Origin of the sequence: Pseudoalteromonas sp. NSLLW24 (assembly GCF_015864725.1) — a bacterium.
Classification (GTDB): domain Bacteria; phylum Pseudomonadota; class Gammaproteobacteria; order Enterobacterales; family Alteromonadaceae; genus Pseudoalteromonas; species Pseudoalteromonas arctica.
The window spans coordinates 230,685-286,081 of the sequence record NZ_JADYWQ010000006.1; the positions used below are offsets into that span (position 1 = coordinate 230,685).

Annotated in this window: 51 protein-coding genes (1 of these 51 only partly in view); 22 read left to right on the forward strand and 29 right to left on the reverse strand. The window is 38.9% G+C overall.

Annotated elements, in window-relative coordinates:
- The 14 genes from I6E72_RS08660 to I6E72_RS08725 form a co-directional block, all read right to left on the reverse strand.
- Nucleotides 1-1,091, reverse strand: the 5' portion of a protein-coding gene (locus I6E72_RS08660) for a tetratricopeptide repeat protein (RefSeq protein WP_197111947.1). 244 nt of this gene lie to the left of the window's left edge; only the first 1,091 of its 1,335 coding nucleotides appear in the window; it begins with the start codon at nucleotides 1,089-1,091; its stop codon lies beyond the left edge, outside the window.
- A 69-nt stretch (nucleotides 1,092-1,160) separates the two neighbouring features.
- Nucleotides 1,161-1,766, reverse strand: a complete 606-nt coding sequence (locus tag I6E72_RS08665; RefSeq protein ID WP_024591041.1) for an energy transducer TonB — start codon at nucleotides 1,764-1,766, stop codon at nucleotides 1,161-1,163.
- A gap of 9 nt (nucleotides 1,767-1,775) precedes the next feature.
- The gene (locus I6E72_RS08670; RefSeq protein ID WP_024591042.1) at nucleotides 1,776-2,186 is read right to left on the reverse strand and encodes an ExbD/TolR family protein; all 411 of its coding nucleotides are present in this window, start codon (nucleotides 2,184-2,186) and stop codon (nucleotides 1,776-1,778) included.
- 52 nt (nucleotides 2,187-2,238) lie between these two features.
- A complete protein-coding gene (locus I6E72_RS08675; RefSeq protein ID WP_197111901.1) occupies nucleotides 2,239-2,766 on the reverse strand; it encodes a MotA/TolQ/ExbB proton channel family protein in 528 nt (175 codons plus the stop codon).
- Nucleotides 2,767-2,769: 3 nt separating this feature from the next.
- The gene (locus I6E72_RS08680) at nucleotides 2,770-4,149 is read right to left on the reverse strand and encodes a MotA/TolQ/ExbB proton channel family protein (RefSeq protein ID WP_197111903.1); all 1,380 of its coding nucleotides are present in this window, start codon (nucleotides 4,147-4,149) and stop codon (nucleotides 2,770-2,772) included.
- A gap of 10 nt (nucleotides 4,150-4,159) precedes the next feature.
- The gene (locus I6E72_RS08685) at nucleotides 4,160-4,912 is read right to left on the reverse strand and encodes a DUF3450 domain-containing protein (RefSeq protein ID WP_197111905.1); all 753 of its coding nucleotides are present in this window, start codon (nucleotides 4,910-4,912) and stop codon (nucleotides 4,160-4,162) included.
- Between the two features lie 240 nt (nucleotides 4,913-5,152).
- A complete protein-coding gene (locus tag I6E72_RS08690; protein ID WP_165736058.1) occupies nucleotides 5,153-5,767 on the reverse strand; it encodes a DsbA family protein in 615 nt (204 codons plus the stop codon).
- A gap of 13 nt (nucleotides 5,768-5,780) precedes the next feature.
- Nucleotides 5,781-6,863 carry a GGDEF domain-containing protein gene (locus I6E72_RS08695; protein WP_197111906.1) on the reverse strand — a complete coding sequence of 361 codons (1,083 nt, stop codon included), beginning with the start codon at nucleotides 6,861-6,863 and terminating at the stop codon, nucleotides 5,781-5,783.
- A gap of 5 nt (nucleotides 6,864-6,868) precedes the next feature.
- A complete protein-coding gene (locus I6E72_RS08700; protein WP_024591048.1) occupies nucleotides 6,869-8,758 on the reverse strand; it encodes a methyl-accepting chemotaxis protein in 1,890 nt (629 codons plus the stop codon).
- A 257-nt stretch (nucleotides 8,759-9,015) separates the two neighbouring features.
- A complete protein-coding gene (locus tag I6E72_RS08705) occupies nucleotides 9,016-10,272 on the reverse strand; it encodes a sugar MFS transporter (RefSeq protein ID WP_007583255.1) in 1,257 nt (418 codons plus the stop codon).
- 85 nt (nucleotides 10,273-10,357) lie between these two features.
- Nucleotides 10,358-11,251: a substrate-binding periplasmic protein gene (locus I6E72_RS08710; RefSeq protein WP_197111908.1), complete on the reverse strand. Its 894-nt coding sequence runs from the start codon at nucleotides 11,249-11,251 to the stop codon at nucleotides 10,358-10,360.
- A gap of 78 nt (nucleotides 11,252-11,329) precedes the next feature.
- The gene (locus tag I6E72_RS08715) at nucleotides 11,330-11,842 is read right to left on the reverse strand and encodes an RNA methyltransferase (protein ID WP_197111910.1); all 513 of its coding nucleotides are present in this window, start codon (nucleotides 11,840-11,842) and stop codon (nucleotides 11,330-11,332) included.
- The gene (locus tag I6E72_RS08720) at nucleotides 11,842-12,354 is read right to left on the reverse strand and encodes a YcgN family cysteine cluster protein (protein WP_024598160.1); all 513 of its coding nucleotides are present in this window, start codon (nucleotides 12,352-12,354) and stop codon (nucleotides 11,842-11,844) included. The genes I6E72_RS08715 and I6E72_RS08720 overlap by 1 nt, the downstream gene beginning before the upstream one ends.
- Nucleotides 12,355-12,451: 97 nt before the next feature.
- Nucleotides 12,452-14,293, reverse strand: coding sequence for a DUF885 domain-containing protein (locus I6E72_RS08725; RefSeq protein WP_197111912.1), 1,842 nt, complete (start codon nucleotides 14,291-14,293; stop codon nucleotides 12,452-12,454).
- A gap of 154 nt (nucleotides 14,294-14,447) precedes the next feature.
- Here I6E72_RS08725 and I6E72_RS08730 point away from each other — a divergent pair, with 154 nt between their 5' ends.
- A complete protein-coding gene (locus tag I6E72_RS08730) occupies nucleotides 14,448-15,725 on the forward strand; it encodes a Xaa-Pro dipeptidase (RefSeq protein ID WP_197111913.1) in 1,278 nt (425 codons plus the stop codon).
- A gap of 218 nt (nucleotides 15,726-15,943) precedes the next feature.
- Nucleotides 15,944-18,364, forward strand: coding sequence for a TonB-dependent receptor (locus tag I6E72_RS08735; protein WP_197111915.1), 2,421 nt, complete (start codon nucleotides 15,944-15,946; stop codon nucleotides 18,362-18,364).
- Between the two features lie 68 nt (nucleotides 18,365-18,432).
- On the opposite strand, the gene adhP is transcribed toward I6E72_RS08735, so the two are convergent.
- Nucleotides 18,433-19,443, reverse strand: coding sequence for an alcohol dehydrogenase AdhP (gene adhP / locus I6E72_RS08740; protein WP_007583268.1), 1,011 nt, complete (start codon nucleotides 19,441-19,443; stop codon nucleotides 18,433-18,435).
- Nucleotides 19,444-19,647: 204 nt separating this feature from the next.
- Here adhP and I6E72_RS08745 point away from each other — a divergent pair, with 204 nt between their 5' ends.
- Nucleotides 19,648-20,193 (forward strand): GbsR/MarR family transcriptional regulator, encoded by a 546-nt coding sequence (locus tag I6E72_RS08745; RefSeq protein ID WP_010552940.1) that lies wholly within the window; start codon nucleotides 19,648-19,650, stop codon nucleotides 20,191-20,193.
- A gap of 40 nt (nucleotides 20,194-20,233) precedes the next feature.
- On the opposite strand, the gene I6E72_RS08750 is transcribed toward I6E72_RS08745, so the two are convergent.
- Both I6E72_RS08750 and I6E72_RS08755 read right to left on the reverse strand, forming a co-directional pair.
- The gene (locus I6E72_RS08750; protein WP_165722028.1) at nucleotides 20,234-21,250 is read right to left on the reverse strand and encodes a lytic murein transglycosylase; all 1,017 of its coding nucleotides are present in this window, start codon (nucleotides 21,248-21,250) and stop codon (nucleotides 20,234-20,236) included.
- Nucleotides 21,243-21,524, reverse strand: a complete 282-nt coding sequence (locus tag I6E72_RS08755) for a YcgL domain-containing protein (RefSeq protein ID WP_007583270.1) — start codon at nucleotides 21,522-21,524, stop codon at nucleotides 21,243-21,245. Before I6E72_RS08755 ends, I6E72_RS08750 begins: the two co-directional genes overlap by 8 nt.
- A 155-nt stretch (nucleotides 21,525-21,679) precedes the next feature.
- Here I6E72_RS08755 and minC point away from each other — a divergent pair, with 155 nt between their 5' ends.
- From minC to minE, 3 genes are read left to right on the forward strand one after another with little or no spacing between them, the layout of a single operon-like run.
- Complete coding sequence (gene minC / locus I6E72_RS08760) at nucleotides 21,680-22,384, forward strand: septum site-determining protein MinC (RefSeq protein WP_197111917.1); 705 nt, start codon at nucleotides 21,680-21,682, stop codon at nucleotides 22,382-22,384.
- Between the two features lie 5 nt (nucleotides 22,385-22,389).
- Nucleotides 22,390-23,199 (forward strand): septum site-determining protein MinD, encoded by an 810-nt coding sequence (minD, locus tag I6E72_RS08765; RefSeq protein WP_007583272.1) that lies wholly within the window; start codon nucleotides 22,390-22,392, stop codon nucleotides 23,197-23,199.
- Between the two features lies 1 nt (nucleotide 23,200).
- A complete protein-coding gene (gene minE / locus I6E72_RS08770; RefSeq protein WP_004334706.1) occupies nucleotides 23,201-23,464 on the forward strand; it encodes a cell division topological specificity factor MinE in 264 nt (87 codons plus the stop codon).
- A 313-nt stretch (nucleotides 23,465-23,777) separates the two neighbouring features.
- Here the strand turns inward: minE and rnd are convergent, their stop codons facing one another.
- The 3 genes from rnd to I6E72_RS08785 all read right to left on the reverse strand — a co-directional run bounded on the left by rnd (nucleotide 23,778) and on the right by I6E72_RS08785 (nucleotide 27,579).
- Nucleotides 23,778-24,908, reverse strand: a complete 1,131-nt coding sequence (gene rnd, locus I6E72_RS08775; RefSeq protein ID WP_007583273.1) for a ribonuclease D — start codon at nucleotides 24,906-24,908, stop codon at nucleotides 23,778-23,780.
- 51 nt (nucleotides 24,909-24,959) lie between these two features.
- Nucleotides 24,960-26,612: a long-chain-fatty-acid--CoA ligase FadD gene (gene fadD / locus I6E72_RS08780; protein ID WP_197111919.1), complete on the reverse strand. Its 1,653-nt coding sequence runs from the start codon at nucleotides 26,610-26,612 to the stop codon at nucleotides 24,960-24,962.
- Between the two features lie 115 nt (nucleotides 26,613-26,727).
- Complete coding sequence (locus I6E72_RS08785) at nucleotides 26,728-27,579, reverse strand: alpha/beta hydrolase (RefSeq protein WP_197111921.1); 852 nt, start codon at nucleotides 27,577-27,579, stop codon at nucleotides 26,728-26,730.
- A 415-nt stretch (nucleotides 27,580-27,994) separates the two neighbouring features.
- Here I6E72_RS08785 and I6E72_RS08790 point away from each other — a divergent pair, with 415 nt between their 5' ends.
- Nucleotides 27,995-29,284 (forward strand): alkaline phosphatase, encoded by a 1,290-nt coding sequence (locus I6E72_RS08790; protein ID WP_197111923.1) that lies wholly within the window; start codon nucleotides 27,995-27,997, stop codon nucleotides 29,282-29,284.
- A 257-nt stretch (nucleotides 29,285-29,541) separates the two neighbouring features.
- Here I6E72_RS08790 and I6E72_RS08795 read toward each other — a convergent pair whose 3' ends face one another.
- The 3 genes from I6E72_RS08795 to I6E72_RS08805 form a co-directional block, all read right to left on the reverse strand.
- Complete coding sequence (locus tag I6E72_RS08795; protein ID WP_007580633.1) at nucleotides 29,542-29,871, reverse strand: hypothetical protein; 330 nt, start codon at nucleotides 29,869-29,871, stop codon at nucleotides 29,542-29,544.
- A 68-nt stretch (nucleotides 29,872-29,939) separates the two neighbouring features.
- Nucleotides 29,940-30,641: a tRNA (adenosine(37)-N6)-threonylcarbamoyltransferase complex dimerization subunit type 1 TsaB gene (gene tsaB, locus I6E72_RS08800; protein ID WP_165722031.1), complete on the reverse strand. Its 702-nt coding sequence runs from the start codon at nucleotides 30,639-30,641 to the stop codon at nucleotides 29,940-29,942.
- A gap of 9 nt (nucleotides 30,642-30,650) precedes the next feature.
- Entirely contained in the window at nucleotides 30,651-32,567 is a 1,917-nt protein-coding gene (locus I6E72_RS08805; RefSeq protein ID WP_101163490.1) for an ATP-dependent DNA helicase, read from the reverse strand.
- 332 nt (nucleotides 32,568-32,899) lie between these two features.
- Here I6E72_RS08805 and I6E72_RS08810 point away from each other — a divergent pair, with 332 nt between their 5' ends.
- Both I6E72_RS08810 and I6E72_RS08815 read left to right on the forward strand, forming a co-directional pair.
- A complete protein-coding gene (locus I6E72_RS08810) occupies nucleotides 32,900-34,183 on the forward strand; it encodes a cation:proton antiporter (RefSeq protein WP_007580638.1) in 1,284 nt (427 codons plus the stop codon).
- 283 nt (nucleotides 34,184-34,466) lie between these two features.
- The gene (locus tag I6E72_RS08815; RefSeq protein ID WP_024607773.1) at nucleotides 34,467-36,323 is read left to right on the forward strand and encodes a cytochrome c/FTR1 family iron permease; all 1,857 of its coding nucleotides are present in this window, start codon (nucleotides 34,467-34,469) and stop codon (nucleotides 36,321-36,323) included.
- 112 nt (nucleotides 36,324-36,435) lie between these two features.
- Here I6E72_RS08815 and I6E72_RS08820 read toward each other — a convergent pair whose 3' ends face one another.
- Nucleotides 36,436-36,672, reverse strand: a complete 237-nt coding sequence (locus I6E72_RS08820; RefSeq protein WP_197111925.1) for a hypothetical protein — start codon at nucleotides 36,670-36,672, stop codon at nucleotides 36,436-36,438.
- Nucleotides 36,673-37,092: 420 nt separating this feature from the next.
- On the opposite strand from I6E72_RS08820, the gene hisG reads away from it, so the two are divergent.
- The 10 genes from hisG (at nucleotide 37,093) to I6E72_RS08870 (ending at nucleotide 45,031) form a co-directional block, all read left to right on the forward strand.
- Nucleotides 37,093-37,992, forward strand: a complete 900-nt coding sequence (gene hisG / locus I6E72_RS08825; protein WP_007580644.1) for an ATP phosphoribosyltransferase — start codon at nucleotides 37,093-37,095, stop codon at nucleotides 37,990-37,992.
- 5 nt (nucleotides 37,993-37,997) lie between these two features.
- On the forward strand, nucleotides 37,998-39,299 hold the full coding sequence (gene hisD / locus I6E72_RS08830) for a histidinol dehydrogenase (RefSeq protein WP_007580646.1): 1,302 nt from the start codon (nucleotides 37,998-38,000) through the stop codon (nucleotides 39,297-39,299).
- A complete protein-coding gene (gene hisC, locus I6E72_RS08835; protein WP_197111927.1) occupies nucleotides 39,289-40,398 on the forward strand; it encodes a histidinol-phosphate transaminase in 1,110 nt (369 codons plus the stop codon). Before hisD ends, hisC begins: the two co-directional genes overlap by 11 nt.
- Complete coding sequence (hisB, locus tag I6E72_RS08840) at nucleotides 40,395-41,456, forward strand: bifunctional histidinol-phosphatase/imidazoleglycerol-phosphate dehydratase HisB (RefSeq protein WP_007580650.1); 1,062 nt, start codon at nucleotides 40,395-40,397, stop codon at nucleotides 41,454-41,456. Before hisC ends, hisB begins: the two co-directional genes overlap by 4 nt.
- Nucleotides 41,453-42,043, forward strand: a complete 591-nt coding sequence (gene hisH, locus I6E72_RS08845; protein ID WP_002960265.1) for an imidazole glycerol phosphate synthase subunit HisH — start codon at nucleotides 41,453-41,455, stop codon at nucleotides 42,041-42,043. The genes hisB and hisH overlap by 4 nt, the downstream gene beginning before the upstream one ends.
- A 33-nt stretch (nucleotides 42,044-42,076) precedes the next feature.
- On the forward strand, nucleotides 42,077-42,811 hold the full coding sequence (locus I6E72_RS08850) for a 1-(5-phosphoribosyl)-5-[(5-phosphoribosylamino)methylideneamino] imidazole-4-carboxamide isomerase (protein ID WP_197111929.1): 735 nt from the start codon (nucleotides 42,077-42,079) through the stop codon (nucleotides 42,809-42,811).
- Nucleotides 42,793-43,572 (forward strand): imidazole glycerol phosphate synthase subunit HisF, encoded by a 780-nt coding sequence (hisF, locus tag I6E72_RS08855; RefSeq protein WP_024611092.1) that lies wholly within the window; start codon nucleotides 42,793-42,795, stop codon nucleotides 43,570-43,572. Before I6E72_RS08850 ends, hisF begins: the two co-directional genes overlap by 19 nt.
- Nucleotides 43,563-44,177, forward strand: coding sequence for a bifunctional phosphoribosyl-AMP cyclohydrolase/phosphoribosyl-ATP diphosphatase HisIE (hisIE, locus tag I6E72_RS08860; RefSeq protein ID WP_197111931.1), 615 nt, complete (start codon nucleotides 43,563-43,565; stop codon nucleotides 44,175-44,177). The genes hisF and hisIE overlap by 10 nt, the downstream gene beginning before the upstream one ends.
- A gap of 108 nt (nucleotides 44,178-44,285) precedes the next feature.
- Nucleotides 44,286-44,840 (forward strand): hypothetical protein, encoded by a 555-nt coding sequence (locus I6E72_RS08865; RefSeq protein WP_197111933.1) that lies wholly within the window; start codon nucleotides 44,286-44,288, stop codon nucleotides 44,838-44,840.
- Between the two features lie 2 nt (nucleotides 44,841-44,842).
- A complete protein-coding gene (locus tag I6E72_RS08870; protein ID WP_002960277.1) occupies nucleotides 44,843-45,031 on the forward strand; it encodes a DUF1289 domain-containing protein in 189 nt (62 codons plus the stop codon).
- A 32-nt stretch (nucleotides 45,032-45,063) separates the two neighbouring features.
- Here the strand turns inward: I6E72_RS08870 and I6E72_RS08875 are convergent, their stop codons facing one another.
- Complete coding sequence (locus I6E72_RS08875) at nucleotides 45,064-45,612, reverse strand: gluconokinase (protein ID WP_197111936.1); 549 nt, start codon at nucleotides 45,610-45,612, stop codon at nucleotides 45,064-45,066.
- Nucleotides 45,613-45,762: 150 nt separating this feature from the next.
- Between I6E72_RS08875 and gntU the strand changes: the two genes are divergently transcribed.
- On the forward strand, nucleotides 45,763-47,106 hold the full coding sequence (gene gntU, locus I6E72_RS08880) for a gluconate transporter (RefSeq protein WP_010552956.1): 1,344 nt from the start codon (nucleotides 45,763-45,765) through the stop codon (nucleotides 47,104-47,106).
- Nucleotides 47,107-47,187: 81 nt separating this feature from the next.
- Here gntU and gntR read toward each other — a convergent pair whose 3' ends face one another.
- The 4 genes from gntR to I6E72_RS08900 all read right to left on the reverse strand — a co-directional run bounded on the left by gntR (nucleotide 47,188) and on the right by I6E72_RS08900 (nucleotide 51,941).
- Nucleotides 47,188-48,198, reverse strand: coding sequence for a gluconate operon transcriptional repressor GntR (gntR, locus tag I6E72_RS08885; protein WP_197111938.1), 1,011 nt, complete (start codon nucleotides 48,196-48,198; stop codon nucleotides 47,188-47,190).
- 204 nt (nucleotides 48,199-48,402) lie between these two features.
- The gene (locus I6E72_RS08890; RefSeq protein WP_197111940.1) at nucleotides 48,403-50,019 is read right to left on the reverse strand and encodes a M56 family metallopeptidase; all 1,617 of its coding nucleotides are present in this window, start codon (nucleotides 50,017-50,019) and stop codon (nucleotides 48,403-48,405) included.
- Between the two features lie 11 nt (nucleotides 50,020-50,030).
- Nucleotides 50,031-50,411, reverse strand: coding sequence for a BlaI/MecI/CopY family transcriptional regulator (locus tag I6E72_RS08895; protein WP_002960288.1), 381 nt, complete (start codon nucleotides 50,409-50,411; stop codon nucleotides 50,031-50,033).
- Nucleotides 50,412-50,669: 258 nt separating this feature from the next.
- Nucleotides 50,670-51,941: an O-acetylhomoserine aminocarboxypropyltransferase/cysteine synthase family protein gene (locus I6E72_RS08900; RefSeq protein ID WP_197111942.1), complete on the reverse strand. Its 1,272-nt coding sequence runs from the start codon at nucleotides 51,939-51,941 to the stop codon at nucleotides 50,670-50,672.
- A gap of 912 nt (nucleotides 51,942-52,853) precedes the next feature.
- Between I6E72_RS08900 and I6E72_RS08905 the strand changes: the two genes are divergently transcribed.
- Both I6E72_RS08905 and I6E72_RS08910 read left to right on the forward strand, forming a co-directional pair.
- Nucleotides 52,854-53,687, forward strand: coding sequence for a tyrosine-type recombinase/integrase (locus I6E72_RS08905; RefSeq protein WP_197111943.1), 834 nt, complete (start codon nucleotides 52,854-52,856; stop codon nucleotides 53,685-53,687).
- Nucleotides 53,684-54,772, forward strand: coding sequence for an IS91 family transposase (locus tag I6E72_RS08910; RefSeq protein WP_197111945.1), 1,089 nt, complete (start codon nucleotides 53,684-53,686; stop codon nucleotides 54,770-54,772). The genes I6E72_RS08905 and I6E72_RS08910 overlap by 4 nt, the downstream gene beginning before the upstream one ends.
- Nucleotides 54,773-55,397: the final 625 nt, after the last annotated feature.

A 55,397-nucleotide genomic window follows, 5' to 3' on the forward strand; every position in this document is an offset into this window, starting at 1 on the left:
TCAGTGTTAACATACACTTCAGCTAAGCGTTGGTCATACTTACCACTGGATGATAAATCAGCTGCTTTTACAAAGTATTCTATTGATTTTTCGTCTTCTTTTGCTTGGATCATCGCCTCAGCTATAAAGGCATAGTTTTTAGCGTTTTGCTCTGCGACACCTTCTTTAATCGCTTTACTCATTACAACGCCTGCTTTGTAAGCCAAACCGTTATATAAATACACTTGCGCTAATTGGCGTAGATCAGATTTAGATGTTAAAAAACCTTGCTGGTAAGCCGCCTCAATAATTGCTAGCTGCTTTTTTTCTTGCCCAGTTTCGCCATACATACCCGATAATTGTACCCAGTACTCAGGTTTTTTATAGAGCTTTACCATGCGCTCAAGTACTTCAACAACTTTGTCAGTTTGATTAAGTGAGTAGTACATGGCACGCTGTAGTACTAACCAGTTTTCCTTAGGGGTTTTACCTTCGCTATCACTTAAGGAGATAACTTGGGAGATATACTCAAGCCCTTTTTTATAATCCTTTAACTGATAGTATGTTTGAGCCCTTAGCAAGTAATAGCCTTCTGTTTTAGGCTTAGTGTTAATACTGTCCCAGTCATCTAAAAATGCGATAACTTTAGTGTAATCACTATTAGCCATAGCTAGTTGCGCTAAACTAAAGGTAGTACTTAAACGAAGCGACTCGGGAATGGCCTCCTCTGCTACGACCTTTTCAAACGAAGCTATCGCTTTTGGTAAATCGTTTTCGTTGTAATAAATAAACCCATAAAAATTATGCATCATCGCAATTTCGTACGAGTTCATGCTTGAAGCTCGCTCTTGAATGCTATCAAGCGCTTCAAGGCCTGCTTTAACATCGCCATCATCAGCGAGTTTTTGTGCGCGTGCGAGTTGGCTGTAGACCTTTTCGCGAAGCGCTGGTACACGTTTTGTTTTTTGCTCTTGCTCTTGCTCTGCATATGCCGTAGCTACATTTAGCCCTGGTATCAGGCTTAGAGCACTTGGTGCAACAATACTTGTACTGATCGCAGCGGTACAAAATAGTGTTAATTTTAAAAATTTAGCTGTAGGGCTTAATTTCATAACAGATTTAATAAATAGTTTCATAATCGCCTCGCATTTCTGTCCGTTTACTCGTGGTTAATTACTAAATTAACCGCTAATTTGGAAAGATATTTTGTTCTGAACACCCGCAACTTCAACGGCTTCACCATTTACTACGCGCGGTTTATATTTAAATTTAAGGGCTGCATCCATCGCCGCTCTATCAAAGAGAGACTCAGGCTCTGCTTTAATCACTTGTGGGTCTCGCACCGTACCTTGCTTAGTTACTGTAAATTCAACAATAACGTAGCCTTCAATGCCACGTGATAATGCGCGACGAGGATAAACAGGCGCCACTTTAACAATAGGTAAATACTCACCATCACTTGTTTCAAGCGCTAAACCACCGGCTAAATTTACATCTGCATCCACATTGGCGCCAAAGTCGAAGTTATTAGCGTTCGCAGTCGCGTCGCTATTTTGCATTTGCGGCGATTCCATTGGCGGAGGTGGCTCTTTAGGCGTTGGTGGTTTTTGTGGTTTGCGTTCTTTTTTTTGCACGCTTTCTTCTTTTTTAAGCCTGACAAAATCAAGTACGTTACCCTTGGCGGGTTCACTCATTACACCTTCGCCACCAGTAATAAGTGCCTGCATGCCTAAAAACAACATAAAGGTCACTACACCGGCTATAACTAATGCTACTAAATAACGCATTGCCTGCCCTTATGCTTCTTGAGCCGCAATCGACACATCAAACACACCTGCTGCGCGTGCTGCATCCATTACTTTTATTAAAGTATCGGTTGTTGATTTTTTATCAGCTTGAATAACAACACTACCTTGCGGGTTTTCAGCTTTTAAACGCTCAATATTGGCTTGCACTGCGCGTATGTCAATTTGACGTTTGTTAATCCAAATTTCACCCGTGTCAGAAATCGCCACTAATATGTTTGCACGTTCTTTTTTAACAGCTGTTGCTGCTTCAGGGCGGTTTACGTCAATACCCGATTCTTTTACAAACGACGCTGTAACAATAAAGAAAATAAGCATGATAAATACAACATCTAACATAGGTGTCATGTTTATTTCTTCAGCTTCGTCTTCTTGCATTAAATTACCTAAAGGGGCTCTCATTTTTATTCTCCTAAAATAAGCGGCTTTATAGTCACTGCTTATTAAAAATTATTTAATGGTCTAACACCATATTGTCTTGTAGAAGCTCTACTTCGCGCTTTGCTTTGCGTTGTAAGTACGTTGAGGCAAATACACCCGATAACGCACCTACCATACCCGCCATTGTTGGAATAGTTGCTTTGGATACACCCGATGCCATTGAGCGCGCACTCCCTGTGCCTGTAATTGCCATCACATCAAATACTTCAATCATTCCTGTTACTGTGCCTAATAAACCAAGCAACGGACATAACGCCACCATCACATTAATAAGCGGTAAGTTAGCATTAAGACGCATACTTGCTCGCGAAATCATTGCTTGGCGTATTTGCTCAGCATTCCAGCTATTACGTTCACTTCGCGCAGTCCATGTGCCCTTAACATTTTTTTTATAACCACGAAAACCATTAAAAAAATAAATAAATCGCTCGAGTATCAATAACCACATCGCGAAGATTAACACCCCAATGACCAAGAGAACTTGGCCACCAGTGTCGAGAAAATCACGGATAGCATTGATTGAGTCAATCAATAGCACCATGGCTTATTCTCCTTTCTCACTTCGCTCTGCAATAATACCGGCGCTTTGCTCTTGTAATATAAGCAGTAAACCTTTTGAGCGAGTATTAAGTAGCGTGTAAATAAATACGGTTGGTATTGCAACAACTAAGCCTAATACGGTTGTTACTAGTGCTTGAGAAATACCACCAGCCATTAGTTTAGGGTCGCCAGTACCAAATAGTGTAATTGCTTGGAAGGTATTGATCATACCGGTTACCGTACCAAGTAAACCTAATAGCGGTGCAACTACCGATATAATTTTGATAAGTGTTAAGTTACGCGTTATTTTTGGCATTTCGCGTAAAATAGCTTCGCTTAATTTAAGCTCTAACGTGTCGTAGGCAACATTTGGGTAGTCATCTTTAACTTTCATAACACGACCTAGTGGATTGTCATCTCTCGCTACGCTGTCTTTTAGCTGGCGGCGAATTTTCCCACCAACAAGTAATAGCGATACAAAACGCTCAATTGCAATTAATAATGCAAGTAAACCTACACCTAAGATTACGTAACCAACAGCGCCACCTTGATGTACTTGCTCTGCAGTATCTGGGGCTTGAACGAGTAAACCTAAAATTGAACCACCTGTTGGGTCAAGTGCAAACTGCACAACACCTGTCTTAGCTTCTTGTAAATCGCCCGCTGTTGATGTGTAGCGCGATACTGGTTGGCGAGTTAGTTCGCTTAGTGTATTCGTACCTGGGTTGTATTCTAAATATTTACCGCCCGATATAAGGTTAAAAGCACCTACGCGAACAACTTCTTGCTGTGCTTTATTACCACCTTCGACTATAACCGTAGTATTAAAGCGACTTACTTTGCCTTGCTCGGTCATTTCGCGTTGCAGCTCATACCACACTTTTTCAATATCGTCGATTGAGGCAAGCTTTGATGTTGAGCCCATTTTTTGAGCGAGATCGTCCATAAAAGCACTTCGCCCCGGAATTTCTGCCGATACAACCGATGTTGCAAATTTATTGCTTGAATCACCAGCAACTTGCTGAAGAACGCCATATAGTTCTTTAAGTGATCCCATACGCTTTGATAAAGTATCGGTTAAATTAGCAAGCTTAATTTCGTTTTCTTCAAACTGTGTTTCTAATCGCTCTGATTCACCAAGCATTTGACTGCGTTTTGCTTGTGTATCTTTTAGCATTTGCACTTGTTCGTTTTGACGCGAGGTAAATTCTTGCTCTCGTTGCTTGTTTTGTGCGCTTTGAACCGATTTCCCGTCTTCAATTGATTTAAGTAACGAGTCAAGATCCATTGACTCTGCCGCGATACTATTACCTGTAAAACCTAGGCTTAGTGTAAGGCTTGCAGCAAAAAGAGCCGTTTTTGTCATTTGAGTAAACAATTTCATTTTTAACCTCTTATTCTGCTGCGTGTACTGGCAGAGTTAACATATCTGGGGCAAGTTGCTTACGCGCTATGCGAAGACCTTTATTAATTTGGCTTATAGTAGAGTCAGGAAGTGCCGCAAACGTTTTAGTGTTTGTATCCCAGCTGCCTGCTTGCTTACCATCTCGCGTTAAATAAATAAGCTCTAAACGACCAATGCGTAAAAAGTCTACTTCACGCTCTTTACCACTTACTTCTAATAGAGCGGTATATGCTTCAATGGTACGCCCGTAATCAACTTCCACTTGATAAGCTTCTAACACACGACGAAATTTTTCACTTGAAGTGATATCAGCGCGATCCATCATGGTTTTTAATGAGGCTAAACGTTTTGCTCGCTCGTCTTGTAAAAATGGCACATCGAGTGATACAAACTGCTCAAGGCCTGTAATCATACGCATCATTAAAGGTGTAATTTGACGTTCAATAATAGAAACCTGATCCATCGATAGGTTTAAAGATTCCATCTCTTCTATTTGATTATTTAACTGTTTAGTTAGCTGAGCGTTGTAAACAGCTAAACCGTCAATTTCTTTATTGAGGGTTTTAAATTGCTGTAAACGTCCTTGCATTGAATCTGCAATCTTGTCTATTTTTGTTTGTGATTGCGCAGCTGATTTATTAATTTCACTGCTTTTATCAATAACCTTATCTAAATCGTTTGCGTGTACTGCTGCACTTGCGGCCACAATACCAGCTAAGATTAATGGTTTAACGCCTTTCATCGCATACACCTTTACTCGTTAGTTAGCGGATTTGCTAGTTTGTTTTTTAGGTCATAAACTTTGTTATATAAATAATTTATGACTTAATAATTTCAATGAGCAGGAGTTTATAGATGAAACATGACAAGGATGTTGCGCAAAAAAGTCGCTTTTATGACAGTGGTAATAATTAAGACTTACGAGGGGGTTTTTAAGATGATAAGAGCATTTGTTAACCAAATGCCCTATAAACAGGCTGGGTTATTTTAAAATTGAATTAATTTGATTAAGAGAATAGTGCCAATCAGTGTAATTTATTTCAATTGGGTATGCTTTATTACCTTTAATAAGCACTAGTGAGGGAAAACCTTGGATTGGTAGTGTACGAACAAAGGATAACTCAGCATTAAATTCATCATTAAGCTCGCTTGACGTTAGCTGCGCGGTAAACTCATTTTTATCTAAGCCAATTTTTTCAGCCAAACTAATTAATGTACTTTCATCTGACGGGTTTTGCGCATTTAGGTAATAAGCATTTTGAATTGCAGCCACCATTTGAGCTTCTTTATCCGCTTTACGCGCTATAAGTGCGGCTCTACATGCGTGATACGTTGAACGCCTTGGCTGGCAATTACGCCAAAAGTTATAATTAAATTGCGTACCTAACTGCGCTGAAATTTTATGCCAAGTACGCTCAAGCATCTCTTTCATATTTTGTGGCATTGGGTCTTGGCTATCAGGTGCTAATCCACCTACTTTATATTCAATTGCTACTTTACCAGCAAGCTCTGATTTTAGCTTAAGCCAGGTTGGTGAGTAACCCCAACACCAACTACACATTGGGTCATGAACATATATTAATTTACTTTGAGACATATTAATCCTTCAACTAGTTCGAGACGACACTATTACGACCAGCAGCCTTTGCACTATAAAGAGCTTCATCAGCTTGTTTTAACGAATCATCATAATCAGTTACTTTATTTACTTGGGAAATACCAATGCTACAGGTGATTGAAATACGCTGCTTGTCATCAGTAAATATAACGTGCCCTGCAACAGCCTCTCGAAATTTGTTTGCTATTACAGTGGCTGTAGAAATAGTAACCTGCGGTAAAATAACAACAAACTCCTCACCGCCATAACGAGCCTTTAACGCAGTTGCCAAAAACTGAGATTCAAGGAGCTTGGTAAATTCGATCAATACCGTATCACCAAAATCGTGACCATGCGTATCGTTTAAAGATTTGAAGTTATCTAAATCAATTAACAAAATTGAAAAAGGTAAGTACTGCTCTGGGCGTGTTTGGGCAAGCTTTAAAAAATGAGAGGTAATGAAACGTCTGTTTGCTATACCAGTAAGGGGGTCGGTATAAGCATCTTGTTTTTGCTCGAGCGTAATATCGGCAATAGCCAAGTGGCTTTTATGCCTAAAATACTCACCAATAAATGAGAATAAAAACACCATAGAAAAGGACGCTATAAATCGTGTTTTTTCTACATTGCCATAGCTAACTTGACCAAAATCAGGGCCGTATAAAATAACAATACAAGAAAACAGTAAAGTAAAACCTAACCAAGCACCTAATCTGACCCCTAAAGATGCAAACGTCACTACAGGATAAAACATTAGCCAATATAGCGCGGTGTTGTCTTTACCACCGGTATAAACAAGTGCAACAAACATCATGCACACAATGCTCATACTTATTAATGCCACTACTTGAAGATTACCCGTTCTTATAAAGTAGATAGAACAGCTTATATTTGTAATGTTAACGATAATTAATGAAGCAGTGAGTATCGGTGAGTAAACCTTATAATTCAAAAACACTAATACAGCAATCACCACAATTGATATCCCAATCATGGTAAATAAACAAAACGCTTTGCGTTGCATGTCTGAGCTATAAACACTGTCGATATTTATTAGACTGAGCCAGTTTGGTTTATTTACATTTTTTTTAGTCATTAATTTTATACTTTAAACTTTTGAACCATATTTTCTAAGGCACTAAACTGCTGTTTTAGTTTGGTACATTCGTTAAGTGTGTCATTTAAGTTAGCCTTGCCTTGTATAGAAAGCGCACTAATTGTTTGAATATCAGTATCTAATAACTTAACAACTTGGTTTTGCTCATCGGTTGCACTGGCCACAGAATGATTTGCATCGTTAATTTGCTTAATAGCTTGTATAACATGACTCATTAAATTGCCGACGGCATCTGCTTGTTGTACGCTTTTTTCACTGTCTTGAAGGCTTGTTTTCATAAGCTCTACAGCAAGGTTTGAGCCTTTTTGTAACTGGCTCACCGTGTCTTCAATTTCTTGCGTTGATTGTTGAGTGCGGTGTGCTAATTGGCGTACTTCATCTGCTACAACGGCAAAACCGCGTCCTGCCTCTCCTGCTCTAGCGGCTTCTATTGCTGCATTTAGCGCCAATAGATTAGTTTGCTCGCTTACACCTTTAATAACTTCAAGCACTTGCCCAATACTGGCTGTGTGCGTATTTAAACTGTTTATAGTTTGCTGAGCTTTCTCCATATTAGCTGAAAGCTGGTGGATGGTTGTAACACTGTGACTTAATGCTTCTTGGTTTTGTGTTGAGTGCTCATCTGCATTTTTAGCAAGCTGCGATGCACTCTCTGCATTATTTGAAATATCCATTGATGTAGCTGAAAACTGGTTAATAGCCGCTGCAACACTATCGGTTCGTTTACTTTGATCATCATACATAGACAGCGATGAATGTGTTTGTGATACCAAGCTCTCAATTGCTGTATCTAATTGCTCTGTGGACTCTTTTACTTGCTCTATTGAATGCTGAATTTTTTCGATGAAAATATTAAATGAATGGCTTAAGTCGCCAAACTCATCATCATTTTCAACGGTTAAGCGCCTTGTTAAATCGCCTTCGCCTTGTGCTATATCTTTAATGGCATCATTTAAGCGGTTCATAGGCTGCATTAAATAGCGTAATAAAAGCTGCATCATAATAATGATAGTAATGATCCCTATCACCATAAAAACAGCCGCAGTTTGGCCAAAGTTAGAAACGCTGACATACGCTTTATCTTTATCTATGACAACACCTAGGTACCAATCTACGTTTTCAATACCACTAATTTTTGTAAACGAGATAAGCTTAGACTCTCCGTTTATCTCGTATTGGGTAAACTCACTTTGCAAGGGCGTATTAGTACCAAAAATGTCTGATGTATTTTTTAAGTTTAACTTAGCATTAGGATGGCTTAACACTTGACCTTTGTTATCGAGTAAAAAACCATAACCGAGACCTAAAAAATCAATATCGTTAATAATTTTAGTCACGGTTTGCATATCAATATCAGCACCTGCAACGCCGCTAAACTGGCCATTTTGTAGCATGGGTACTACCGCTGAAATTGTAAGCTCGTTAGTTGTTACATCAATATAGGGAGTTGTAAAAGCGGTATTTGATTTGTTTTCGACTAATTTGTACCAAGGGCGAGAGGTCGCATCAAAATCAGCAGGTAAAACGACTGATTGATCGTTTAATATAAACGTGCCGCTGGATTTACCTATATACGTATTTTTAAAGCTTCCGGCAAGCTCTGCAGTATTTAATTGTGAAAGGGTGAGTGCTTTAGAATCATTAGCTTTATGGGTTTTAGCAATTGATATAACAATCGCCAACTTTGCATTTAACCAACTCGCTATATTTTGTGAAACAGATTCGGAATTTTGTTGTAATACTAGGCTTAACTGCTGCTCGGTTTGCTTGCGCATCGCAATGTAGTTATTAAAAGTAAATAACCCTAGCACCAAAACCAAAATTAAAGAGGCTGCAATAGTCACTTTGGAAGTAAATTTCAACGAGTTAAGCATATACATCCTTTTTATTATTTATCTTTATTATCCATACAGTTTTAGCAAAAATTTAGCTAAATGTCCTAATAAATAAGGCTTGTGACTAGGTTATTGTATAAAAATAAGGATAAAGGATTAAAAAACAAAAGGCTGTAGGGGATAACTGACTAATATTGAAATAAATTGTGACTCGTATTAATTACTTATGGAACGTTCCCATTAAATGTAGCTTTATAAGTGACTGAATACGTATTCAGTCACTCTTGTATAGTCTGTTATTTCCACTTATTTGCTAAGCGAACAACATTTAATCCATACCATGCAATAAATACATAACATAGCATTGGAACAAAAAAGCTTTGCTGTATATTTACTGTGTCAGCTATAAACCCTTGCAGTAATGGTACAAGTGCACCACCTACAATAGCTAAGCACAACCAACCAGAACCCTTACTGGTCAATGATCCTAGTCGCTCGATTGCAACTGAAAATATAGTCGGGAACATAATTGAGTTAAATAAACCAATTGCCAATACTGAATATAAAGCGACGTCACCTTGAGTAAAAATGGTGATCAGCAATAGCGCAATAATACTAAATGCATTAAATGCGATCGCCTTAGAAGGCGCTATTTTTTGTAATAATACAGAGCCAATAAAACGCCCTACCATTGCCCCGCCCCAGTAATAACTAATAAGTGCAGCCGCAGTATGCTCTTCAAGTCCTGCTATGTGCGCCTCACCAAAGTAGTTAACTAAAAAGCTGCCAATGGCAACCTCCCCACCTACATAACAAAATATAGCAAGTACACCCATAGTTAAGTGCGGTGCTTGAGTTAATGAACGAGATTCTACTGCAGCATTATTTTCCTCTTTATGGGCTTCAATTTCTGGAAGCTTTATAAAGGCAAATATAATAGCGATAAGTAATAAGGCACCAGCGAGCATTAAATAAGGCACTTTTACAGACTCAGCAGTTGCTGCAGAAGCAGCTAGACTACCTGCTGTACCAAAAAATAATAAACCACCTACATAAGGCCCAACGGTAGTACCAAGCGCATTAAGTGCTTGTGCCAAATTTAAACGAGAAGAAGCTGTTTTTTCGCTCCCAAGAGCAGCAACATAAGGATTGGCAGAAACCTGAAGCACCGTTACACCAGCGGCAAGTACAAATAAAGCGCTCAAAAATAGCCAATATTCATGTACTACAACAGCAGGATAAAACAACATGCACCCAATTGAAGCTACAATTAAACCAGTTAAAATCCCTTTTTTATAACCAAACTGCTTAACTAAAATCCCCGCAGGGATAGAAACAATAAAATAAGCACCAAAAAAGCAAAACTGTACTAGCATCGCTTCAAAAAAGCTTAAATCAAATACGCCTTTTAATCGTGGTATTAGTACATCGTTTAAAACAGTAATAAAACCCCATAAAAAAAATAGGGTCGTCATTGCAGTCAGTGGAAACAGATAATTTTTATTTGGCTGTTCGTTGACCGCGAATGATTGATTTGTATTTATTTCACTCACGTCGTTTTCACTCCATTAACAAGTTGAAAACGATTCTACATGTTTATATATAAATTAGTCAGCGCAACAAAGGAACGTTCCAATTTTATGGCTTGCATTGAGTATTTGTCGTATTGATAATACGGTCTATCTCGCCACTATTATGAAACTGATAAAGCCCTTCATTTATGTCCTCTAAGACTAAAAGCCATTTAGGTGTAAGCTTACTAATAGCAAAATATAAAGGGTTGTATTGCAGAGGAATGCTTTCTTGCTCAATAGAAGAAAGCAAAGATTGTTTTTCAGGTTTAGTTAAAGAAGAATAAGTTACAGAGAATTTAAGAACTTGAGCGTCGCCTATAATCAAATCAACACGTTTAGCAACCAGAAGCTGAACAAGCTGTAAATCATCAACAGAGGTAATAACTTCAAACTCAGCATTGTCCATCATAGCATCAAACTCAGGCGTATTTTGATACCCACGAACAACACCAATCTTTTGCCCTTTAAGCGATTTTAAGTTTCCAGTGAAACGGTCTGTATCGCCTTTCCTTTTTAAAAATGCAATTTCGCCACCTTTAAATGAATTAGATAAACCGAGTAATTCTCGACGTGTTTTACCATTAACATAATCGGAGGGGGCTGTATCTTCTATAAAATATTCAGGCATTAATATATCAGCTTTGCCTAGTTCTACATTTCGTACAGCTCTTGCCCAAGGCAAAAATTCAATATATACGCTGTAGCCCTTACTATTTAATAGAGCAATTGAAAATTGATAAACCCAGCCTTTATTACATAAATTATTACCAATATAAGGAGGCCAATCGAGTGTGGCTAAATGGAGTGTTTGTTTGGGGTTTTTCGCTTCATAGAGCACTCCTGATTTGTGGTAATGTCCAGTTAAAACATGTTGAGTACCATTTTGATAATACTCAACTGATGTTTCAGCAAAACAATTACTACTTGTCAGTAATAATATAAAATAAAACCAGCGCATTTTAGTATCTATTTATGATTTATAATGTTTTTAAGTTTAGCCAAAACTAACATTTTTGCACAAATAAACCTTAACTAATCAGCTTTTTTGCCACCTCATTTTATTGTTTGTATCACGTGAGCTAATAATAGTATCGTCACTACTCTCAACGCCGCCTAATTTAGCTAAGCGATCATACAAAACAACATTACAGGTAGCCGCTAAGTTCATGCAGCCAATAGTTGGAATATATACCACTTCATCACACCACTTTAAAACGTCTTTTGATACAGAGCCATCTTCTGGGCCAAAAACATAAAACGCATTTTCAGGATGCTTAAACTCAGGTAAAGGTGTTGCACCTTCAATAAGCTCAATAACAACAACGGTTGCGCCCTCTGGTTTTACCGCTTCTAAACTATTAGTTTCAGTTAAAGGGATACGCTCAAGTGCGTTCTTAGTATCGGTATGAAACTTTTTAGCGTTTAAGTAACGATTACCGGTAAAAAACACTTGTTTGGCGTCATAACAGCCTGCTGCACGCAATACACCGCCAACATTTGTCGGGCTTTTAGGGTTAATTAAACCAATACTCGCTTTTAACTTATTCATTAATCAGCGTCCTTTGTTGGCCACTCTGCAATGTATAAATCAAAATCATCAAGCTTTACATCACAATCTTTTACTGTTTTGTCTTTTACAGAAATACCTAGCTCATGCATCTTTGTTTTATCGCCACTATTTAATAATGGGTGCCAAGAAGCCAAACCACGACCTTCATGTAAACGACGGTAACTGCAGCTTTGTGGCATAAAAAAGATGTCTTTAAGGTTTTCTTTTGTGAGTTTTACACAAGAAGGAACAAGCGTTTGGCGGTTTTCGTACTCGCTACAACCACAGGTGTTGTTATCAAGATACTGGCATACAATATTAGTAAATATTAATTGTTCACCTTCGCGTAACTGATCGGTAGCGGTAAATTCGTCTTCATCTTCGCTATCAATAAACGTATTTAAACAACATTTTCCGCACCCATCACAAATGGCTTCCCATTCGTTTTGACTCATGTCGCTTAAGCTTTTTTTAAGCCAAAATTGTGTATTTGCTAATTGTTGATCAAACATAGTTTACTCGTGCCCCCTAAAGAGCGCGCATTCTACCGTATTGCTGTAAATGGCGCAAAGCCAATACCCTTTCAAAGTACTGGCTTTACGCTACAAATTAGCTTTGAGATTTAACCCAACGCTTAATTTTTTCCTCTAAGATTGGCATTGGCAATGCGCCATCAATTAATATTTGCGTATGGAATGCTTTAATATCAAATTTATTACCGAGTTCTTTTTTAGAAAAATCACGTAATTCTTGAATTTTAAATTGCCCTAACTTGTAAGAAAGCGCTTGTCCTGGCCATGCAATATAGCGCTCAACCTCTGCAATTACATCGCTCTTTGCCATAGATGAGTTAGCAAGCATGTAGTCTATACCTTGTTGACGCGTCCACCCTTTCGCATGAAAACCAGTATCAAGCACTAAACGCATTGCGCGTAATTGCTCGTCTGATAAACGCCCGTACCACATATAAGGGTCGGTAAATAAGCCTAGCTCTTTGCCTAAGCTTTCTGCGTAAAGCGCCCAACCTTCTGCAAACACAGTGTAACCACCAAATTTACGAAAATCAGGTAAGCCTTCTATTTCTTGTTGAAGTGCTATTTGAAAGTGATGCCCTGGGGCTGCTTCATGAATCGATAAAGTTTCGAGTAAAAATTTAGGCTGCGCTTTTAAGTTATAAGCATTGATATAAAAAATACCAGGGCGAGAACCATCAGGTGCCGGAGATGCGTATGATGCACCTGCTGCCGACTGCGCTCGGTATGCTTCAACTGCTTTTACGACGTAAGGTGCTTTGGGTGCAATGTTAAAAAGCAGAGGCAAACGTGCGTCTATTTTTTTCTTAACGTTTTCATATGCCGCAATTAACTCCTCGGGCGTGTCGTAATAAAATTCATCTGAATCACGTAAATGGTCAAAAAATTCAGAGAGCTCACCTTTAAAGCCTACGGTTTCTTTTACTTTTTTCATTTCGCTTAAAATACGCGACACTTCACTTAATCCAATGTCATGAATTTCATCTGCAGATAAACTAAGCGTCGTGTTTTTCTTAATTTGGTATTCGTACCATGCTTTACCGTTTGGTAAGTCACTATAACCAACGCTTTCTCGACTATTTACAATATACTGATTAGCTAAAAAGTCACTCATGCTTTTATAAGCCGGTACTAAGTGCTGCGTAATCAATTGACGATACTGCGCTGTAATTTTTTGCTTTTGCTGTGCACTAAACGATTCTGGTAATTTTTTAATTGGTCCCCAAAACAGTGAGTCTTCAGCATTTTTAACTACATGAGCCGCAAATTGTGGCTGCAGTTTTTCAGCAAGTGGTTTTGGTAACGTAATACCTAGTTTAATACCTTGTGCCATTGAGCGCTCTACACTGGCAAGCCACTTTACAAAACCTTCGCTGCGCGACATAAAAGCCGTGTAATCTTCAACGCTATTAAACGGCTGAGCACTTTGACCTGAACCAAAACCTGCAAAGGTGTTATGCGCACCTGCCATTTGGTTAATTGGTAGTAAATAATCAGGAAACTGCATGCCTTCTAATTTAAGTGCAAGGTCGCGCTCTAATATTTCAAAACTTAAAAGCGATTGCCCTGTTAACTGTGCTTTATCTATAAAGTTTAAACGCTGTTGATATTTTTTATAAAAAGCCGCTTTTTTAGCTCTATTTTCTTTTGAAATCTCAGGTGTAAATTGATCGTTAAACTCGTTACGACCATTATACGTTGCGCTGATGGGGCTATATGTAAGCGATTCATCGTAATACTGTGCAACAAGTACATCGAGCTGTTGCTCTGCCGAAAGCTCTGAAACAATACCTGCCGATGCGTTAACGGTGTTTAGCTGCGCACTGGTATTAGTGTGTGTACTAAGCCCAGTATTCATACAGCCACTTAAAGCAAACATAACGCCACTGGCAACTAATGCTAATTTAATTGATTTCATGATAATCCTTTTTAATATCGTTTTTTGATTATGCGCATTAAACCGTGCTTAATAAAGTAATTACGATAGATTGCGTTCATCGTATTAAATTTGCACTTTTATCTGAGCTTGTTACATTTCTATTAATTCAAATATGACTTAAAAGAAAAATTAAATGAAAAAACAACTACTCAGCACCTCTATTGCCTTACTTTGCTTAACCACTTTTAATACCCATGCCGTAACATACCTATCGGCTAAAGCCATGGTTAATGTTGAAGATGGCAAACTCATTAAATCGCCCTTGATTACTATTGATGATGGCGTGATCACTAATATTGAACAAAATAAAAAACCAACGCTGGTTAAAGGTGATAAACATATTCAACTACCTGATTTAACCCTTATGCCAGGTTTAATGGATATGCATGTGCATTTAACAAGCGACCCGACGGTTCCACGCAGCGAACGTTTAGGCCAGTCAGTTCCGCGTATGGCGATTAAAGCCGCTTATTTTGCTAAAAAAACATTAGAAGCCGGATTTACAACAGTACGTAATGTTGGCGCTGAAGGTTACAGCGTTATAGCGGTACGTGACGGTATAAATGCGGGTGACATAGTTGGCCCTCGTATTTGGGCTGCGGGGCCATCACTTGGAATTACTGGTGGGCACTGTGATAACAACCGACTACCTCCTGAGCTTAAATACACTTCAAGCGGTGTTGCCGACGGTCCGTGGGCTGCCCGTATAAAAGTACGCGAAAACATTAAATACGGGGCAAACGCTATTAAGTTTTGTGCCACAGGTGGCGTATTTTCAAAAGGGACTAAAGTAGGTGCACAGCAGTATTCTTTTGAAGAAATGAAAGCCATTGTTGATGAATCCCATATGCGAGATTTACCAGTTGCAGCTCATGCACACGGTACAAGCGGGATTAAAACAGCCATTAAAGCAGGTGTTGATAGCGTAGAGCACGCCAGCTTTTTAGATGACGAAGCCATAGCCCTTGCCAAAGAGCATGGAACTTGGCTTTCTATGGATATTTATAACACCGAATACACTTTGACTTATGGCGAGCAAAATGGTGTTGACGAAGAAAATCTAAATAAAGAACGCCAAGTATCAAAAAGGCAACGTGATAGCTTTAGCCGTGCTGTAAAAGCGGGTGTGAAAATGGTCTTTGGAACGGATGCAGCAATTTACCCGCACGGAGATAATGCAAAACAGTTTAGCCGCATGGTTGAATTTGGCATGACAGAACTACAAGCCATTCAAGCATCCACTATTAATAGCGCTAAGTTATTAAAAATGGATACTCAGTTAGGACAAATTAAAACCGGATTTGCTGCTGATATAATTGCTGTAAAAGCAAACCCTCTTAAAAACATTAAAACCTTAGAGTCAGTACCCTTCGTAATGAAAGCAGGTGTTGTTTATAAAAACCAATTGTAAATACACGCTATTAAGGCTGAGCTTACTTAGTCTTAATAAACCCCTCACCCATCTCAAACATCCTAATAAAGGTACAACGTACCTTTATTAGGCTTGGTTTTGTTTATTAATTATCCGAACAGTTTTATTTAATCAAATAAAATGAACTTTCTATTCACTTTAAAAACAATAACCATTATCATTCGCGCAAATTCAATAACGCGAATAGTTATCACTCTATGAAAACGTTTAAGTACTCTCTTATTACTCTTGCTTGTTTAAATGCAAATATGGCATTTGCCCAAAATACACAAGTTGATGCTGATATTGAACGCATCAGCGTATACGAAAAACAAAACCGCGTGGTGATGAGCTCAGGTCTTGCTACTAAATCAGACATGTCTTTAATGGAAACACCTGCACCGGTTGTGATTATTGACCGTGAACTTATTGAATCTCAAGGTGTAGATAGCCTACAAGATTTAGTTAGAAACGTAAGTGGTTTAACACAAGCAGGTAATAACTACGGTATTGGTGATAACTTAGTAATTCGTGGTTTAGATGCAAACTACACCTACGATGGTATGTATGGTGGTGCAGGCCTGGGTAATACATTCAACCCAACTCGTTCACTTACAAATGTTGAATCTGTTGAGGTTTTAAAAGGCCCAGCAACAGGTTTATATGGCATTGGTAGTGCGGGTGGCGTAATTAACCTAATAGAGAAAAAGCCAGAGTTTGAAGAGAAACACAAAGTATCGGCTGAGCTTGGCCAGTGGGATAGCTATTCATTATCGTTTGATAGCACTAACGCTATAACAGATGACTTGGCCTATCGTGTAATGGCTAAAACAGCGTCAAGTGACGGCTTTCGCGATTTAAAAGAAGATCGCGACGAAATTTATACTTCGCTTAAATACGTGCTAAACGACAGACAAAACATCATGCTTTCTGCAGCATATATAAAAGATGAAATAGCGGTTGATTCTATTGGCCACCCTATTCGTATTTACAATGCAGAAACTGCAAATGGTTTAAGCGCGGGTGAAGTAACCGGTGCCGATTTAGTAAACGATCCGACAGGAAGCGGCGTACAGTTAAGTGATGCACAACGCGACCAACTTGCTAATTCGCTATCTTCATCTGATGGATTAACACCTTATAGCTTTGGCACAAATGGTATTATTTCACCAATGGCTGATGCTAACGAAGGTGAAGAACTGCGTTTTAAATTAACGCATAACTATTACATTACTGACGATTTGTTTTTAAACCAGCAGCTACAGTACCGTAACTACACATCAAGTTTTGCGCGCCAAACAGGTGCTTATAACTACGTTTACTCTACTCGTGATGGAATTATAAATAATGACCCACGTGCTCCGTTAGTTGAAGACGGTGTACTTTACCCGTATGCAGCACGCCGCCAAGAATACCGCCAAGTAGAAGCAGATGAAAAATCATGGCAGTACTTTTTAGATTTACGTTATGACTTTATGTTAGGCGACGTAGATAACGAATTACTTGTTAACGCAAACTACGAAGATAGAGATATTCGTTTTAAACAATTCTCAATATGGGATCAAGATTACGTACTCACAAACGATGCTGGTGATGTAACGTACCAAGGTTCATTGCCGTATATTTACGATATAAGAGAACCAAATTGGCCATCTGGCAACTTTGATGACTTCGATCCACTTAAAACCAGCGACTACAATAAAAAAGTACAAGCATGGGGCTTAGGCATTCAACATGTTGGTTATCTTACTGAAGAGCTTACAACGCGTATTGGTGTAGCATATAACCGCATTGAGCAAACTTACGAGCACTTTGGTGTAGATGAGCGCTATAGCTCAAGCCGCGCAGAGCCAACACCTGAAGCGAGTACATCAGATTCTGGCTTAACGTATAACCTAGGTGCAACGTATCAGCCATCTGAAGATTTATCTGTATTTGTAAATCATTCAAAAGGTCGTACAGCGTATAGTGTATTGGGATCTGTTGCGGGTAATGAAGCAGACAGAGAAGATTCTGAATCAATGAGTAACGATTTAGGTTTTAGATTTAAAGCGTTTGATGATCAACTACTAGCTTCTATTGTTATATTCGAAAGCTCTCGTACTAATTTAGAATACGCAAATCCGCTTTATGACGCTTTAACATCAGGCTCAAATGTACCTGAAAGCTATTATGATGGTAAAGAAGAAACAACAGGTATTGAACTTGATTTAAACGCTTACTTAAATGATAAATGGAAAGTAAACGTAAACGGTATTTATCAAGATGCACGTGACAAAAGCAATCCTAACAGCAGCAGTTACGACACACGCCAAAAAGGTGTGCCTTACGTAACAGCAAGCACGTGGGTAACTTATTACGCAGATATGTTTAACTTACCTGAAGCTGTAAATATAAGTGGTGGTATTACATTTGTAGATAACAGAAGTACTAATTCAAGTTCGTTCTCGATTCCTGATGGTTACGTACCAAGTTACACGACTTACGATACAGCGGTATCGTATACAACTGATAAATGGCATATGCAGTTAAACTTAAATAATTTGTTTAACAAAAAATATTACTCAAAAGCAATGTTTTTAGGTGGTATGCCAGGCGAAGAGCGTAATGCAAAACTAAGTTTTAGTTACACACTTTGATAGTTTAGATGATTAAAAAGCACGGTTTGTATTTTTACAAGCCGTGCTTTTTTGCTATGGCGATTTAATTAAATAGTAACCACTATGCGACCGTTAATTTCACCTTTGAGCATATCATCAAAAATTTCGTTAATGTCCTCTAAGCGTTTTTCTTCAATAATCGCTTTTACTTTACCTTGCGCTGCAAATTCCAAGCATTCTTGCAAATCTTTACGTGTACCAACAATAGAGCCCACTACTGACACGCCATTAAGCACAGTATCAAAAATAGGAAGCGGCATATCCTCTGGAGGTAATCCCACTAATACACATTTACCGCCACGGCGTACACTTTTATAAGCTTGTTCAAACCCAGCTTTAGATACCGCAGTACACACAACGCCATGCGCGCCACCTACTTGTTCAAAAATAGCTTCGCTAGGAACAACTTCTTTAAAGTCGAGTGTTATATCTGCGCCAAGCTCTTTAGCAAGCGCGAGTTTTTCTTTACCTGTATCAACAGCTATTACATTAAAACCCATTGCTTTAGCGTACTGTACTGCTAAATGACCAAGCCCGCCTACACCAACAATAGCAACCCACTGCCCAGGTTTAGCACCAGATACTTTTAATGCTTTATAGGTTGTAACACCTGCACAAAATAATGGAGCAGCTTCAGAAAAGCCTAATCCCTCAGGTATTTTTACAACGTAATCACCGTGAGCCAAACAATATTCTGCATAGCTACCATCAATAGAATAACCCGTATTATGCTGCGATAAACACAGTGTTTCTTTGCCATCTAGGCAAAACTCACAGTGTCCACATGCACTATAGAGCCAAGGAATACCCACTCTATCGCCAACTTCTAAGTGCTTAATGTTGCTTCCAACTTTATCAATAACACCAACTCCTTCATGCCCTGGAACTAATGGCATTTTTGGCTTTACCGGCCAATCACCATGACAGGCATGTAAATCGGTGTGGCAAACGCCACAAGCAGCTATTTTTACTAAAACGTCGTTTATTCCAACCTCAGGAATTGGCAGATCTGTTATTTGTAATTTACCTTTGTATTCATTATTAATTGCAGCTTTCATAGTCATTCCATCGTATGTGAAAAAATTAAAAATAAGGATTTATTTACGTATTGTTGTGTACAACATACCCCAATATAGATGTATAAATATTAATCTAAATCATACTTTAGTCGTTAAAATCAATTTATAAAATGGCTAAGAACTTGCTATCCAAAATGAGCGTGCTAGCATTTACTTTCTGAAATTACTGAAAGTTACTAAGCTATGAGTTTATCCGAAAAGAATTTTGCCTTTGTAATGCATTGTGGTGAGATGGGCAGCCGCTGGGGATTCAATCGTACGATTGGGCAAATGTGTGGTTTGCTGATTATTACTAAAAATCCAATGACAGCCAATGAGATTGCAGATGCGCTTAGTATTTCTCGCGGTAATGTAAGCATGGGTATTAAAGAGTTGCAATCGTGGCAATTAATTAAAGTGCAGCATATTCCTGGCGATCGAAAAGAGTACTACGCCCCTGCTGGCGATATTTGGGATATGGCAAATCGCGTATTTGAAGAACGTAAAAAGCGCGAAATTGAGCCCACCTTAACATTACTACGCGATAACTTATTAGACGAAGCCAGTAACGACGATGAGCTTTATGCACAAAAACAAATGGGGGAAATTCACAACCTACTTGAAACCGTCACTAAATGGTCATCAGAGCTGCAACGCTTAACGCCAGAGCAACTTAATAAGCTGATGAAGCTAGGTTCTGGAATTGGTAAAGTTATTGACTTAAAAGATAAAATATTCAAAAAAGAATAAAGCCGCAATTGCGGCTTTATTTATAGGTATATTTTAATAATTAGATTTTTGGATAACCAATTCTATCCGACAAGTAACCTACGCTAGTAGCAAAGTAATACGAGCGATTCCAATGCATAAATACTTTGTAGTTGTCGTACGCTAAGTACATACGGCCATTTATATCATCAGGCATAACCAGCGCAGCACGCACGTCCACATTAGGTAAATCAGAGCCATCAGCTTTACGTACACCGAGTGCTTGCCAATCAGCTAATGAACGCTCAGAATCATTCCAATATTCTAGCCACTGCTTGCGCGTTTTTGTACCACGCACTAAAACGTATTTACTATCAAAGTTTTCAGGTAACTGTACTTGGCGACCCCACGTAAGAGAGTCGTTCCAGCCTTCTTGCTTTAAATAGTTAGCAATTGAAGCAAAAGCATCTTCCTTTGTGGTCCAAATATCTTTACGGCCATCATTATTGTAATCAACCGCGTAAGCATTAAATGAAGTTGGCATAAATTGCGTTTGCCCCATTGCGCCTGCCCATGAGCCTTTAAATTTATCAAGCGTAATATGGCCCGATTTTAAAATGTCGAGTGCAGCCCAAAGTTGGCGTTTATAAAGCGCTTCTCGGCGTCCATCAAAAGCAAGTGTAACAAGTGACGAAATAACATTATGGCCACCTTGAATAGCGCCAAAGTTACTTTCAAGTCCCCACAATGCCACTATAAAGCGTGCTTGTACGCCAAACTCTTTCGCTACTTTTTCAAGTACATCTTTGTTTTCTGAATAAAGCTTGCGTGCGCGGTCTATTTTCCACTGTGGTACGCGTTTTGGTAAATACGTTTCAAGGGTTTCTTTTACTTCTGGCTGGTTTTTATCAGCCGAAACCACTTTTTCTTTATATGTTGCTGTTGCAAAAGCATCATCAATAAGTTTTGCTTCATAGCCTTTTGAGATGGCTTCTTGCTTTAAATTTGCTAAATAATCTTGAAATTCGGCCTGTGTTTTTGCCACCACAGATGAGCTTAAACATACACCACATAATATAACGATAAGTTTTTTAATCACTATCAACTCCATTTTCTTTTCGTAACTGACTTAGCAAATTTTGTTCCGGTGGAGGAAGTTGTAAATAATACCCCTGATCACTTAGTGCACCTTTTACTGCTTCTAAATCAGACCCACCTAAATGCTCACGTTTTGCTAAGTTGATGATCATCACATAAAGAGGTTGACCAAACATAGCCATTAAAGGTTCCGGAACTTTGTCAAAATCATCTCTTTTTTCAACAAATAAGAACGTATCCGCTTTTTTCTTACTTTTATATACTGCAGTGAGCATTATGACCCTATAAATTCTTGCTTAACAATGCCGCACACTATAACATGAGAGTAATAATAAGTTAGAAAAATTAGATTAGAAATTTCAATAAAGGCCCTATTCAGCCTACGTTTATCTAAAATTAATTTCTAATCAGACAATTCAATTGAGCGTGTATGTCGGACCAAATTTTTGAGTTAAAAGGGAATCTTTTTACGTTATCAGTTTTGCATCTTTATAGTACTGATATAAACCTTTTAGCAGAACAACTATATATAAAAATAGCCCAGGCCCCTAAGTTTTTTGAGGGTGCTCCTATTGTTGTTAATTTAATTGAAATTAAAAACAGTTCACTTGATTTTGTACACTTAAAGTCATTAATCGAGCGTATCAGCTTTAACGCTGTTGGTGTATGTAATGGCTCAGATGAGCAACATACACAAGCTAAAGCTGCTGGCTTATCTGTTTTGAATTATTCACAAGACGTTAAGAGCGAACCTGTTAAACAAGAGGCTAATACGTCGATTGTAGAAAAAACAGTGCATTTACCAGCGCAAATTATTAGCGGTACAGTTCGTTCTGGACAACAAGTTTATGCAAAAGATAGAGATTTGATAGTACTTGGCGCGGTTAGTCATGGTGCTGAAGTTATTGCCGATGGAAATGTGCATATTTATGGCACGCTACGCGGTCGCGCTATTGCAGGCGCAAAAGGTTTTAAAGAAGCACACATTTTTTGCCAAAAACTTGAGGCCGAGCTGGTTTCAATAGATGGTAACTACTGGATCAGTGATTCACTACAAGGTGAACATTGGGGAAATGCAGTGCAAATACAACAAAAAGACGAATCATTAGAAATTTCAGCTTTGGTTAAAGGATAAATCTCATGGCAAAAGTAATTGTCGTTACCTCAGGTAAAGGCGGTGTTGGTAAAACAACATCAAGTGCTGCAATTGGCACAGGCTTAGCGTTAAAAGGCTATAAAACAGTTATTATCGACTTTGATATTGGTTTACGTAACTTAGATTTAATTATGGGTTGTGAACGCCGTGTTGTTTATGACTTTGTAAACGTAATTAATGGTGAGGCAAACCTTAACCAAGCGCTTATTAAAGATAAACGTGTAGATAAATTATTTTTACTACCCGCTTCACAAACTCGTGATAAAGACGCATTAACTCGTGAAGGTGTTGAACGCGTATTAAACGAATTAAAAGAAGACTTTGATTACATTGTGTGTGATTCACCAGCAGGCATTGAAGCTGGCGCTATGATGGCAATGTACTTTGCTGACGAAGCAATCGTGACAACAAATCCAGAAGTGTCGTCAGTTCGAGATTCAGATCGTATTTTAGGTATTTTACACAGCAAATCAAAACGTGCTGAAGAAGGCCTAGAAAACATTAAAGAACACTTACTATTAACACGCTATAATCCTAGTCGTGTTGAAAAAGGTGAAATGCTATCGGTAGAAGATGTGCAAGATATTCTGTCAATCCCACTATTAGGTGTTATTCCTGAATCGCAAGCGGTATTAAGTGCTTCAAACTCAGGCCAACCTGTTATATTGGATACAGAATCTGATGCAGGCCAAGCTTATTCTGATGCAATTAACCGCTTACTAGGTGAAACCGTCGATTTTCGCTTCTTAGACGTTGAGAAAAAAGGCTTATTTAAACGGATTTTTGGAGGTTAACGTGTCTTTACTTGACTACTTCCGCTCAGAAAAGAAAAACAGTGCGTCACTAGCAAAAGAGCGATTGCAGATCATTGTCGCGCACGAGCGTTCTCAACGAGGAACGCCGGATTACTTACCACAATTAAAACAAGACATTTTAGATGTGATCCGTAAATACGTGAACGTAAGTACCGATGCAGTTCAGGTTCAGTTTGATCAGAACGAAGACGATTTAGCCGTACTTGAGCTAAACGTTACACTACCTGATGAAGAAAAGAAGTAATTGAAGAAAGGGCGCTTTATAAGCGCCCTCTTTATTTTCGCAATAACTTTCTAAATATCTACGTTTTAATCCCCTTCGTGCAACTAAAACTTAACTATGTAACACAAAAACTATAGATAATACCAATTCGCTTAATTAAGTGATCAATTTTGAGGATGGAAAAACGTGTTGATAGCTAGGCAAAAAAATCGCTATTTAGTTGTTCTAAATGAGATTTTTTTAACACAGGTAACGACACGTTTAGCGCCGCAAAATGATTAAGTATTATTGCGGATTGGTATAAGTATTACACAGTTAAAGAAAATATTTAGTCTTAAGTATCCCATTCTTTTAAAGCGTCTTTAACGTAGGTATATCGCCAAGAGCTCAGTAGGTCAGGCTTTATATGACTCTGTTTTTGCTCATTAGTTAGCTTCCAATTCCAACTAATCAGTTGATTGACTTGCTTTTTAGAGGCCATAACGTCTTCTGGTATATTGTGCTCTTTAGCTACTTTAGTGATTTTTTGTTTTATATCTTTTGCTACTTTTTTATAAGTAGGAAAATCAATTAAGCGCTTAAGTACATCAGGGTGCTGAGCATCTGGAACTTCTTTGGCAGCTTCAATACACTTTATTATATCGACACCAGAGCGATTAACTTCAATAGCTTCAACACCTGGAATTTGACGTAGAGCGTTTAAACTTGAAGGACCACGTTTGGCAATTTCAGTCATGTTATGTTCTTTTAACACAAAATTAAGCGCCAAATTTTTCTTGATAGCTTTATTTCTTCGCCATACAGCAAGCTCTTTTAACACCGCCAGTTCGTGCGGTTTAAGTTGCCATGCATTTTTAATATCTTTATATAAAAGTTCGTCAGGTGTTTGAAATGCACGTTTTTTGGCAATCAATTCACTTTCGTTTATTACAATGTCAAAGAAGCCAGCGGCATTAATGCGATCAATAATCAGCTCAAAACACGGTAATAAGTAAAAAGTATCAGCAGCCGCGTAGTCTAATTGTTTTTTAGTTAACGGGCGTTGCAGCCAGTTAGTGCGTGACTCGCTTTTATCTATTTCAATACCTTGCAGCTCTTTTACCATAAGAGCAAAACCCATACAGTTACCTTCACCGAGTAGCTGCAACGCAAATTGTGTATCAAATAATGGGGCTGGGACAAAGCCTGCGTACTTTTGAAAAACTTCAATATCTTCTGAAGGAGAATGCAGTACTTTTAAAACTGCAGGATCTTTAAGTATTTCCCAAAAATCAAATAGTGAAAGTTCCGCTAATGGGTCAATAAGCGCTAAATGCTCACCATCAAAAACTTGGATAAGTGCAACTTCTGGATACAAAGTACGACGACGCATAAACTCAGTATCAATAGCTAAAATAGGTTTATTTTTTATTTGTTCAACAAAAGTGTTCAGTTGATTTTGGGTTTCGATCAATTGGTATTGCACTTAATCTCCTACAATAAAAAAGCCGACATATGTCGGCTTTTTTATAGGTTGCTAATCTTTCAAGGCTCTTCGGAGTATCTTACCTACGTTAGTTTTAGGTAACTCATCCCTAAACTCTACCAGCTTGGGGACCTTGTAATTAGTTAAATTATCACGACAGTGACTTATTATATCTTTTTCAGTTAAAGAAGGGTCTTTTTTCACAACAAAAACTTTAACTTGTTCACCACTTACATCGTGAGGAATACCGATAGCAGCTACTTCAAGCACACCTTCGTGCATAGCCACTACTTCTTCAATCTCATTAGGGAAAACATTAAAGCCAGATACGATGATCATGTCTTTTTTACGATCTACAATAAAGAAGAAACCTTCGTCATCATAAGTCGCAATATCACCTGTAGCAAACCAGCCGTCTTTTAAACATTCAGCGGTTGCATCTGGTCGTTTGTAATAACCAACCATGACTTGCGGGCCTTTAACACAAAGCTCGCCAGGTTCACCTTTAGCGGCTTCTTCGCCGTTATCTAAAACCAATTTAATATCAGTGTTAGGCGCTGGTAAACCAATAGAGCCATTATATGCTTTCAAATCAAAAGGACTAATAGTAACTAAAGGAGAACATTCTGTAAGGCCATAACCTTCCATTAATTTTGAGCCAGTCACTTTTTGCCATTTTTCAGCAACAGGACGTTGAACGGCCATACCGCCGCCTAAAGACATTTTTAAATGACTAAAATCAAGTTCAGCAAAACCTGGTGTGTTTAATAAACCGTTAAATAATGTATTAACACCGGTAATAGCTGTGAAATTATGTTGACCCAGCTCTTTAACAAACCCAGGCATATCTCGTGGGTTTGTAATTAATATATTTAAACCACCGTACTTCATAAATGTTAGGCAGTTAGCTGTTAAGGCAAATATATGATAAAGCGGTAAAGCAGTCACAACCACTTCTTCACCACGGTTTAACACTTTGTCTAAACAACCTGAAACTTGTTCAAGGTTACCAACCATGTTGCCATGGCTCAGCATTGCCCCTTTAGATACACCTGTTGTGCCGCCGGTGTACTGTAAAAATGCAAGATCAGACAAGCTCATTTCAGGGCGCGTATATTTAGCTTCATCTGCAGCTAAAACGTCTGAAAATTTAATTGTGTTAGGCAAGTTGAACTTTGGCACCATTTTTTTAATGTGCTTCACAACAAAGTTAACGACATGCTTTTTAAGCCCGCCAACCATATCGCCTACTTGCGTAACCACGATATGTTTAACATCAGTATGAGCAAGTGACTTTTCAAGTGTGTCAGCAAAGTTTGCTAGGATGAAAATAGCCGTAGTGTCAGAGTCTTTTAGCTGATGCTCTAATTCACGTACTGTGTAAAGTGGGTTAACATTTACAACCACACAACCTGCACGCAAAACACCTAAAATTGTGACTGGTGTTTGTAGTAAATTAGGCATCATTACGGCAACTTTGTCGCCTTTGTTAAGACCCAAATCATTTTGAATATAGGAAGCAACTTTTTTTGTTGCTGTGTCTATTTCATCGTAAGACATCGTTTTACCCATATTCGTAAATGCAGGTAAATCGGTGTAGTCACTAAAACTTTTTTCGAACACTTCGAGTAACGAGTTGTAATGCTCAGGATCGATTGTTTCAGGCATACCCTCTGGGTAGCGCTTAAGCCAGACTTTTTCCACTCTTAGCCCCTGTTTATAATTATATTTTTATTAACCTTAATCTAAGTAAGGCGCTTTAACAATTGAGCAAATACTCTAATGCAGGAATAATCCCACATTTAACACAAACTTACAATTAACATGCACCATTTTGCAGCATAAAGTCTTGAATATGCTCAAAACAGTGTTCACTGCTTTGCATGTGGCAATGATGCCCACCATCTACATTAATGACCTTCAAGCTATTGTAATAACTAATATACTTTGCCAAATTTTGTTTTACAAACGAATAACCTTCGTTACCTAAAATTAATTGACATGGTGCAATTAAATCTTTTATTGCACCAATACATTGCGCCTCATCAAACCTAAAACCTGAGTGATTTTTGAGCTTTGGATCTGTTGTTAGCGCAAAACCATCTAAAACCTGTTTTATATTTCGCTGCATTAATAGCGTAATAAGCTCGCTATTTAAATCGGTTGTTTGAGCGCGTGCTTCATAAATAAGTTCTTTCGATTTATAAATTCTCGACTTTTTATTTTTTAAACGCGCTCTATTTAGTACTGCACTTTTTAACTGTTCACACACGCCTTCACTAGGGGTTGTAACACAACCAATTCCCTCAATAAAGGTAACAGACTTTACATAATCGCTAAAGCAGCTAGCAAAAAGACCTGCAACCATAGCTCCCATTGAATGACCTACTAAATGTACTTTTTTAACACCAAGCGCATTTATAAGTTGGTACACATCGTCAATATAATCAACAAAATAATAGTGTGCATCATCACTTCGCCAAGACGATAAACCGTGCCCAACAAAGTCAATGCAGTACCAAGTGTGTTTTGGGTTAACGTTGTTTAACATTGGCATAAAGCTATGGCAGTTGTCTAACCACCCATGCAACGCTATTACTATTTCGTTCCCTAAACCTACTTTTAAGCCATGAATATTTAAATTATTGGTTTCAATATTAAATGGCTGCACGGTAAGTCCTTTATTAATTTAGAGCATCATTATTTATAGCATACAAGTTGTCAGACCACTAACTTAGAAAATGGTGCCAAATTCACGATTTAATTATCTTCCTGGTATCAAATATAGCACTGAGTAGAAAACCAAACTCAATATTTTCAATAACTTAAAAATGGAGTAATAAGCAAAGTTTTTTTAACATATTAATTTTGAGTACCTTTTAAACAAATAAAAGGTGAGAGCACCATATATAGATAGCTTATAACTAGTATAATTTAAATAAATAGAACTAACAGCGTTAACTACAATTCTATGTATATAAAATCAAAGTATAAATTATAAATATCTCAGATATTCATTTATTTATCATCCTATCTGTATACAATATCAGCGGCTATTAAATAAGGTACACTCATAAGGTACAACCATGAAAAAACAGATCAGCTTATTGGCACTTTTATGCACCGCTTCTGGTGCCTACGCAGAATCAGCACCTAAAAATGTAATTTATATGATTGGTGACGGCATGGGTCCGGCTTACACCACGGCTTATCGCTATTTTAAAGATGACCCTGCAACAAAAGAAGTAGAAGGCACGGTTTTTGACACTATTTTAAAAGGCATGGCTCATACCTACCCTGACGACCATACTTATGTAACAGACAGTGCAGCGGGTGCTACAGCGCTTAGTAGCGGTCATAAAAGTTATAATGGCGCGGTTGGTGTAGATACAGACAAAAAACCAGTTAAAACTATGCTTGAAATAGCAAAAGAGCGTGGTATGACAACAGCGCTTGTTGTAACGTCACAAATAAACCATGCAACACCTGCTAGCTTTACAGCTCACAATGAATCTCGTTACAACTACGATGATATTGCCAACGATTATATTGATAATAAGATTGCTGGTAAATTACCCGTTGATTTAATGCTAGGTGGCGGTACTAAATATTTTATTCGAGATGACCGTAATTTAGTTGAAGAATTTAAAGCGGCAGGTTATCAATACGGTGACGATATTAATAATCTGGGCCAAATCACACAAATACCTGCCATTGGTTTGTATGCAAGCAAAGGCCTGCCATTTGCACTTGATATAAACCCAACTCGCCTTACTCAGTTAACATCTAAAGCGCTTGGTTTACTAGATAACCAGAACGAAGAAGGCTTTTTTGTGATGATTGAGGGCAGCCAAATTGATTGGTGTGGTCACTCTAACGATATAGCCTGTGCGATGGCTGAAATGGACGACTTTGCTAAATCAATCGAAAAAGCAAAAGCGTACGTTGATAAAAATAAAGACACTATACTTGTAGTTACAGCCGATCACTCAACGGGCGGCTTAACTATTGGTTCGCACGGCCAATTTAAATGGGAAACAGACGTAATTAAAGGTGTTAAGGCAACGGCTAGTAAGTTAACAGACAAACTTATGGAGTCTAAAGACTTAAAACCAGTATGGACTGCTAACACCAATATTGAATTTACAACCGAAAACCAAATCAAACTAGAGCAAGCTAAAAAAATGGGCGAAAAAGCGCTTAATTTAGCTGTTAAAAGTATTATTAGTGATGCGAGCTTTACTGGCTGGACAACCGGCGGACACACCGCTGTAGACGTTCAAGTATTTGCCTATGGCAAAGGCAGTGAGCAATTTATTGGCTCACAAAATAATACTGATATTGCCGATAAGCTAATTGGCTTTATTGAACAGTAATACCAATCCGCAATAATACTTAATCAATTTGAGGGGTTAAATCTGACGTTAACTACGTTAAAAATTTCTGATATAGAACAACTAAATAACGAAATTTTTGCCTTGTTATCGACACGATTTTCTTCCCTCAAAATAGATCACTTAATTAAGCGAATTGGTATAATTTCACCTCGTTTTTGACACAAAAAGCCCGAACACATGTTCGGGCTTTTTATTGAATTTTATCACTGTATTTATCTAAAACGTTTGAATGAGCTTTAAGCGTATATATCAACGCCTATTAAATTTTGTACTTCGGCTCTGCGTTCTAAATTGGCAAATTCAGTATAAGTAGAAATCGCTTTACTTACTTGAGCTGTCGGTTGGTCGTAAATTGTTTGGCTGTATTCATTGCTTTTAGCACTGCTTTTAAACAGTTGATTAGCCAGTTCGACGCCCTCGACACTGCTTTTTACATAATCGGTATTCGTTTTTTGAGCAGCCGGCTGGTCTAATAAACTCTGTGGTTTATTAGTAACAACTTTAGTAGGGCTAACCCTACCCGGAATATCTCCGGTAAAAAAACCTGAACCAATAGGCAGCGTCATTACGCGTCTCCAACCTTAATATTACATAAAATTATGATTTAAAAACAACCAATTTGCAAATAATATGATTACTCACGTCCTGGTAGCTTTTTCCACGTTACCGTATCGCGCACATATTTAGGTTGAGCGTCACTCGCTTTTACAACGTCACCCGCTAAAAACGCGGCTTCAACATGCGCTAACATATAACGCGCATCAGGCAATGTAATATCAGTATTAATTGTCACGTTTTCAAAGTCATTAAGCGCATCAGGATAGGTTTTAAAGCCTGTGCCCACCGCTACAGATGGCTCACTGGTCGCTATATAGTCATTGTTTAGTAAATCAGGTTTTATAACGCACTCTTGGTTAACTAAAAGCATTAGATTATTTTGCGCTTGGTAATGTGCAAAGTATATCTCCCCCATACGCGCATCTATGCTTGGATAAACACTCACACTACCGTTTTGTTCAAACGCTTGTTGCGCCATAATAGCCAAAGTAGACACACCTACAAGCGGCAAATTAGTTGAATACGCTAAACCTTGTGCTATTGCTACACTAATTCGCACACCAGTAAAACTGCCCGGGCCTTGCCCAAAACCAATGACATCTAAGTCTTTTAATTTACAGTTTGCTTTAGTTAATAGCTCATCCACAAGTGGAAGTATTTTTTGGCTATGTTGCTGCGGACATTCTTCAAAATGATGAAATGTTTGGCCCTGAAAATGTAAAACAATTGAAAGTGCTTCAGTTGAAGCATCAAGGGCAAGAATATTACTTTTGATCATTTTATTACTCTAATTAATTTGTTTTAAAAATGTATTGGCATCTTCTAAGCTTCGCGTGCGGCGCATCGGCGGTAAGCTTTTTAAAAATACTTGGCCATATTGGCGTGTAACTAAGCGATTATCGCATATTACAAGTACGCCTTTGTCTTTACTATCTCGAATTAAACGCCCTACACCTTGTTTTAGCGCAATAACAGCCTGCGGTAATTGTATGTGTGAAAAAGGGTCTTTTCCCTGCATTTGGCAATCTTGCATTTTAGCTTGAAGCAATGGATCGTCAGGGGCTGCAAATGGCAATTTGTCTATAATAACACAGCTTAACGTGCTGCCGCGTACATCAACGCCTTCCCAAAAAGAAGCCGTGCCGAGTAATACCGCATTACCATGGCGGGTAAATTTCTCTAAAATAATACGCTTAGACATTTGCCCCTGCATATAAACTGGGTAGTCTATTTGTGTAGTGAGCCCTTCGGCAACTAAGTGCATCATTCGATAGCTCGTAAATAACACAAAACAACGCCCTTGCGCTGACTTTATAAGCTCAAGTGTTAATTTTACAATCGCATGCGGCATATTATCAGCGTGTGATTCGGGTAAGTAACGCGGTAAACATAGCAACGCCTGATTAGGGTAATCAAATGGGCTATCTACCATCATGCTTTGTTTTGGTTTTAAACCAAGGCTTGCATTAAAATGCTCTAGTTTGTTGTCGACCGAAAGTGTTGCTGAAGTAAATACAAAGCCTGCGCCCGTGTCTTGCATCATTTGAGCAAATTTAGCTGATACATTTAATGGCGTTATATTAATAGTTAAATAACGGCGCGTTGTTTCATACCAGTAACTAAAACCGGTTTGGGCTGTATCAAAAACCCGCTCTAACTGCCCTTTAAACGCAAGTGCACGCTCAAACGGGTGCTCAATTTTGTCGCTTCTATCTAGGCAAAGTTTAAGTACTTGATAAACAAAATCTAAATCACTAATGACGCGGTGAAGCGCCGCGCATATTTGTTTATCACTTAGCTTTTCTCGCCAATCGCCTCGACTGCCATCAACACCAAACTGTAATCGTAAATCAGCAACGCTTGTTTCAAGCTTATTTAAGCTTTTACCTAGCTGCAGCATATCGGGAATTTCGGCTCTATAAATAGCACGTAAATCATTAATTAAATCCACCAGCTTTTTAGTACTAATACTCTCACCAAAATAATCACTGGCAATTTCGCTTAACTGGTGGGCTTCATCAAATATATACGCGTCAGCTTTTGGCATAAGTTCAGCAAAGCCACTTTCTTTTACAGCCATGTCGGCAAAAAATAAATGGTGATTAATCACAACTACATCGGCATCGGCCGCAGTTAAACGTGCTTTGCGTATATAACAGCTTTGAAAATCTGGACACTCTTTACCTAAGCAATTATCGGCTGTTGAATTTACATAAGGCAGTACTTTCGCGTCATCTTCTATACCAATACAATCGGCTAAATCGCCTGACTGCGTTTCACTGGCAAACTTAGCCACCATCGCTAGTTGGTGCATTACGTCGGAGTCATCAGTAGGCACATGCGCAACATGCTGATTAAGTCGGTAGGTACATAAGTAATTGGCACGCCCTTTTAATAAGGCGGTTTTTTTAGAAGCACCAAGCGCTTTCACTAATTGAGGTAAATCGCGGTGGTATAACTGTTCTTGTAAGGCTTTAGAACCAGTCGATATTATCGTTCGGCCTTTTGATTTAAGTGCAGGGGCTAAATATGCAAATGTTTTACCAGTACCCGTGCCTGCTTCAACAACTAATTGCGAACTGTTTTTTAATGCATCTGCAACAGCTACTGCCATATCAATTTGTGGTTGGCGAGGCGTATATCCATCTAACGATGACGCCAAAGGCCCGGTTGCACTAAACAGCTGTTTGATAATACCAATCACTTTAAAATAAATAATAGCGGGATTTTACGTAAGCAAAGCATTTAGGGCAAGTAATTACAAAATCGACTTTTATTTTATGATGCAACACACGTTTCAATAATGTGATTAACCACTAAAGTTTACAACAAACACTGTATTTATAACGTACATTTAATTTAATAATGACAATATTTACAAAGCCACATTTCCTATTAACTCTTACTAAAAACAATCCTCATTAAAAGCTATATTTAGGCATAAATACTGTGACTCTCAAATATTACAGGAGTAACATACGCGGGTTTATAATCCTCCTTTTTGTGTGTCGTTTAAAAAATAGTTAAGGTTAATCAATGAATGCTTGGTACCTCATTTGTTTTCTCTCTGCAATTGCAATTTTTATAGCCTTTGCAAACCAGTACATCCTCAAAATGCAAACTACCATTGCCATTACTACTGGCTCTGTGGTTATTTCTTTATTACTGATTATTGCAGTAAAATTATTAGGCGATCAGAACGCATTAGCAATGACCCAAATTGTTTCCAGTATTGACTTTAACGAGTTACTACTTAAAGGCATGTTGGGGTTTTTACTTTATGCGGGTGCGCTCGAAATAAACCTACTTGCCCTGCGTAAGCAGCGGTGGGAAATTACTGCACTGGTCTTGTTTTCAACCATTGCCTCCACATTTATAGTGGGTTATTTAAGCTTTTATTTATTTTCAGTTTTTGGTTTTGATGTCCCTTTTATTTATTGTTTACTGTTTGGCGCGCTTATTAGCCCAACCGACCCTATCGCTGTACTTGCTATTATTAAACAAATGCGAGCGCCAGAAGGCATCTCAGTTCAAGTAGAAGGTGAGTCGCTATTTAACGATGGTATTGGTTTAGTTATATTTACCACTATATTTTCTGTTGCTTTTTATGGCACAGATGCACAATTTGGTGACATAGCAGAGCTATTCTTTGTTGATGCAATAGGAGGCATTGCGTTTGGTTTAGTCATTGCATTAGTTGGCCACTTTTTAATTATTAATAGCCGCGATGTAAATATTCGCTTATTAATTACCTTAACTATCCCAACAGCAGGTTTTGCAGCAGCAAATATTTGGGAAATATCTGGCGCACTTGCCATGGTAACCAGTGGCATATTAATGGGTAACATTACTCGTACTAAAGCAACCGAGCGCACGGGCCCCGAAGACACCCGCTACGTAAAAGATTTTTGGCATGCAACCGACAGCTTTCTAAATGCTCTACTGTTTTTAATAATAGGTATGCTAATAGTCACTATGCCAATCACGCTTGGCGAAATTGGTTTAGGGTTATTAATGGTACCTGTTGTACTGCTAGCACGCTTTATAAGTGTAGGCGCACCATTTGTAATTTTTAAACGCTTTAGAACTTACGATAAACACAGTGTTAAAATTTTGACCTGGGGTGGACTACGTGGTGGCCTTGCTCTGGCAATGGCGGCAGCAATCCCACGCGAGCAAGTTTTTGTAGGCGGTTCAGACCTACATAACCTAATCGTTATTGTTACTTACGTAGTGGTTATATTTTCTATTATTGTACAAGGCTTAACTATTTCGCCGCTTATTCAAAGCAGCATTAAGTCAGCTGAGCAAGCCAAGTAATAAATGCTTTGTCTGCAACACACCCAGTAACCAAGTTATTATAAAAATCACTTGGTTACTGTTACTCACGTGTTACAAAAACACTTTAAAGTTCTATAAATTGTTATCCTTTTTATTTATCTGCTTTGTTTAAATTAATCCGCTTGAAATGCAAATGAAAACAATTATAATTTTGACTTTTCCTCTGCAGGGCTTTTCGATGTCCATAAATAATTCTCACATGTTTTTAAATTTTGTGTCTCTGAGCAAACGACAATTTCAATGTTTTTTTATGCTTTTTATAATGGTCATGGCAAGCTTTAGTGTTTCAGCCTCGCCTAATGAGCAAACAAAAATAAAACAAATTGCACAGCTTGCAGAGTATGTAGGTGTTGATTACGTGGCAGCTGTTGGGAATGGTGAAATACTTGATCCTGACGAATATCAAGAAATGACTGAATTTTCGCACGTTATTATTGAGCAAGCTGGACAGCTATCAAGCCAAACAAATGAGTTTGATACAGTAAAGGCACAAGCTAAAGCCCTGCATACAGCGATTGCCAATAAAGCGAGTGTTGCCGATGTACGTGCAGCAAGCTCTGCGCTTCGTGAGTCGCTACTTACCTTTATGCCGCAACTATCGTTACCTACATCACTACTTCCTGTTGAGCAAACCAAAGCGCTTTTTTCTGCTAACTGTTCAATGTGTCACGGCCCTAGTGGTCAAGGCGACGGCCCGCTTGCAAAAAACTTATCGCCAGAGCCTACCAACTTTACCGATGAAGAACGCGCAACTAACCGCTCATTAATGGGGTTATTTGACGCTGTAAGTAACGGTATTAACGACACGCCAATGGTTGCTTTTACTCAATTTAATGAACAACAACGTTGGTCTTTAGCTTTTTATGTAGGTAGCTTGGCATTTAAAGATGTTCAAAAACCACAAAATCTAGAGCAAAACATTACCGCTTCGCAGATTGTAAACTTAAACCCTGCACAATTATCGGCAGGTCAAAGTGAAGCACAAGCACATTACGTTAAATGGCTTCGTGGTAATCCAGAGCAACTATTTACCGGTAAAAAGAATCCGATAACGGTTACTCGCACGCAGTTACTTGCAGCACAAGCCGCGCATGCTAAAGGCAATTACTCACAAGCAAGTGATTTAGCAATTAGCGCTTACCTAGATGGCTTTGAGCTTGTTGAAAACAACTTAAATGCCTACGACGAAACACTGCGTAAAAACATCGAAGTACAACTGATGAACCTGCGCCAAACATTTAAAAACGAGAAAGATGCAGCCATCGTTGACGAAAAAGTAAGTGCAGCGCTAGCTCAACTCGCTAAAGCAGATAGCATGCTAAACGAAACCAAACTAACTGATGGTGCACTCCTCTCAGCGAGTTTAGTTATATTACTACGCGAAGGCCTAGAAGCACTCCTCGTTATTATTGCCCTTATGACCGTACTTATTAAAACTAAACGCCAAGACGCACTTAAATATGTACATGTTGGTTGGGTAACCGCACTTATTGCTGGTGGTTTAACGTGGGCTGCGGCGCAAACATTAATAGAAATAAGTGGTGCAAGTCGCGAAGTTATGGAAGGTGCTGGTGCATTGTTTGCCGCTGTAATTTTACTTTATGTTGGCGTATGGATGCACAGTAAAACCAGTGCGCAGCAATGGCAAAAATACATCAAAGACAATATAGATAAGCGCCTTGAGTCGGGTACATTATGGGGTTTAGCAGGGCTTTCTTTTATTGCCGTATACCGTGAAGTATTCGAAACCGTACTGTTCTATCAGTCTTTATTAACGCAAAGCTCGCCTGCCCAATATTCATCTATTGCTTCGGGTTTTGCGATAGCTGTAGCAATACTGGCTATTATTACGTGGGTATTGATTAAGTACTCAATTAAATTACCGGTTGCTAAGTTTTTTGCAATTACCACTTACCTATTATTTGCACTCTCGTTTGTGCTTATGGGCAAAGCTGTTATTGCATTACAAGAGGCCGACATAATAGGTATTGCGCCGCTACCAATGAGCTTTGATATTGCATGGCTTGGTATAAAATCAACATGGCAAGGTATTGTGGCTCAAATATGTGTGTTCGCTATATTTAGCTTTTATATATTTAAAAGCAAAAACCAAGAGTAATGCCGATCTGCTTAAGAGTTTAAGCTAATTGGCATAAGCAAAATACATAGTAAAAAGGCCCGCAAGGGCCTTTTTGAGTTAATTGCTTATGTATTTAGTAAAGTTGGTATTATCAAGCCCATGTATCTAAATGGGGGTTTTCGTCATCATCTACGTTAGACTTTTTTTTATTATTTTGATCATCAAGCATATTGAGCTGTTTCTTTTTTTGTAACTCACGTCTTTTTTTATTTTCTAGCTCAACCTTTTCAGCGGCCGATCCACTTTGCACACCCGCAATATGAAACGCCCCTTTAGACTCTATCTCTAGTCGCGTTATCCTTCCTAAATAAGGGATCATGATATCCATACGTACTTCCTTATTTCATCGTTTTATTTACCAACCACTTGGTTTGACTAATAAACAAACAAATATATTACAATAATTGACCGCATTACCTTAATATTATCGACAGTTATAAGATATGCTTTAATTAAGCTAAAAAAAACTTGCCATAATATGGTCGTTTATGTTTTTATGAATGCGAAATTTATTTAAACAGACAACAACTGCACGTTAACAAAATAACGGGTAGTTATATAGGATAAAAAATGCGCTTAAACCTGACAACAGTACATCATCACCACCATTCACCGGAATAACCTGTCAGGTCTTTCGCTGAGAGGTTATTCCTAAAAGGAACCTCTGGCGATTCAAATAACATTGATTCATTTTCGCCCTGAGGTTCCCCTCGGGGTTTTTAGTTTTTAAATTAAAGGAAAATGAATAATGAACAACAGTAATCGTCTACGTATCGCCATCCAAAAAGGCGGCCGCCTATCAAAAGATTGTCAAGATCTGCTTAAACAGTTAGGTGTTAAACTTAACCTTCGTGAACAACGCTTAATTGCACACTCAACTAATATGCCAATTGACGTACTACGTGTGCGCGATGACGATATTCCGGGTTTAGTAATGGACGGTGTATGTGACCTAGGCATAGTTGGCGAAAACGTACTAGTAGAAGTTCAAGCAGAGCGTGAACGCCAGGGTGTTCCAAGTGAAGTAACCAAACTTTCAAAACTAGACTTTGGTTACTGTCGTCTTGCACTTGCATGGCCACAAGAGCTTGGCGCTCGCGATAAGAGCTGGTTTGAAGGCAAACGTATTGCTACTACCTACCCAGAAATTTTAACTCAGTGGTTAAAGCGCGAAGGCATTAACGCAAGTACTGTAATGCTTACGGGTTCTGTTGAAGTAGCACCGCGTGCGGGTTTATCTGATGCAATTTGTGATTTAGTATCTACTGGCGCAACACTTGAAGCTAACGGCTTAATTCAAGGCGAAACAATTTTAGAATCAAACGCGTGTTTAATTCAAAATAAAGATCTTCAAGATGCTGACAAACTAGCACTAATTAATAAGCTTATGCCGCGCCTACGTGGTGTTAGACAAGCTAAAGAAAGCAAATACATCATGCTACACGCACCAAAAAACAAACTTGATGAAATTTGTGAAATTTTACCAGGTTCTGGTCAACCTACTCTACTTGCCCTTGCTGGTAACGATGAATACGTAGCACTTCACATGGTAAGCAGCGAAACATTATTTTGGGAAACAATGGAGCAGTTAAAAGCCTTAGGCGCTAACTCTATTTTAGTTATGCCAATTGAAAAAATGATGGAGTAAGTGCCATGCTTCGTTGGAATGAGGAATCTTCACAAGTACAAGCAGCGGCGCTAATGCGCCCTGCAGTTTCTGCCAGTGCCAAGGTTGAAGCTATATGCAAAACTATTTTAGCTAACGTAAAAGAGCAAGGCGATGAAGCCTTACTTAGCATGGCTAAAGAGTTTGATAATAGATCTAACCCTCGCTTATGTGTTCCGCTTGATGAAATTAACGCATCAGAGCAAGCACTAAGTGCAGAGCTTAAATACGCAATTGATACCGCTTATGCAAACGTTAAACGTTTTCACGAAGCGCAATTGCCAAAAGATATTAAATTATCGACCCAACCAGGCGTTGTATGTGAACTGAAATATCAAGCCATCGAAGCAGTCGGTATTTACGTACCCGGTGGCAGTGCTCCACTGCCATCGTCGGTTATTATGCAGGGTGTATTAGCGCAGTTAAGCGGCGCAAAAACCGTTGTACTTGCTACACCAGTACAAGGTGATAAAGCGATTAACCCTGCTATTTTATATGCAGCTAAGTTATGTGGCATTACTACTTTGATAGAAAGTGGTGGCGCAGGCGCAATTGCAGCAATGGCTTATGGCACCGAATCGGTTCCTAAAGTGAACAAAATATTTGGCCCAGGTAATAGCTTTGTAACAATGGCTAAACAGCTCGTTGCGCAAACTATTCCAGGTATGGCAATTGATATGCCAGCAGGTCCGTCTGAAGTACTTGTTATTGCAGATGAACGTGCAAACCCAGAATTTATAGCCGCCGATTTACTCTCACAAGCAGAGCACGGTGCAGACTCGCAAGTTATTTTATTATGTAACAGCGAAAGTATAATAGAACAAACTCAGCAGGCACTTACACGCCAGTTGGCTAATTTGAGTCGCAAAGAAACAGCCGAGCAAGCGCTCGCTAATTCATCGCTTATTTTAGTTGATTCAATTGAGCAAGCATTTGATGTATCGGCGCAATACGGGCCAGAGCACTTAATTTTACAACTAGGCGATGCAACACCATACCTAGATAAGGTTAAAAATGCAGGCTCAGTATTTGTAGGTGACTACACGCCAGAATCTGCAGGCGATTACGCATCAGGTACTAACCACGTGTTACCAACATATGGTTACAGTGCAACATATTCTAGCTTAAACTTGCTTGATTTTTTTCGTACATACACAGTGCAAACAATTACTAAAAGTGGTTTAACACAGCTTTCAAAAGCTATTTTACCACTTGCAGATGCAGAAGGCCTTGATGCCCACGCTAATGCGGTTTCAATTCGTTTAGAGGCAATTAAAAATGAGCAATGAGAGCGCACAAGCGTCTAGCTTATTACCTAAGAATATTGCAGCCCTTGCTGCATACAGCTCTGCAAAAAGTGAAAAGCTAACCGGTACTACGTGGCTAAATGCTAACGAAAGCCCGTATGCTAAAAACCTTGAACTGAGTATTGAAGATTTAAATCGCTACCCTGATCCTCAACCGCAACTGGTTATTGACCGTTACGCCGCTTATACAGAGCTTGAAAGCGAAAATGTATTAATGACGCGCGGCGCAGATGAAGGCATTGAGCTTTTAGTGCGCACATACTGTGAGCCAGCCAAAGATAGTATTGCGCTATTTTTACCAACCTACGGTATGTACAAAGTAACCGCCGATACACACAACGTTGGTATTAACGCGCTTACCCAAGAATTATTATTAAGTGGCAGTGCTGACGAAATAGTTACAGCTGTTGGCAGCTCAAAACTGGTATTTATTTGTAACCCAAATAATCCAACGGGCAGCCTAACACCACTTGATAAAGTAAAAGCGATTGCAACAGCACTTGCAGGTAAGGCACTGGTTATTGTTGACGAAGCCTATATAGAGTTTTGCCCAAAGCAAAGCGCGACTAAGCTTATTAATGAGTTTAGTAATGTAGTGGTTTTGCGTACGCTTTCTAAAGCCTTTGCGCTAGCGGGGCTCAGAACGGGCTTTACGCTTGCACAAGCGAGCGTACTAGCGCCAATTCGTAAAGTCATTGCGCCGTATCCGGTATCGGGCGTAGTAGCAAGTATTGCAGCGCAAGCAATTGCACCTGATGCAATTACATCAATGCGCCGCCAAGTTACTATTTTAAATAGCTTAAAAGCTAAGTTAGTGGATTGGCTAAACGCATCCCCTGCTGCATTAAAAATTCTCACTGGTGAAGGTAACTTTGTTACTTTAAAATTAGCCGATAAAAACTACTTTAAAATTGCACTTGAGCAAGGTTTGGTTATGCGCGCTTTTACGCTATACGGTGAAGACGACTGGCTACGAATTTCAATTGGCAGTGAACAAGAACTTGAACAAGTAAAAATTTGGTTAGATGGCTTACAAACGCCAGCTTCCACAGCATCTTTAGCAGGAAACGAAGTATCATGAGTAACCCCTATTTATTTATCGACCGCGACGGCACTATCATTGAAGAGCCAATTACCGACAAACAGGTAGATAGCCTTGAAAAGCTAGCATTTTTACCTGGTGTTATTCCTGCGTTGTTACAATTACAAGCTGCAGGTTACCGTTTAGTTATGGTATCTAACCAAGATGGTTTAGGCACAGATAGCTTCCCTACTGCTGATTTTGACATAGCACAAGACAAAATGATGGACATAATGCAAAGCCAAGGCATTAGCTTTGACGAAGTATTAATTTGCCCTCACTTTAACGAGCAAAACTGCGATTGCCGTAAACCTAAAACAGGATTACTTACCGAGCTTATGCGCTCAGGCAAAGTAGATTTAGCACGCTCTTTTGTTATTGGCGACCGCGAAACTGATATTGGCCTTGCTCAAAATCTATGTTGTGAAGGTATTTTATACGACGGCGATTGGAGTGCGATAGTGACTAAATTGACCACCGCAAACCGCGAAGGTCGTGTTACACGAAACACTAAAGAAACCCAAATTGATGTAGCCATAAACTTAGATCAAACTAAAAATGGCAGCATAGACACCGGTCTTGGCTTTTTTGATCACATGCTTGACCAAATTCGCACGCACGCAAACATTGGTTTAAACATTAAAGCCAAAGGCGATTTACACATAGATGAGCACCACCTGGTTGAAGACATTGGTATTGCTCTTGGTGTCGCACTTAAACAAGCGCTTGGCACTAAATCACAAATTGCGCGCTATGGTTTTGCTCTTCCTATGGATGAGTGTAAAGCCGAAGCACAAATTGATTTATCGGGCCGTGCATCATTTGTATTAAACGCTAACTTTAGCCGCGAAAAAGCCGGTGATTTAGACGTACAAATGGTTGAGCACTTTTTCAAAAGCTTAAGTGATAACGCCGCTATTAGCCTTATTTTATCGGTAAGCGACGGTAACTGTCATCACCAAGTAGAAGGCTTATTTAAAGCATTTTCACGTGCTCTTCGTATGGCAGTAGCACAAGACACGACCCAACAAACAGCCAGCTCTAAGGGATGTTTATGATTGCCATAATTAATACCGGTTGTGCCAATATAAATTCAGTACGCTTTGCGTTTGAACGCTTAGGCCAAACGCCAACAGTAATTACTTCACCAGAGCAATTAGCGGGTTTTGAGCGCGCTATATTACCAGGTGTAGGTCACGCATCGGTTGCTATGAAGCGCCTAGTCGATAACGGCTGGCAACAAGCTATAAATGAATACCAGCGCCCGCTTATGGGTATTTGTTTAGGTATGCAGTTACTGTGCGAAAGCACCGAAGAAGGTAACGTACAGTGCCTAGGTAAAATACCAGGACAAGTAAAAGCGCTTGATGTAGGCAATTTAACGTCGCCGCATATGGGTTGGAATAACTTAAGCGTTAACAAAGAGCATGCATTAACTAAAGGGCTAACGCTCGATGAGCAAGTGTATTTTGTTCACAGCTTTGCGCACACCGTAAACGACGCCACACTCGTGAGCGGCGAATACGGTCAAACCTTTTCAGCCATTGTTGCTAAAGACAATTACGCGGGCATGCAATTTCACCCAGAGCGCAGCGCAAAAGTTGGCGCACGTTTATTACAAAATTTTGTTGATTGGCAGTTGTAAGCTGCCCATTAACTAACAAAAAAGAGATTATTTGTGATTATTCCAGCATTAGACGTATTACAAAATCAAATTGTGCGCTTGTACCAAGGTAAATACGACACAGCACAGTTTTACCCTTTCGAACTTGGCGCGCGTTTAAAAGAATACGCCGACAGTGGCGCAGGTAAACTACACCTTGTTGATTTAGAAGGTGCACGCGATCCAAATAAAAAGCAGTGGAAACATATTCAAGCTGCAACCAAAGCACTTAACGTACCGTACCAAGTGGGCGGCGGTATTCGCTCAGAGCAAGATGTAAGTGATTGGCTAAAAGCCGGTGCAAACCAAGTTGTTATTGGTTCAATGGCAGTAGAAAAACGCGAACAAGTAAAAGCCTGGATTGAACAATTTGGCGCAGAGCACTTTGTAATTGCCCTTGATGTAAATAAAACAGCAACGGGCTGGGCACCTGCTACACACGGTTGGTTAAGTGAATCTGAATTTGGTTTACTTGAGCTGGTAGATTTTTACGTGGGCTTAGGTGTTATAGACTTTTTATGCACGGACATCAGTAAAGATGGCACCATGACGGGTCCATCGTTTGAGCTTTACGAAGACTTAACTCGCCACAACAGCACAATTAAAGTGCAAGCCTCAGGGGGCGTAAGCTCACTTGACGACATTAAAAAGCTTAAAGAGCTAGGTGTTGGCGGCGTTATTTTAGGCAAGTCTCTGCTTGATGGCGCATTTAGCGTTGAGGAGGCATTGGCATGTTATCAAAACGCATAATTCCATGTTTAGACGTTAAAGACGGCCAAGTAGTTAAAGGCGTTAAGTTTAAAGGCCATGAAGTTGTTGGCGATATTTTGACAATGGCTAAAGCCTACAGCGAAGCTGGCGCCGATGAACTGGTTTTTTACGAAATCAGTGCAAGCGTTGAAAAACGCCTACTTGATGTAAACTGGGTAGAAAGTATTGCACGCAATATCGATATTCCATTTTGTGTAGCCGGCGGTATTAAATCAGTAGCTGATGCAGCGCGTGTTTTAGAGCGCGGTGCTGACAAAATAAGCATTAACAGCCCTGCTATTGCGCGCCCTGAACTTATTAAAGAATTACACGATGAGTTTGGCAAGCAATGTGTTGTTGTTGGCATAGACAGCTTTTTTGATGAAACGACTGGTGAATATTTAGTTTACCAATTAACTGGCGATCCTAATGCATCAAGCCGTACGCGTTATAAAACACAAGAATGGGTTAAACGCGTACAAGACTTAGGCGCCGGCGAAATTGTATTAAACTGTATGAACCAAGATGGCGTTCGTAACGGTTACGACAACGAGCAACTCAGTAAAATTCGCGAGCTATGTAACATTCCTTTAATCGCCTCTGGCGGTGCGGGTAGCATGCAAGATTTTGTTGATGTATTTAAACAAAGCAAAGTAGATGGTGCATTAGCCGCCAGCGTTTTTCATAAAAATGTGATTAACATTGGCGAACTAAAACAATTTTTAACAGATAACCAAGTGGCAGCAAGATTATGCAAGTAACACAACAAAACCAAGCTCAAGTCGATTTCGCTAAAAGTGAAATGATCCCTGCTATTATTCAAGATGCCCGCTCTGGTGTTATTTTAATGCAAGGCTTTATGAACAGCGAAGCACTAAACGTTACGCTTGAGAGTAATAAAGTAACGTTTTACTCGCGTTCAAAATCGCGTTTATGGACTAAAGGTGAGTCATCACAAAACTACTTAAATGTAGTATCAGTTCATACCGATTGTGACTACGATTCAATTTTAGTCCTTGCCAACCCAGAAGGCCCAACGTGCCACTTAGGCACACAAAGCTGTTTTGGTGATGAAGCAAAACCAAGTTTAAGCTTTTTAGCACAGTTAGAAGATGTGATTGTAGCACGTAAAAACGACGACCCTGAAAAAAGCTACACAGCGTCATTATTTGCAAAAGACTTAAGCCGTAGTTGTCAAAAAGTAGGTGAAGAAGGCGTAGAAGTTGCCCTTGCCGCTATGAAACACGATAACTATGAGCTAACAAACGAATCTGCTGATTTAATTTATCACCTTACAGTATTGCTACAACGCCAAGGCTTAGCCCTTGAAGATGTAGTTAAATGCTTGCAAGGTCGCCATAAATAGCATTAGTTGTGACTGACAAACAGGCTCATATTTATGTGGGCCTTTTTATTTTTACAGTAAATCACGTGTGATATAGTGCGTGGCTAAATTAATCGGTTACTGTGAACTATGAAAAACTATATTACTCCTTCTATTGTCGCATTTATTTTAGTTATCGCGTTTATTTTAGCGGGCTGTACCAGCAAAACTAATCAGACTACAACTACAGCAACCACTACTACAACGAATCAGTCTGTAAAAACCACAGTAACACTCGATGAATGCAGCATCATAAATAACCTTATAACCAGTTATGAATCTGGTTTTAATTCAATCAAAAAAGATAAAGTAAATAACCAGTTTACTAATCAATGGCGTACTAATACTCATATTATTGGAGCAAGCTGTACGGTTACTTTAAATAAGTCAGAGCAAGCAAGCTACCAATGCCAAACACCTGTTAATACACAAACGCAAACCGTAAAGTCTCATCAAAAACTGGCTAAGCAATTACGCCAATGCTTAACCAAAACAGGTTGGTTTGAAAGCCAAAAAGAAACAGCAAGTTCAATTTACAGCACCTTTGTACTTGATACTAAAACCCCTGTCATTACACTCTCTACTAATCAAGAAGGTAATGGGTTCACTACTCGCTTTGAGATTGCTCCACCGTTAGGACTTTAATAATGCGCCAATTAAATCAAAACAAAAAACCATCTAAATTTAAAACCGATTGCCTAGGAATATGCGAAAGGCGCAGCGGTTACTGCACCGGGTGTGGGCGTACCAACGAAGAAATTTTTGATTGGATAATATTATCTGAAGATGAAAAAAAAGCGATTTTAGAAACACCACGAGCAGATGCTAACTCATAAAAAATAAAGCCCCTAAATGTTAAAAGTAACAGTTAACTAAAAACTTTTAACTTGTTGTGATTATTCATTTTAGTTGCGCTAATACAACTTTCGACTACTAGCTCGAATGAGTTATTAATATCTATATTTATAACATTGGGCTCATCTTCTTTTGGAACTTCTAGCGCATCAAATTGGCTTTTGAGTAAATCAACAGGCATAAAATGCCCTTTTCTGTCCTGCATACGGCTTTTAACCAGTTCAAAATCACCATAAAGATGTAAAAAGGTAATGCCTATATTTCCGTCACATATTTGTTCTCGGTATTTCTTTTTTAATGCAGAGCAGACTATTACCGCAATTTCATTTTTCTTTTCAATGCTAAATGCAGCATCACGTATTCTTTCTAGCCAAGGCACACGATCAGCATCGTTTAAAGGCTGCCCAGATGACATTTTTAATATATTAGCCTTGGGATGTAAGTCGTCTCCGTCGATAAATTTAGCGCCAATGCGCTTTGCTAATGCATCACCCACACTTGACTTTCCTGTGCTTGAAACCCCCATTACAATATAAACACGACCTACATTTGTGTTACTCATGTATTTACCCTCGCCTTAATTTAATAATTAATTATTTTCAATGTATATATTATATTGAGTTACGGGTAACATGTTACCCGTAACAAATACAAAAGTGAAGTTAAACACACACTAAACATCATAATTCACACTGAATATAAGTAGGGAAAAATGTCAGATTTATCATTAATACTAACAGCGGCAGGCTCCATATTTTTATTGCTTTTCTTAGTAATGAAAGTACGACTCCATGCTGTCGTCTCTTTGATCCTTGTTTCTATGATTGCAGGATTATTCTCAGGAATGAGCCCTGAAATAATTGCCGCTACAATTCAAAAAGGAATGGCCGGAACACTAGGCTTTGTAGCGGTTGTGGTCGCTTTAGGTGCCATGTTTGGCAAAGTAATGGAAGAAACCGGCGCGCTGGATCGTATTGCCCACACACTTTTACACCGTTTTGGAGAAAAAAACGCTAATTGGGCGCTTACCTTTACGGGCTTTATTTGTGCCCTACCCCTCTTTTTTGATGTGGCCGTTGTACTTTTAATCGGTATTGTTTTTGCTGTAGTAAGAAAAGGCGGTGGCAGCGTTGTTAAAATTGGTATTGGGCTACTTGCTGGGATAGCGTCTTGTCAGGCGTTTCTTATTCCTGCGCCAGGGCCGATTTTGGTTGCCTCTCAATTAGGCGCTGACTATGGTTATATGATTTTATTTGGCCTTATTGCTGCCATACCAGCGATGATCATAGGAGGTCCAATATGGGGCTCTATTATTTCTAAATCTATTCATGTAGAACTCCCACAGCACGAACAAATCGACGATAACCAAAGAGTTGGTAAAGGGACGCCTAGTTTTGGATTAGCATTAGGTTTGATTGCTTTGCCATTAATTATGATTAGTTTAAATACTATTGGTAGTCGCTTTGTTGAAAAAGACTCTGATTTATATAATTGGTTAGCCTTTATAGGTCATCCATTTACTGCAATTTTAGTTGCCTGCCTAATGGCATTTTATTTGCTCGGCGCAAGGCGCGGTGTCCCTAATGCTAGAATCATGGAAATTTGTGGTAGTGCCTTACAACCTGCGGGAATTATTATTCTTGTCACTGGTGCCGGTGGGGTATTTAAACAAGTATTAGTTGATTCAGGAGTAGGTACGGCACTGGGTAATTACTTAGCTGGTTCAGGCTTACCGATTGTAATACTCGCTTTTGTATTATCAGCCGCTGTGCGGGTCATTCAAGGCTCTGCGACAGTAGCTATGCTTACAGCGTGTGGTTTAATTATACCAATGCTCCAGCCTTTAGGACTTGATGGAGCGCAGCTTGCCGCTGTTACCATCGCTATTGGTGGGGGCTCTATTGTGCTCTCCCATGTAAACGACTCAGGATTTTGGTTAGCGAGTCGCTATCTCGGTTTGAGCGAAATGCAAACTCTTAAAACATGGACGGTAATGGAAACCATTATTGGTACTGTTGGCGCACTTGTCGCTATGATTATTTCTCTGTTTTTGTAAAATTACAGTATGTAGAGTTATCATCACACACATAAAAATTACCTGGGCCTTTTGTTATTTAGGCTCATGTAATTTGAGTATTTAAACACTCCCACCTAGATGAACTATATAACCAGTATCAATTACTTGCTTATAATTCATGCTAGTATCCAAATCGGAATTAATCCGGCTCAACAACTCTCTTCCCGCAACATTACCTATTTGATAACGAGGGGTGATCACACTTGCTAATTGAGGCACCATTGCTTGGCCAATATCATGACCATGAAAACCCACAATCCCCATTTGGCTAGGCACTAAGATGTTGCTTCGCTGGCATTCAAAAATAGCCCCAATTGCTAAATCATCATTAGTACAAAACAAACAGTCAGTATTTGGGTAGTCAGTACGCGTTTTTTGTAAAAGTTCAGCGCCTAAACTATAAGATGAAGCTTGATCAGTCATCACACTTTTAGGCGTAAAGCCTTTAGCTAACATAGCATCTGAATAACCTTGAAATTTTAGGCGTGTTCGTACATCGAGCCTTGCACCTATATAAACAATATTGCGATAGCCTTTATTTAAAAGCGCTGTCGTCATATCAAAAGCGGCTTTAACGTTATCAAAACCAACCGCTTGCTGCATAGGAGAGTGATGAGTATCCATTATTTCAATCACAGGTACGCCTGACATTTCAATCATTTTTAGCGTTCTGTCTGTGTGTGTGGTTTCTGATAAAATTAAACCATCAACGTGATACGACAATAAATACTCAACCCGTTTTTCTTCAATTTCAGGGTTGTAACCATAATGGGCCAACATTGTTTGATATCCTGCAGGCCCTGTTACATCTTCAATGCCTCTTATAACTTGAGCAAATACGTGATTCGTTAACGATGGAACGAGTACACCAATAGAATAGCTTTTAGCATTAGAGAGTAAATCAGGGGCTTTATTTGCAATGTAGCCTAGCGTATCAATAGCTGCACTAATTTTAGTGCGAGTAGACTCTGATACTTTTTCGGGATTACGTAAATAACGACTCACCGTCATTTTGGTTACACCAACCGCATCGGCAATATCTTGAAGAGAAGAACGTTTGTTTTTTTTCATCACACACAATTAAATAAAATGTTACTTGTAACATACCAACTATTGCGAAAAATCACTACTTTTAGCCCACTTTATTTAGGTTATCGCTAAGCGATTACCCAGAGATTTAAATAACCTAGATCTATTTTAATGAATAAATCTGTATTTGTACCAATAACATTAAACAGAGGCTCAGATACTCCGAGCCTCATCGTAATTGAAAACTTATAGCAATCTCAACAATTGCGAACCAGGTACGCCGCTTTGTGGTAATAGCGCGGGGGTAACTGCAAATACTTCTGGTATTTTACTTTTGATTTCATCCATCTTTTTACGGTTATTTTGTTTATCATAAACATAATATTTAAGGATATTTCCGTATACATTGTCTTTTGCATCAACCTGCTCTAGGGTTTTTAATGCTTTATCGTAATCATCAAGGTAAATGTATGCCAGTGCTAAGTTATCAGCTGAGCCAACATGTAGCTTACCTTCAAGCTGTTTTGATAAATCTTCAAGCTCTGCAACAGCAAGCTCATAACGCCCTAGCTGTATATAGGCCGTTGCTAGTGAATTTTTTAAAAAGTAAGGCGGGTTACTACCAGGCTCATACCATTTTTCGTAAGCACTCAGTATGTCTTCATATTGCTCAAGTTTAGAGTAAACGTGATTTAGCAGCCTAAAGCTTTGTAGTTTGATTTCAGCTTCTTCAAACCCCGTAAGTTTGTCTCTATTCAAGTGCCAATCTTGAATGCCTTGCGCAGCTTGGTTTAACAGTTCAGGGTTATCACTTTTTGCCCCAGCAGCACTTTTTAGAAGCTGTGCAAGTTGTTGATTATAAACTTCACTTTTAACAGGAGCCTGAGACGTATTATTACTTTGCTGTTTGTTATCTGAATTACCGTCTACAATTTGCGCTGCAGCTAAAGCACTAAAAGACATTGCCGCCGCAACCATAACCAAATATTTACTTTTCATTGTTTTTTCCTTGTTTAACATTTTGATCCTCTGAACATTAAAACTCTTAGAGTGAGCAATATTCAAAAGTGGGGGGGTAAAAAAGTTAGGCGAGCTTCCAGCACTTTGCTCTTGTAGCAATAAACTTGCTAAATCCAATTGGTATTTACCTTTTAGCTTTTGCATACACAACTCATCACAGCTAAGTTCGAGTTGCTCTCTTGCTAAACCAGTTAACTTTAAGCAAATAGGATTCCACCAAAAAACGCTTTCTATAAAACAAATAAGCCACGTCCAATAAATATCACCTTGTTGTAAATGAGTTACCTCGTGTTGAATGACTGAATCTAATTCTTTACGGTGTGTCATCGTCGACTCTAACCAAATAACAGGCTTTATTAACCCGGTAGCAAAAGCAGGTTCTGTATGGGTTGTTAGTCTAATTGGATACTGATTGTTGATGTGGTTAAGTTCAGGACTTGGCTTTGAGTTAATGTATAAATTTTTTATAAGCTTTACATATAAGCCCATGCGTAATAAAAACAATCCAAAACCAGCTAAAACTAAAACCATAAAAACATTACTAAGTGATGGCAATAAGTCCCATATAACCATATCGCTTTGTAATTCGTCCTTAGTTGCTACTTGTTCAGCATTTGGTATTAGTGCTTTAACATCGGGAATCAATTGCGCCACGTTAAATGTGTAACGATTTGCCCCTTCAAATAAGGATAACTGGGAAAAATATTGCCAAGGGACAAACCAACATGCCAAGGCAATCATTAAAATGTAAAAGTTTAATCGTGCTGGGGCATTTTTAAGCCCTTTTACTGTAAGCAAAATACATAAGCTAATAAGTGTGCAAGTTAGTAAATAATCCGTCATTACCCTCTCCTTTAATCTAACTTCTTATTTTTTAAAAGCGTTTGTAAATATTCTATATCTTCATCATTTAGCTTTTCTTCTTTGATAAAGTGGGCAATTAAACTACGAGAATTACCTTTAAAAAATCGTTGCATAAAACTAGGCATAGCTTGCTCCGATAATGTGTCTTGAGTAACTATTGTTCTAAAAACAATAGCTCGCCCTTCATGTCCACAACGCTCAATCGCTCCTTTGTGTTCTAACCTATCTACAATAGTTTTAACTGTTGTATAGGCTACTTTTTTATCTTTTTGCTTATCAGCTAAAAGCACCTTATGTAGTTGACTCGCGGTACAGGGTTCTTCCTGCCAGAGCAGCTGCATAATATCCATTTCAAAATCACTAAGTTTCATTGTCGCTCCTATTACTACACTTGTAGTGGTACTGTTACAAATGTAGTAGTAAGTAATCTTAGTGTCAATACAAAATTGACATGTGAATAAAAAACAAACGGTAAAAATATAAAAGCCTTAGGAAGGTTTTATAAAAAAGGTATATAAAATAAGGAGGTATACTTATTAATAGATTTTAGAAAAACATAAAAAACGATAGTTTATTTTCAACTAACGCTTTTTATGCTTTAAAGTTTTTTATGAAAGGTAGTGAGGTAACTATGCTTTATCGAGCGCTTGGCTTACATCGGCAATTATGTCTGCAATGTTTTCAATACCAACCGACAAACGAATTAAATCGCGGCTTACGCCCGCATTAGCAAGCTCTTCATCATTTAATTGGCGGTGTGTAGTTGACGCAGGATGACACGCAAGCGACTTGGCATCGCCAATATTAACTAAGCGTAAAATCATGTTTAGTGCATCAATAAAACGAGTACCCGCTTCTAGGCCACCCGCAATGCCAAAGCTTAAAATACCGGATGCTTTGCCACTGGTAATTTTTTTGCTCATTTCGTTATACGGACTTGATTTTAACCCTGCGTAATTAACCCAAAGCACTTTTGGATGGTTTTCTAAATATTCAGCTAACTGCTGTGCATTTTCGCAGTGGCGATCCATTCTTAAGCCTAAGGTTTCAAGGCCGATTAGAATGTCAGATGCGTTTTTAGGGGCAAGCGCTGCGCCAGTATTTCTAAGTGGCACTACTCTGCAGCGTCCAATAAATGCAGCTTCAGCAAAGGCTTCGGTATACACCACGTTGTGATACGACGGATCGGGCTCGTTCATCATTGCAAAACGCGTAGCATTTGCTTTCCAATCAAATTTTCCTGAGTCGACAATCATGCCGCCAATAGCAGTACCGTGCCCGTTTATATACTTTGTAAGTGAGTGAACCATTATATCGGCGCCTAGCTCAAATGGGCGGCATAAATACGGCGTAGCCACGGTATTATCAACAATAAGCGGCACACCTTTGCTATGTGCAATACGTGCTAAACGTTCAATATCAACAATATTACCTGCCGGGTTACCAATAGATTCACAAAAAACAGCACGGGTATTGTCGTCAATGGCATCCTCGAATGCGCTAAAGTCATCGGCTTTAATCATGCGCGCTTCAATACCTTGCCTAGGTAGTGTATGAGCAAATAAGTTATACGTGCCACCATATACTTGGCTGGTACTTACAATATTAGTGCCTACTTCGCACAAGCATTGAATAGCATACGTAATAGCGGCCATCCCAGAGGCCACGGCTAGCCCACCAATACCCCCTTCCATTGCAGCAATACGTTGTTCAAGTACGGCATTGGTTGGGTTCATTATGCGGGTGTAAATATTTCCAGGTACTTTTAAATCGAATAAATCAGCGCCATGCTGCGTGTTGTCAAATGTATAAGAAGAAGTGTGATAAATAGGCACGGCTGCCGATTTGGTCGTAGGCTCAGATTCGTAACCGTGGTGCAGTGCTAATGACTCTAATTTCATAATTATTTCCTTCAATTAATTTACCACTAACCTAGCACTTCTTGGTTATAAAATGCACATTAAATATATTAAAGGGTGTTGAGGTGAGGTGATTTGATTTAAGTTAAAGGCGGTGATTAGCAGACATTCAAAGGCTAAATAACAACTAGTCAGCCCTTTAACTAACAATATAATAACCCACCCCAAGTATAATATTTATTATTGGTAATAATTTACACAATTTGCTATTAATAGAAGCCCATAAAATAAGGATATTCCAGCATAAAAAAGAAAAGTATCCTTCAATAAACCTGCAGTGTAATAAAAGGAGTTATTAGTATGTCAAAAATGTTCGAGTTAAAATCAAACAGAAATATTGCTATAAAAATGAGTTGTGGAGTGACATTAATTTGCGCTACATACATATCATTTAATAACATATTTATAGGGCTAGGTTTAGCTGTCATCTCTATTCTCATAACTTACTCTGTATTAAATAAGAAAGGTAGTTGGTTCTCTTAGTTATTATATGAAGCTATTTGCGTAACGTTATTTATACAAGAGAGCAAACGCCATAAGCTTCTAGCATTCTTTCTAAGATCAGCTAAGAGCGATCAGCAGATCGTTGAGGTTGGCTAAAAATCGTAGTTACTTGATTGGTCAAACTGCTCTTTGCGCGTATATTCATGAAAATAAGCGACGCGCGCATATTGTTCTATTAAACTTTACTTTAAAGCTTTAAAAACTTAGTGGTAGTAATGCTTTAGGTTATTTGTTAAAACTAAATAAAGTAGATAAATGAGCGTTAAGTCGGCAGAAATATGCGCGATGAGCGCACTATTAAATTGTTGAACTAAGCCGCTACGCGGAGATCCTATTCTGACCATTTGAGCCACACTTACCTTGGGGTTATCCCATATTTGGAGGTAAGTAATGAATACACTCATTGAACAAGTCAAAACTGAAATAGCCTATCGTGGTTATTCGCAAAGTACCTGTAAAAGTTACTGCGAGCATTTACTAAAACTCAGTCATTATTTTAATAAACCGCTCGATTCGATTACTGATGAGGAACTTAACGCCTTTTTTAACGATCCTGCGATTCGTAAACTTTCTAGAGCAAGCCAAAAAATACAGATAAACAGTATTTGGTTCTTGTTTAAGAATATTTTACATCGGCCACTTAACTTAGATATTGTACTGCCAAAAGTAAAACTTCGCGCACCCACGTATTTATCGCGCGATGACATGCGACGGCTTATAGAAAGTTGCACCGATATGCGCTTAAAAACATTGATAGTGGTGTGTTATGGATGTGGTTTGCGTATTGGCGAACTGCTACGCATTAAAGTGCAAGACATCGATGGACAGCGTAGAACCATTTTAATTGAACATGGTAAAGGAGATAAGTCACGCTATGTTGTTGTATCAGATAGCGTGCTAAATCAATTACGTCGCTATTGGAAAATGTATCACCCAACAGGCTGGATGTTTTATTCACGATGGTTAATGGATAAACCCATGTCACCCTCAAGCTTCAGAAAGGCATTGAGAAAACATGCACAAGCGTGTGGCTTAAAGCACTGTAACCCACATGCTTTACGCCATGCTTATGCAACACACCAACTTGAATCAGGTATGCCACTTCATCAACTGCAACATCAGCTTGGTCACAGTGATATTAAAACCACACAAAGTTACTTACATTGGTTACCAGAGTTAGGTCATGGCGGCATTGATTTGCTTGCGAGCTGGAGTAAACAATGAGCGCTTTACACCTCGCTGATATTTTAAACTCGAATCTTGAGAATTATCGCCAGCATCATACGATGAGCTATCAACAACTGCGTGTCTGTCAGCACCTTCAATCATGCAGAACAGGTCAGCTCGGTTACCAAGCATGGCAATGTGATAACTGTGGTGAGTCACAAAAGATTGGATGTAGCTGTCGAGACCGTCATTGTCCGCGTTGCCAAGGCATGGCTACGGCTAAGTGGGTGCAAAGGCAGCAAGAGGATTTATTACCGTGTCGGTATTTCCACCTTGTTTTTACGCTCCCCCATGAGTTGAATATCATTGCGCACTATAACCCAAACGCGTTGTACCAGTGTTTATTTAAAGCCGCATGGCAAACGCTGAACAAATTTGCGAAACGAAAGAGGCATGGTCAGTTAGGCATGACAAGCGTACTGCATACATGGGGGCAAAACTTAAGTCAGCATATCCACTTGCATTGTTTGATACCCGCAGGTGCACTTGAAAAAACGCACTGGCATGAAATAGAAAAAGGCTATTTATACCCCGTGAAAGCGTTATCAACAGTCTTTAGAGGTAAAATGCTGGCGGCGTTAAATGAATGCGATAGTTCATTTACGAAGATAAACATGCCAACCAAATGGTGTGTTTATAGCAAAGCCTGTTTAACGTACAGTGAAAATTTAGTTAGCTACCTTGCTCGCTATACCCGAAAAGGCGTAATGTCAGAATCACGTTTAGTGAGAGCAAATAAACAAACTGTGAGTTTTAAATACCGAGATTATGCAGATAAGAACCGCGATAAAGTAATGACACTGAGCTGTGATGAATTTTTACGGCGTTACTTACAACATGTATTGCCGAAAGGGTTTATGCGCATTCGTCACTATGGTTTTTTAGCTAATGCATGTCGCAAGCGAAAGTTAGCATTAATAAGGTCACAAGAATCACACATAGGTAAAGTGGAGAAGCTAAAGACAGAAAACGTAACACTGATACCGCATTGGCCTTGCCAACATTGTAAGGCAGGTATCTTGCGTTTAATTGGCGTATTCCAGTTATATGAAACAACGACCAAAGTAGAGCGAACGAGTTAGCAGCTAGGTAGCTGCTTAAAATCAATTAGTTAACCTGCTTAACTGCTCAGGCTAGCGGCCTCTGTACGTGTAAAAAATATAATTGCTTATTAAGGCAAATTTAGGTGTAATGAATACATAATAAGCGCTGAGCAATGCAGGGAAAGCTTACATAACACTAGCTAAGCTGATTAAATCAGCTAGGAAAGTGAGAGCCTCCAAAAAGCAAATTCCCATAGCATAAACAACACCAACTCTGACACACCGAGCAGGTAGCGGCTCAGTCCAACAAGCGATTATGCAACACAAACAGCGTGTCGCATAAATACTAAAATGTTAGGCAACGTTGAATGAGAAGACCTACAATAAACTTTTCTCAATGGAAATTTTCTGTTGATTTAAAAGAGACAAAGAGTATTCAAAACCAAGACGGATTACCGGCTTCGGGATGTGACTGTAAAGATTGCTCCGCTTGGCGAAAACATTATAGATACAATTTTCCCGATGATTTGTTAACCTCATTAAATCGAATCGGTGTGGATCTTAATCATCCTTCTGATTGTTATGGGTGTAGTGGTCAATAAAATTTGGCCACAGTTTTAGAGTCTTTGTATCTAATCTCAGATTCATTTGGCGCTAAACCAGC

What these genes read in the sequence shown, in the direction of transcription:
- I6E72_RS08665 (WP_024591041.1), bottom strand. Translation starts at nt 1,766, where the DNA reads ATGCGTTATTTAGTAGCATTAGTTATAGCCGGTGTAGTGACCTTTATG.
- I6E72_RS08670 (WP_024591042.1), bottom strand. Translation starts at nt 2,186, where the DNA reads ATGAGAGCCCCTTTAGGTAATTTAATGCAAGAAGACGAAGCTGAAGAA.
- I6E72_RS08675 (WP_197111901.1), bottom strand. Translation starts at nt 2,766, where the DNA reads ATGGTGCTATTGATTGACTCAATCAATGCTATCCGTGATTTTCTCGAC.
- I6E72_RS08680 (WP_197111903.1), bottom strand. Translation starts at nt 4,149, where the DNA reads ATGAAATTGTTTACTCAAATGACAAAAACGGCTCTTTTTGCTGCAAGC.
- I6E72_RS08685 (WP_197111905.1), bottom strand. Translation starts at nt 4,912, where the DNA reads ATGAAAGGCGTTAAACCATTAATCTTAGCTGGTATTGTGGCCGCAAGT.
- I6E72_RS08690 (WP_165736058.1), bottom strand. Translation starts at nt 5,767, where the DNA reads ATGTCTCAAAGTAAATTAATATATGTTCATGACCCAATGTGTAGTTGG.
- I6E72_RS08695 (WP_197111906.1), bottom strand. Translation starts at nt 6,863, where the DNA reads ATGACTAAAAAAAATGTAAATAAACCAAACTGGCTCAGTCTAATAAAT.
- I6E72_RS08700 (WP_024591048.1), bottom strand. Translation starts at nt 8,758, where the DNA reads ATGCTTAACTCGTTGAAATTTACTTCCAAAGTGACTATTGCAGCCTCT.
- I6E72_RS08710 (WP_197111908.1), bottom strand. Translation starts at nt 11,251, where the DNA reads ATGCGCTGGTTTTATTTTATATTATTACTGACAAGTAGTAATTGTTTT.
- I6E72_RS08715 (WP_197111910.1), bottom strand. Translation starts at nt 11,842, where the DNA reads ATGAATAAGTTAAAAGCGAGTATTGGTTTAATTAACCCTAAAAGCCCG.
- I6E72_RS08720 (WP_024598160.1), bottom strand. Translation starts at nt 12,354, where the DNA reads ATGTTTGATCAACAATTAGCAAATACACAATTTTGGCTTAAAAAAAGC.
- I6E72_RS08725 (WP_197111912.1), bottom strand. Translation starts at nt 14,293, where the DNA reads ATGAAATCAATTAAATTAGCATTAGTTGCCAGTGGCGTTATGTTTGCT.
- I6E72_RS08730 (WP_197111913.1), top strand. Translation starts at nt 14,448, where the DNA reads ATGAAAAAACAACTACTCAGCACCTCTATTGCCTTACTTTGCTTAACC.
- I6E72_RS08735 (WP_197111915.1), top strand. Translation starts at nt 15,944, where the DNA reads ATGAAAACGTTTAAGTACTCTCTTATTACTCTTGCTTGTTTAAATGCA.
- adhP (WP_007583268.1), bottom strand. Translation starts at nt 19,443, where the DNA reads ATGAAAGCTGCAATTAATAATGAATACAAAGGTAAATTACAAATAACA.
- I6E72_RS08745 (WP_010552940.1), top strand. Translation starts at nt 19,648, where the DNA reads ATGAGTTTATCCGAAAAGAATTTTGCCTTTGTAATGCATTGTGGTGAG.
- I6E72_RS08755 (WP_007583270.1), bottom strand. Translation starts at nt 21,524, where the DNA reads ATGCTCACTGCAGTATATAAAAGTAAGAAAAAAGCGGATACGTTCTTA.
- minC (WP_197111917.1), top strand. Translation starts at nt 21,680, where the DNA reads ATGTCGGACCAAATTTTTGAGTTAAAAGGGAATCTTTTTACGTTATCA.
- minD (WP_007583272.1), top strand. Translation starts at nt 22,390, where the DNA reads ATGGCAAAAGTAATTGTCGTTACCTCAGGTAAAGGCGGTGTTGGTAAA.
- I6E72_RS08790 (WP_197111923.1), top strand. Translation starts at nt 27,995, where the DNA reads ATGAAAAAACAGATCAGCTTATTGGCACTTTTATGCACCGCTTCTGGT.
- I6E72_RS08795 (WP_007580633.1), bottom strand. Translation starts at nt 29,871, where the DNA reads ATGACGCTGCCTATTGGTTCAGGTTTTTTTACCGGAGATATTCCGGGT.
- tsaB (WP_165722031.1), bottom strand. Translation starts at nt 30,641, where the DNA reads ATGATCAAAAGTAATATTCTTGCCCTTGATGCTTCAACTGAAGCACTT.
- I6E72_RS08810 (WP_007580638.1), top strand. Translation starts at nt 32,900, where the DNA reads ATGAATGCTTGGTACCTCATTTGTTTTCTCTCTGCAATTGCAATTTTT.
- I6E72_RS08815 (WP_024607773.1), top strand. Translation starts at nt 34,467, where the DNA reads ATGGTCATGGCAAGCTTTAGTGTTTCAGCCTCGCCTAATGAGCAAACA.
- I6E72_RS08820 (WP_197111925.1), bottom strand. Translation starts at nt 36,672, where the DNA reads ATGGATATCATGATCCCTTATTTAGGAAGGATAACGCGACTAGAGATA.
- hisG (WP_007580644.1), top strand. Translation starts at nt 37,093, where the DNA reads ATGAACAACAGTAATCGTCTACGTATCGCCATCCAAAAAGGCGGCCGC.
- hisD (WP_007580646.1), top strand. Translation starts at nt 37,998, where the DNA reads ATGCTTCGTTGGAATGAGGAATCTTCACAAGTACAAGCAGCGGCGCTA.
- hisC (WP_197111927.1), top strand. Translation starts at nt 39,289, where the DNA reads ATGAGCAATGAGAGCGCACAAGCGTCTAGCTTATTACCTAAGAATATT.
- hisB (WP_007580650.1), top strand. Translation starts at nt 40,395, where the DNA reads ATGAGTAACCCCTATTTATTTATCGACCGCGACGGCACTATCATTGAA.
- hisH (WP_002960265.1), top strand. Translation starts at nt 41,453, where the DNA reads ATGATTGCCATAATTAATACCGGTTGTGCCAATATAAATTCAGTACGC.
- hisF (WP_024611092.1), top strand. Translation starts at nt 42,793, where the DNA reads ATGTTATCAAAACGCATAATTCCATGTTTAGACGTTAAAGACGGCCAA.
- hisIE (WP_197111931.1), top strand. Translation starts at nt 43,563, where the DNA reads ATGCAAGTAACACAACAAAACCAAGCTCAAGTCGATTTCGCTAAAAGT.
- I6E72_RS08865 (WP_197111933.1), top strand. Translation starts at nt 44,286, where the DNA reads ATGAAAAACTATATTACTCCTTCTATTGTCGCATTTATTTTAGTTATC.
- I6E72_RS08870 (WP_002960277.1), top strand. Translation starts at nt 44,843, where the DNA reads ATGCGCCAATTAAATCAAAACAAAAAACCATCTAAATTTAAAACCGAT.
- I6E72_RS08875 (WP_197111936.1), bottom strand. Translation starts at nt 45,612, where the DNA reads ATGAGTAACACAAATGTAGGTCGTGTTTATATTGTAATGGGGGTTTCA.
- gntU (WP_010552956.1), top strand. Translation starts at nt 45,763, where the DNA reads ATGTCAGATTTATCATTAATACTAACAGCGGCAGGCTCCATATTTTTA.
- gntR (WP_197111938.1), bottom strand. Translation starts at nt 48,198, where the DNA reads ATGAAAAAAAACAAACGTTCTTCTCTTCAAGATATTGCCGATGCGGTT.
- I6E72_RS08890 (WP_197111940.1), bottom strand. Translation starts at nt 50,019, where the DNA reads ATGACGGATTATTTACTAACTTGCACACTTATTAGCTTATGTATTTTG.
- I6E72_RS08895 (WP_002960288.1), bottom strand. Translation starts at nt 50,411, where the DNA reads ATGAAACTTAGTGATTTTGAAATGGATATTATGCAGCTGCTCTGGCAG.
- I6E72_RS08900 (WP_197111942.1), bottom strand. Translation starts at nt 51,941, where the DNA reads ATGAAATTAGAGTCATTAGCACTGCACCACGGTTACGAATCTGAGCCT.
- I6E72_RS08905 (WP_197111943.1), top strand. Translation starts at nt 52,854, where the DNA reads ATGAATACACTCATTGAACAAGTCAAAACTGAAATAGCCTATCGTGGT.
- I6E72_RS08910 (WP_197111945.1), top strand. Translation starts at nt 53,684, where the DNA reads ATGAGCGCTTTACACCTCGCTGATATTTTAAACTCGAATCTTGAGAAT.